77 protein-coding genes, 2 tRNA genes and 1 pseudogene (1 of these 80 cut by a window edge) are annotated in these 51943 nt (G+C 48.6%); 42 read left to right on the top strand and 38 right to left on the bottom strand.

Translation table 11 applies throughout. The annotated features are described in order from the left end of the window. On the top strand, positions 1-617 hold the 3' end of the coding sequence (dgcQ, locus tag A1WG_RS20900) for a cellulose biosynthesis regulator diguanylate cyclase DgcQ (RefSeq protein WP_001516580.1). Its footprint begins 1078 nt before the window's first position; 617 of the gene's 1695 nt are visible here — the last part of the coding sequence; its start codon lies beyond the left edge, outside the window; its stop codon occupies positions 615-617. On the opposite strand, the gene A1WG_RS20905 is transcribed toward dgcQ, so the two are convergent. Next, the gene (locus A1WG_RS20905) at positions 614-1429 is read right to left on the bottom strand and encodes a mannosyl-3-phosphoglycerate phosphatase-related protein (RefSeq protein ID WP_001516579.1); all 816 of its coding nucleotides are present in this window, start codon (positions 1427-1429) and stop codon (positions 614-616) included. The genes dgcQ and A1WG_RS20905 overlap by 4 nt on opposite strands. A 296-nt stretch (positions 1430-1725) precedes the next feature. Beyond that, positions 1726-1953 carry a peroxide/acid resistance protein YodD gene (gene yodD / locus A1WG_RS20910; RefSeq protein ID WP_001516578.1) on the bottom strand — a complete coding sequence of 76 codons (228 nt, stop codon included), beginning with the start codon at positions 1951-1953 and terminating at the stop codon, positions 1726-1728. A gap of 162 nt (positions 1954-2115) precedes the next feature. On the opposite strand from yodD, the gene dsrB reads away from it, so the two are divergent. Then, a complete protein-coding gene (dsrB, locus tag A1WG_RS20915; RefSeq protein WP_000867217.1) occupies positions 2116-2304 on the top strand; it encodes a protein DsrB in 189 nt (62 codons plus the stop codon). A gap of 43 nt (positions 2305-2347) precedes the next feature. On the opposite strand, the gene rcsA is transcribed toward dsrB, so the two are convergent. From rcsA to fliF, 14 genes are all read right to left on the bottom strand, one after another. Next, positions 2348-2971 carry a transcriptional regulator RcsA gene (rcsA, locus tag A1WG_RS20920; RefSeq protein WP_000103995.1) on the bottom strand — a complete coding sequence of 208 codons (624 nt, stop codon included), beginning with the start codon at positions 2969-2971 and terminating at the stop codon, positions 2348-2350. Positions 2972-3260: 289 nt separating this feature from the next. Beyond that, complete coding sequence (fliR, locus tag A1WG_RS20925) at positions 3261-4046, bottom strand: flagellar biosynthetic protein FliR (protein WP_001516577.1); 786 nt, start codon at positions 4044-4046, stop codon at positions 3261-3263. An 8-nt stretch (positions 4047-4054) separates the two neighbouring features. Next, positions 4055-4324 (bottom strand): flagellar biosynthesis protein FliQ, encoded by a 270-nt coding sequence (gene fliQ, locus A1WG_RS20930; protein ID WP_000187358.1) that lies wholly within the window; start codon positions 4322-4324, stop codon positions 4055-4057. Positions 4325-4334: 10 nt separating this feature from the next. Then, positions 4335-5072, bottom strand: coding sequence for a flagellar type III secretion system pore protein FliP (fliP, locus tag A1WG_RS20935; RefSeq protein ID WP_001253435.1), 738 nt, complete (start codon positions 5070-5072; stop codon positions 4335-4337). After that, positions 5072-5437 carry a flagellar biosynthetic protein FliO gene (gene fliO / locus A1WG_RS20940; RefSeq protein ID WP_001516576.1) on the bottom strand — a complete coding sequence of 122 codons (366 nt, stop codon included), beginning with the start codon at positions 5435-5437 and terminating at the stop codon, positions 5072-5074. Before fliO ends, fliP begins: the two co-directional genes overlap by 1 nt. 2 nt (positions 5438-5439) lie before the next feature. Continuing rightward, a complete protein-coding gene (gene fliN / locus A1WG_RS20945) occupies positions 5440-5853 on the bottom strand; it encodes a flagellar motor switch protein FliN (protein ID WP_001516575.1) in 414 nt (137 codons plus the stop codon). Next, positions 5850-6854, bottom strand: a complete 1005-nt coding sequence (gene fliM / locus A1WG_RS20950) for a flagellar motor switch protein FliM (RefSeq protein WP_001516574.1) — start codon at positions 6852-6854, stop codon at positions 5850-5852. The genes fliN and fliM overlap by 4 nt, the downstream gene beginning before the upstream one ends. A 4-nt stretch (positions 6855-6858) precedes the next feature. Then, entirely contained in the window at positions 6859-7323 is a 465-nt protein-coding gene (gene fliL / locus A1WG_RS20955; protein WP_001516573.1) for a flagellar basal body-associated protein FliL, read from the bottom strand. Between the two features lie 104 nt (positions 7324-7427). Continuing rightward, positions 7428-8555, bottom strand: a complete 1128-nt coding sequence (locus A1WG_RS20960; RefSeq protein ID WP_001516572.1) for a flagellar hook-length control protein FliK — start codon at positions 8553-8555, stop codon at positions 7428-7430. Continuing rightward, on the bottom strand, positions 8552-8995 hold the full coding sequence (fliJ, locus tag A1WG_RS20965) for a flagellar export protein FliJ (RefSeq protein WP_000807573.1): 444 nt from the start codon (positions 8993-8995) through the stop codon (positions 8552-8554). Before fliJ ends, A1WG_RS20960 begins: the two co-directional genes overlap by 4 nt. Positions 8996-9013: 18 nt before the next feature. After that, complete coding sequence (gene fliI / locus A1WG_RS20970; RefSeq protein ID WP_000213265.1) at positions 9014-10387, bottom strand: flagellar protein export ATPase FliI; 1374 nt, start codon at positions 10385-10387, stop codon at positions 9014-9016. After that, a complete protein-coding gene (gene fliH, locus A1WG_RS20975; protein WP_001282686.1) occupies positions 10387-11073 on the bottom strand; it encodes a flagellar assembly protein FliH in 687 nt (228 codons plus the stop codon). Before fliH ends, fliI begins: the two co-directional genes overlap by 1 nt. Then, positions 11066-12061 (bottom strand): flagellar motor switch protein FliG, encoded by a 996-nt coding sequence (gene fliG, locus A1WG_RS20980; protein ID WP_000067961.1) that lies wholly within the window; start codon positions 12059-12061, stop codon positions 11066-11068. The genes fliH and fliG overlap by 8 nt, the downstream gene beginning before the upstream one ends. Further along, on the bottom strand, positions 12054-13712 hold the full coding sequence (fliF, locus tag A1WG_RS20985) for a flagellar basal-body MS-ring/collar protein FliF (RefSeq protein WP_001516571.1): 1659 nt from the start codon (positions 13710-13712) through the stop codon (positions 12054-12056). The genes fliG and fliF overlap by 8 nt, the downstream gene beginning before the upstream one ends. A 214-nt stretch (positions 13713-13926) precedes the next feature. On the opposite strand from fliF, the gene fliE reads away from it, so the two are divergent. Next, positions 13927-14241 carry a flagellar hook-basal body complex protein FliE gene (gene fliE / locus A1WG_RS20990; RefSeq protein ID WP_001516570.1) on the top strand — a complete coding sequence of 105 codons (315 nt, stop codon included), beginning with the start codon at positions 13927-13929 and terminating at the stop codon, positions 14239-14241. Positions 14242-14258: 17 nt separating this feature from the next. On the opposite strand, the gene A1WG_RS20995 is transcribed toward fliE, so the two are convergent. The 18 genes and pseudogenes from A1WG_RS20995 to A1WG_RS21080 form a co-directional block, all read right to left on the bottom strand. Further along, a complete protein-coding gene (locus A1WG_RS20995) occupies positions 14259-15563 on the bottom strand; it encodes a tyrosine-type recombinase/integrase (protein WP_016242514.1) in 1305 nt (434 codons plus the stop codon). Positions 15564-15608: 45 nt separating this feature from the next. Continuing rightward, positions 15609-15854 carry an excisionase family protein gene (locus tag A1WG_RS21000; RefSeq protein WP_000005726.1) on the bottom strand — a complete coding sequence of 82 codons (246 nt, stop codon included), beginning with the start codon at positions 15852-15854 and terminating at the stop codon, positions 15609-15611. Between the two features lie 75 nt (positions 15855-15929). Further along, the gene (locus tag A1WG_RS21005; RefSeq protein WP_001281193.1) at positions 15930-16274 is read right to left on the bottom strand and encodes a hypothetical protein; all 345 of its coding nucleotides are present in this window, start codon (positions 16272-16274) and stop codon (positions 15930-15932) included. Positions 16275-16350: 76 nt separating this feature from the next. Then, the gene (locus A1WG_RS21010; protein ID WP_001447403.1) at positions 16351-16650 is read right to left on the bottom strand and encodes a hypothetical protein; all 300 of its coding nucleotides are present in this window, start codon (positions 16648-16650) and stop codon (positions 16351-16353) included. A gap of 87 nt (positions 16651-16737) precedes the next feature. Beyond that, complete coding sequence (locus tag A1WG_RS21015; protein WP_000022062.1) at positions 16738-17019, bottom strand: hypothetical protein; 282 nt, start codon at positions 17017-17019, stop codon at positions 16738-16740. Between the two features lie 114 nt (positions 17020-17133). Then, positions 17134-17745, bottom strand: a complete 612-nt coding sequence (locus A1WG_RS21020; RefSeq protein WP_016242513.1) for a DUF551 domain-containing protein — start codon at positions 17743-17745, stop codon at positions 17134-17136. After that, on the bottom strand, positions 17742-17951 hold the full coding sequence (locus A1WG_RS21025) for a hypothetical protein (protein ID WP_000951706.1): 210 nt from the start codon (positions 17949-17951) through the stop codon (positions 17742-17744). The genes A1WG_RS21020 and A1WG_RS21025 overlap by 4 nt, the downstream gene beginning before the upstream one ends. Before the next feature lies 1 nt (position 17952). Further along, on the bottom strand, positions 17953-18144 hold the full coding sequence (locus A1WG_RS25225) for a hypothetical protein (protein ID WP_016242512.1): 192 nt from the start codon (positions 18142-18144) through the stop codon (positions 17953-17955). A gap of 159 nt (positions 18145-18303) precedes the next feature. After that, a complete protein-coding gene (locus A1WG_RS21035) occupies positions 18304-18954 on the bottom strand; it encodes an ead/Ea22-like family protein (protein WP_016242510.1) in 651 nt (216 codons plus the stop codon). Next, a pseudogene (locus A1WG_RS21040) lies at positions 18954-19304 on the bottom strand (ead/Ea22-like family protein); the annotation flags it as partial. The pseudogene A1WG_RS21040 and the gene A1WG_RS21035, both read right to left, overlap by 1 nt. Further along, the gene (locus tag A1WG_RS21045; RefSeq protein WP_016242508.1) at positions 19301-19468 is read right to left on the bottom strand and encodes a DUF2737 family protein; all 168 of its coding nucleotides are present in this window, start codon (positions 19466-19468) and stop codon (positions 19301-19303) included. The pseudogene A1WG_RS21040 and the gene A1WG_RS21045, both read right to left, overlap by 4 nt. Before the next feature lie 10 nt (positions 19469-19478). Continuing rightward, complete coding sequence (locus tag A1WG_RS21050; RefSeq protein WP_016242507.1) at positions 19479-19772, bottom strand: phage anti-RecBCD protein; 294 nt, start codon at positions 19770-19772, stop codon at positions 19479-19481. 23 nt (positions 19773-19795) lie between these two features. Further along, on the bottom strand, positions 19796-20179 hold the full coding sequence (locus A1WG_RS21055) for a hypothetical protein (RefSeq protein WP_016242506.1): 384 nt from the start codon (positions 20177-20179) through the stop codon (positions 19796-19798). Then, the gene (locus A1WG_RS21060; protein WP_016242505.1) at positions 20179-20784 is read right to left on the bottom strand and encodes an ERF family protein; all 606 of its coding nucleotides are present in this window, start codon (positions 20782-20784) and stop codon (positions 20179-20181) included. Before A1WG_RS21060 ends, A1WG_RS21055 begins: the two co-directional genes overlap by 1 nt. Positions 20785-21040: 256 nt before the next feature. Next, entirely contained in the window at positions 21041-21193 is a 153-nt protein-coding gene (kil, locus tag A1WG_RS21065; protein WP_001243355.1) for a host cell division inhibitory peptide Kil, read from the bottom strand. After that, complete coding sequence (locus A1WG_RS24430; RefSeq protein ID WP_000972063.1) at positions 21178-21312, bottom strand: hypothetical protein; 135 nt, start codon at positions 21310-21312, stop codon at positions 21178-21180. The genes kil and A1WG_RS24430 overlap by 16 nt, the downstream gene beginning before the upstream one ends. A gap of 75 nt (positions 21313-21387) precedes the next feature. Next, the gene (locus A1WG_RS21075; protein WP_016242504.1) at positions 21388-21756 is read right to left on the bottom strand and encodes a DUF2528 family protein; all 369 of its coding nucleotides are present in this window, start codon (positions 21754-21756) and stop codon (positions 21388-21390) included. A gap of 182 nt (positions 21757-21938) precedes the next feature. Beyond that, positions 21939-22139, bottom strand: a complete 201-nt coding sequence (locus tag A1WG_RS21080; protein WP_000213979.1) for an antirestriction Ral family protein — start codon at positions 22137-22139, stop codon at positions 21939-21941. 209 nt (positions 22140-22348) lie between these two features. On the opposite strand from A1WG_RS21080, the gene A1WG_RS21085 reads away from it, so the two are divergent. Further along, positions 22349-22843 carry a hypothetical protein gene (locus A1WG_RS21085; protein WP_016242503.1) on the top strand — a complete coding sequence of 165 codons (495 nt, stop codon included), beginning with the start codon at positions 22349-22351 and terminating at the stop codon, positions 22841-22843. 30 nt (positions 22844-22873) lie between these two features. On the opposite strand, the gene A1WG_RS21090 is transcribed toward A1WG_RS21085, so the two are convergent. The 3 genes from A1WG_RS21090 to A1WG_RS21095 all read right to left on the bottom strand — a co-directional run bounded on the left by A1WG_RS21090 (position 22874) and on the right by A1WG_RS21095 (position 24552). Continuing rightward, positions 22874-23236, bottom strand: a complete 363-nt coding sequence (locus A1WG_RS21090) for a hypothetical protein (RefSeq protein WP_016242502.1) — start codon at positions 23234-23236, stop codon at positions 22874-22876. 2 nt (positions 23237-23238) lie between these two features. Further along, positions 23239-23511, bottom strand: a complete 273-nt coding sequence (locus A1WG_RS22710) for a transcriptional antitermination N peptide (RefSeq protein ID WP_016242501.1) — start codon at positions 23509-23511, stop codon at positions 23239-23241. A gap of 345 nt (positions 23512-23856) precedes the next feature. Continuing rightward, entirely contained in the window at positions 23857-24552 is a 696-nt protein-coding gene (locus A1WG_RS21095; protein ID WP_016242500.1) for a LexA family protein, read from the bottom strand. Between the two features lie 76 nt (positions 24553-24628). On the opposite strand from A1WG_RS21095, the gene A1WG_RS22700 reads away from it, so the two are divergent. The 37 genes from A1WG_RS22700 to A1WG_RS21260 all read left to right on the top strand — a co-directional run bounded on the left by A1WG_RS22700 (position 24629) and on the right by A1WG_RS21260 (position 50183). After that, positions 24629-24844 (top strand): helix-turn-helix transcriptional regulator, encoded by a 216-nt coding sequence (locus A1WG_RS22700; protein ID WP_000067728.1) that lies wholly within the window; start codon positions 24629-24631, stop codon positions 24842-24844. A 141-nt stretch (positions 24845-24985) separates the two neighbouring features. After that, positions 24986-25282, top strand: coding sequence for a CII family transcriptional regulator (locus tag A1WG_RS21100; RefSeq protein WP_000442612.1), 297 nt, complete (start codon positions 24986-24988; stop codon positions 25280-25282). 32 nt (positions 25283-25314) lie between these two features. After that, a complete protein-coding gene (locus A1WG_RS24810; protein ID WP_000166961.1) occupies positions 25315-25476 on the top strand; it encodes a hypothetical protein in 162 nt (53 codons plus the stop codon). Further along, a complete protein-coding gene (locus tag A1WG_RS21105; protein WP_016242499.1) occupies positions 25463-26284 on the top strand; it encodes a replication protein in 822 nt (273 codons plus the stop codon). The genes A1WG_RS24810 and A1WG_RS21105 overlap by 14 nt, the downstream gene beginning before the upstream one ends. Next, positions 26281-27657 carry a replicative DNA helicase gene (locus A1WG_RS21110; protein WP_016242498.1) on the top strand — a complete coding sequence of 459 codons (1377 nt, stop codon included), beginning with the start codon at positions 26281-26283 and terminating at the stop codon, positions 27655-27657. Before A1WG_RS21105 ends, A1WG_RS21110 begins: the two co-directional genes overlap by 4 nt. A 72-nt stretch (positions 27658-27729) precedes the next feature. Beyond that, the gene (locus A1WG_RS24805; RefSeq protein WP_000229808.1) at positions 27730-27936 is read left to right on the top strand and encodes a hypothetical protein; all 207 of its coding nucleotides are present in this window, start codon (positions 27730-27732) and stop codon (positions 27934-27936) included. A 128-nt stretch (positions 27937-28064) separates the two neighbouring features. Next, positions 28065-28310, top strand: a complete 246-nt coding sequence (locus A1WG_RS21120; protein WP_001341809.1) for a phiTE_015 family protein — start codon at positions 28065-28067, stop codon at positions 28308-28310. Next, positions 28282-28692, top strand: coding sequence for a recombination protein NinB (locus A1WG_RS21125; protein ID WP_000814611.1), 411 nt, complete (start codon positions 28282-28284; stop codon positions 28690-28692). The genes A1WG_RS21120 and A1WG_RS21125 overlap by 29 nt, the downstream gene beginning before the upstream one ends. Continuing rightward, on the top strand, positions 28689-28865 hold the full coding sequence (locus A1WG_RS0121280; RefSeq protein WP_001254255.1) for a NinE family protein: 177 nt from the start codon (positions 28689-28691) through the stop codon (positions 28863-28865). Before A1WG_RS21125 ends, A1WG_RS0121280 begins: the two co-directional genes overlap by 4 nt. A gap of 2 nt (positions 28866-28867) precedes the next feature. Continuing rightward, positions 28868-29269 (top strand): hypothetical protein, encoded by a 402-nt coding sequence (locus A1WG_RS21130; protein WP_016242497.1) that lies wholly within the window; start codon positions 28868-28870, stop codon positions 29267-29269. Beyond that, positions 29229-29438 (top strand): protein NinF, encoded by a 210-nt coding sequence (locus tag A1WG_RS0121275; protein WP_077688242.1) that lies wholly within the window; start codon positions 29229-29231, stop codon positions 29436-29438. Before A1WG_RS21130 ends, A1WG_RS0121275 begins: the two co-directional genes overlap by 41 nt. After that, on the top strand, positions 29431-29700 hold the full coding sequence (locus tag A1WG_RS21135; protein ID WP_016242496.1) for a hypothetical protein: 270 nt from the start codon (positions 29431-29433) through the stop codon (positions 29698-29700). The genes A1WG_RS0121275 and A1WG_RS21135 overlap by 8 nt, the downstream gene beginning before the upstream one ends. Further along, positions 29700-29990 carry a DUF1364 domain-containing protein gene (locus A1WG_RS21140; protein ID WP_000002243.1) on the top strand — a complete coding sequence of 97 codons (291 nt, stop codon included), beginning with the start codon at positions 29700-29702 and terminating at the stop codon, positions 29988-29990. Before A1WG_RS21135 ends, A1WG_RS21140 begins: the two co-directional genes overlap by 1 nt. Next, positions 29987-30349: a RusA family crossover junction endodeoxyribonuclease gene (locus A1WG_RS21145; RefSeq protein WP_001008200.1), complete on the top strand. Its 363-nt coding sequence runs from the start codon at positions 29987-29989 to the stop codon at positions 30347-30349. The genes A1WG_RS21140 and A1WG_RS21145 overlap by 4 nt, the downstream gene beginning before the upstream one ends. Further along, positions 30346-30540, top strand: coding sequence for a NinH protein (locus A1WG_RS21150; protein ID WP_016063210.1), 195 nt, complete (start codon positions 30346-30348; stop codon positions 30538-30540). Before A1WG_RS21145 ends, A1WG_RS21150 begins: the two co-directional genes overlap by 4 nt. Continuing rightward, on the top strand, positions 30531-31049 hold the full coding sequence (locus A1WG_RS21155) for an antiterminator Q family protein (protein WP_000512805.1): 519 nt from the start codon (positions 30531-30533) through the stop codon (positions 31047-31049). The genes A1WG_RS21150 and A1WG_RS21155 overlap by 10 nt, the downstream gene beginning before the upstream one ends. 63 nt (positions 31050-31112) lie before the next feature. Further along, a tRNA-Asn gene (locus tag A1WG_RS21160) sits at positions 31113-31187 on the top strand. A gap of 5 nt (positions 31188-31192) precedes the next feature. After that, a tRNA-Thr gene (locus tag A1WG_RS21165) sits at positions 31193-31268 on the top strand. A gap of 242 nt (positions 31269-31510) precedes the next feature. After that, positions 31511-31834 carry a phage holin, lambda family gene (locus A1WG_RS21170; protein WP_000783734.1) on the top strand — a complete coding sequence of 108 codons (324 nt, stop codon included), beginning with the start codon at positions 31511-31513 and terminating at the stop codon, positions 31832-31834. Beyond that, positions 31818-32294 (top strand): glycoside hydrolase family 24 protein, encoded by a 477-nt coding sequence (locus A1WG_RS21175; RefSeq protein ID WP_000229392.1) that lies wholly within the window; start codon positions 31818-31820, stop codon positions 32292-32294. The genes A1WG_RS21170 and A1WG_RS21175 overlap by 17 nt, the downstream gene beginning before the upstream one ends. Continuing rightward, positions 32291-32758, top strand: a complete 468-nt coding sequence (locus A1WG_RS21180) for a lysis protein (RefSeq protein WP_016242495.1) — start codon at positions 32291-32293, stop codon at positions 32756-32758. The genes A1WG_RS21175 and A1WG_RS21180 overlap by 4 nt, the downstream gene beginning before the upstream one ends. Then, the gene (locus A1WG_RS21185; protein ID WP_001139675.1) at positions 32746-32898 is read left to right on the top strand and encodes a hypothetical protein; all 153 of its coding nucleotides are present in this window, start codon (positions 32746-32748) and stop codon (positions 32896-32898) included. Before A1WG_RS21180 ends, A1WG_RS21185 begins: the two co-directional genes overlap by 13 nt. A gap of 164 nt (positions 32899-33062) precedes the next feature. Continuing rightward, positions 33063-33305 carry a DUF2560 family protein gene (locus A1WG_RS21190; RefSeq protein WP_016242494.1) on the top strand — a complete coding sequence of 81 codons (243 nt, stop codon included), beginning with the start codon at positions 33063-33065 and terminating at the stop codon, positions 33303-33305. 79 nt (positions 33306-33384) lie between these two features. Next, positions 33385-33810: a terminase small subunit-like protein gene (locus A1WG_RS21195; protein ID WP_000179910.1), complete on the top strand. Its 426-nt coding sequence runs from the start codon at positions 33385-33387 to the stop codon at positions 33808-33810. Then, positions 33807-35222: a PBSX family phage terminase large subunit gene (locus A1WG_RS21200; protein ID WP_000200766.1), complete on the top strand. Its 1416-nt coding sequence runs from the start codon at positions 33807-33809 to the stop codon at positions 35220-35222. Before A1WG_RS21195 ends, A1WG_RS21200 begins: the two co-directional genes overlap by 4 nt. Before the next feature lies 1 nt (position 35223). Next, positions 35224-37422, top strand: a complete 2199-nt coding sequence (locus A1WG_RS21205; protein ID WP_000818366.1) for a portal protein — start codon at positions 35224-35226, stop codon at positions 37420-37422. Between the two features lie 90 nt (positions 37423-37512). Then, a complete protein-coding gene (locus tag A1WG_RS21210; RefSeq protein WP_016242493.1) occupies positions 37513-38406 on the top strand; it encodes a phage scaffold protein in 894 nt (297 codons plus the stop codon). Between the two features lie 18 nt (positions 38407-38424). Continuing rightward, positions 38425-39678 carry a P22 phage major capsid protein family protein gene (locus A1WG_RS21215; protein WP_016242492.1) on the top strand — a complete coding sequence of 418 codons (1254 nt, stop codon included), beginning with the start codon at positions 38425-38427 and terminating at the stop codon, positions 39676-39678. A 41-nt stretch (positions 39679-39719) separates the two neighbouring features. Then, positions 39720-39908, top strand: coding sequence for a hypothetical protein (locus A1WG_RS21220; RefSeq protein WP_001389518.1), 189 nt, complete (start codon positions 39720-39722; stop codon positions 39906-39908). Next, entirely contained in the window at positions 39889-40350 is a 462-nt protein-coding gene (locus A1WG_RS21225; protein WP_001140510.1) for a packaged DNA stabilization gp4 family protein, read from the top strand. Before A1WG_RS21220 ends, A1WG_RS21225 begins: the two co-directional genes overlap by 20 nt. 9 nt (positions 40351-40359) lie before the next feature. Further along, positions 40360-41778, top strand: coding sequence for a packaged DNA stabilization protein gp10 (locus A1WG_RS21230; protein WP_016242491.1), 1419 nt, complete (start codon positions 40360-40362; stop codon positions 41776-41778). Then, positions 41778-42731 (top strand): tail needle knob protein, encoded by a 954-nt coding sequence (locus tag A1WG_RS21235; protein WP_016242490.1) that lies wholly within the window; start codon positions 41778-41780, stop codon positions 42729-42731. Before A1WG_RS21230 ends, A1WG_RS21235 begins: the two co-directional genes overlap by 1 nt. Beyond that, positions 42731-43186 carry a DUF2824 family protein gene (locus A1WG_RS21240; RefSeq protein ID WP_016242489.1) on the top strand — a complete coding sequence of 152 codons (456 nt, stop codon included), beginning with the start codon at positions 42731-42733 and terminating at the stop codon, positions 43184-43186. The genes A1WG_RS21235 and A1WG_RS21240 overlap by 1 nt, the downstream gene beginning before the upstream one ends. Positions 43187-43188: 2 nt before the next feature. Beyond that, positions 43189-43884 carry a hypothetical protein gene (locus A1WG_RS21245; RefSeq protein WP_016242488.1) on the top strand — a complete coding sequence of 232 codons (696 nt, stop codon included), beginning with the start codon at positions 43189-43191 and terminating at the stop codon, positions 43882-43884. 9 nt (positions 43885-43893) lie between these two features. After that, positions 43894-45225: a phage DNA ejection protein gene (locus A1WG_RS21250; protein ID WP_016242487.1), complete on the top strand. Its 1332-nt coding sequence runs from the start codon at positions 43894-43896 to the stop codon at positions 45223-45225. Then, positions 45226-47619, top strand: a complete 2394-nt coding sequence (locus A1WG_RS21255) for a transglycosylase SLT domain-containing protein (protein WP_016242486.1) — start codon at positions 45226-45228, stop codon at positions 47617-47619. A gap of 164 nt (positions 47620-47783) precedes the next feature. Continuing rightward, positions 47784-50183, top strand: a complete 2400-nt coding sequence (locus tag A1WG_RS21260) for a phage head-binding domain-containing protein (RefSeq protein ID WP_016242485.1) — start codon at positions 47784-47786, stop codon at positions 50181-50183. 119 nt (positions 50184-50302) lie between these two features. Here the strand turns inward: A1WG_RS21260 and A1WG_RS0121270 are convergent, their stop codons facing one another. Beyond that, complete coding sequence (locus A1WG_RS0121270; RefSeq protein WP_016242484.1) at positions 50303-51034, bottom strand: GDSL-type esterase/lipase family protein; 732 nt, start codon at positions 51032-51034, stop codon at positions 50303-50305. On the opposite strand from A1WG_RS0121270, the gene A1WG_RS21265 reads away from it, so the two are divergent. After that, a complete protein-coding gene (locus tag A1WG_RS21265; RefSeq protein ID WP_016242483.1) occupies positions 51035-51691 on the top strand; it encodes a DUF1796 family putative cysteine peptidase in 657 nt (218 codons plus the stop codon). The last annotated feature ends 252 nt before the right edge of the window (positions 51692-51943 follow it).

Here is a 51943-nt window from a genome sequence, read left to right as displayed (position 1 = left end):
TTGCATTAACCCTGTTGTGGGCGCTCTTCACAACCATGTTACTTATCTCCTGGTATGTGATTCGCCAGATGGTCAGCAATATGTTTGTCCTGCAAAGCTCGTTGCAATGGCAGGCGTGGCACGACACTTTAACCCGCCTGTATAACCGTGGCGCACTGTTCGAAAAAGCGCGTCCGCTGGCCAAAATGTGCCAGACACACAAACATCCTTTTTCTGTCATTCAGGTCGACCTTGACCATTTTAAAGCGATTAATGACCGCTTTGGTCACCAGGCGGGCGACCGTGTGTTGTCACATGCTGCCGGATTAATTAGTCGTTCATTACGACCCCAGTATGTTGCCGGACGGGTTGGTGGTGAGGAGTTTTGTGTGATTCTGCCTGGCGCCAGCCTGGAGCAGGCAAAAGAAGTTGCCGAACATATTCGTCTGAAGCTGAATGAAAAAGAGATGTTGATTGCCAAGAGCAAGACTATCCGCATCAGTGCTTCATTGGGGGTGAGCAGCAGTGAAGAAACCGGTGATTATGATTTTGAACAATTGCAATCGCTGGCCGATCGTCGGCTGTATCTCGCTAAACAAGCAGGACGTAATCGGGTCTGCGCCAGTGATACCCCTTAACGGACGGTAAAAAAGTGATCCAACCCCTCGCGCCAGCCATCAGGACCTTCTCGCTGCGTTCGCCAGACACGAGGCGGATCCTCATTTTGCAGATGAATGCCTTCCCGGTTTAGCCCTTTCACAATGACCGCGTAATCCATCACTTCCAGTAATGGCGCGTCATTTGGACCATCGCCTAAGCCAAGCGTCGTCGGACGTTCTCCGCCTGATTGTTGATATGCCGCGATGATCCAGTTGGCGGCCTGATCTTTTCCGGCAGAGGCGTCCAACACATGCCAGAAGCGAGCGCCCTGGACAAACTGCAACCCTAACTCGTTCAGGCGAGCGGTAAATTGCGTCATTTGCTCGTTACTGTCGCGCCAGATGAGCGTGACCGAGGCTTCATGCAATTGCGTCAGCGCCGCCTGGCTACGGCTTAATCCAGTCCATTCAGCAATGGTTGTCTCATCGACATCATCAAAAGTGGTGAATTTGAAATGTTCTTTCTCGCGTAACGTATTCAACACCAGACTGATTTCACTATGGGCAATACCCGAGATGATACGGGGGAAACCATCTATATCTTGCCATTGATGATCCAGTTGGATCACCGCTCCGTTTTCGGCAATCAGCGGCAACCCTTGCAGACCCAGGATTTTTTGCAAGTACAGCATTTCCGCCGACGTTTTACTGCTGCAGAGAATCACTGGAACGTCTGCTTCTCGTAAACGGTTTAGCCAGGGAGCGGCAGGCTGCCAGTCATAGCTATGACTGTCCAACAGGGTGCCATCGAGATCGGTGAAAATCAGTAGTGGTTGTTGAATTGAAAGCATGGTAGCGCATACTCCCTTTACCAGGATGTTTCTCAAAATAGCACGATTTGTATTTGATCATTTTTTGGGAGCGATCCCGCCCGTAGCAGAGGCCATAAGGGGTGACGAAAGTCACAATTTCATTCATTAGTGATATTAATCATTCATGCAAAGAATATTTCCTTGTCAGCGAAAAAAATTGCAGATAAGGTGATGAACACATCAGATTTCCTGGTGTAACGAATTTTTTAAGTGCTTCTTGCTTAAGCAAGTTTGATCCCGACCCCCACAAGGGCCGGGATTTTTTTATGTCGCATTTAGCGGTTTACTTCCGAGACGCTAAAGTCATGAATATCCAGTTCAAAGGCATCCGCTAATTCACGCCATGTATGGTATTCACGACCATCGATACTGACGTGTTCTGAATCACTCTGGCTGCGATGAACTTCGCTTTCGCTAATTTCATTGATCGCCGCCAGCAGGGCATCGACATCGACGCTGACCTCACGTTTTGCGGTATCGCTGTACTCTTTTGCGGTTTTCATCATCTTTCCTCGCAACCGTTACTCATTTGATGCTGCTGACCGTGATGCACGCCTGGCATCTTTTAAGTATAGACCGTCGAGAAAATCAGCACTCGCGCTCATCCGGCGCTGCCAGCAAAAAGAAATTGTTCTACACTGGCACAAAGCCACAGGAGGAAAATGATGAAGGTGAATGATCGGGTAACAGTCAAAACGGATGGCGGTCCGCGTCGTCCTGGCGTGGTACTGGCAGTTGAGGAGTTTAGTGAAGGCACAATGTACCTGGTTTCGCTGGAAGACTACCCGCTCGGCATCTGGTTCTTTAATGAGGCAGGGCATCAGGACGGTATCTTTGTGGAGAAAGCAGAGTAATTTCATTCAGCCTGACTGGTGGGAAACCACCAGTCAGAATGTGTTAGCGCATGTTGACAAAAATACCATTAGTCACATTATCCGTCAGTCGGACGACATGATAGATAACCTGTTTATTATGCGTTTTGATCTTACGTTTAATATTGCCTTTATGCGATGAAACGGTCTTGGCTTTGATATTCATTTGGTCGGAGATCTGAATGGTTCCCTGACCAGCCATCCACATTCGCAACATACTCGATTCGGTTCGACTCAATGATAACGTCGGCATATTTAAAACAGTGGCCATTGTTGTCTCTTTTTTCAGAATATCGCCAAGGATATCATCGAGAGATTCCGGTTTAATTGATTTAGAACTAATCAATAAATTTTTTCTGACCAACAGATATTCATCAAAATGAACATTGGCAATTGCCATAAAAACGATAAATAACGTATTGGGATGTTGATTAATGATGTGCTTGATACGCTGACTGTTAGAAGCATCGTGGATAAAACAGTCCTCATTAATAAACACCACTGAAGGGCGCTGTGAATCACAAGCGATGGCAAGGTCATCAACGGTTTCGATGTCGTTGATTTCTCTTTTTTTAACCCCTCTACTCAACAGATACCCGGTCAAACCTAGCCGGGTGTAACTACATAAATCCATAATAATCGTTGACATGGCATACCCTCACTCAATGCGTAACGATAATTCCCCTTACCTGAATATTTCATCATGACTAAACGGAACAACAAGCATCACCTAATGCGGCACTCTCGCGATTTTTCAGGCGGACTTACTATCCCGTAAAGTTCTTTATAATTTGCCTGGAATTGTCTTAAAGTAAAGTAAATGTTGTGATATGTGAGTGAGACTAAAATAAATATTGCGCCAGAGGAGTATCCTGGAAGATGTAGCCTGATTTTATTTTTCGGATAATCCTTAGGATAACACGATAAACATTACGGAATCATATTGCTGGAAATTCGCTAATAATATCGGCAAGCAAATTAAAAATTTCACTGAATAAATGTTCGCAAAACGGAGCAATTAACGGCATTAATGCTGCCATTAATGAAATACCGACCGTCAGAGTTAATGGAAAACCGATAACGAAAATTGATAATTGCGGAGCCATACGATTAAGTAATCCCAGCGCCAGATTCAGTGTCAGCAGCAGGGTAATAATCGGTAATGCCAGCATCAATCCGTTGAGAAAAATTAAACTTCCTGCTTTGGTGAGCGCCAGAAACGCATTGTTGTTAAGCGGCTCGCCCCCAATAGGCAGAGTGTGAAACGTATCGACCAGCAGCGAAATCAACCATAAATGGCCGTTAAATGTCAGGAACAACAGCAGAGCCAGCATATCCATAATACGCGCCAGAACGGGCATATTAAGATGGCTGCCTGGATCGACGAATGTCGCAAATGAAAGCCCCATTTGCAGACCGATAATTTCTCCAGCAGTTCGCACAGCGGCAAAGGCAAATTGCATGGTAAACCCAAGGGCAATGCCAATCAGGATTTGCTGCACCGCCAGCCACAGGGCATGGAACGAAAAAACGGGAACATCGTTGGCTGGTAATGCCGGGGCAATAGCGAAAGTGATCATCATCGCGAGTCCCAGTTTCACCCGTTTCGGTATACTACGTTCGCTTAAAATGGGCGCGGTGGAGATCAGCGCCAGCACGCGCAGCAATGGCCAGAAATACAGACTTAACCAGGAAAGCCATTGTTCGCTTGTTACCTGCAACATAGCACGCGCTACCCGATGATATACGGCAGGTTAGTGAACAAGGTGCGGACGTAATCCAGTAACAGGTTGAGCATCCACGGCCCGGCAATAATAATGGCGATAAATACGGCGATGATTTTCGGAATAAACGATAGCGTCATTTCGTTAATCTGCGTGGCAGCCTGCAAAATGCTGATAATAAGGCCAGTCACCAGCGCCACCAGTAGCAGCGGGGCGGCCAGCGCCAGAGCGACTTTCATCGCTTCCGTCCCCATCATCATGACCGATTCAGGTGTCATTTTGCCCTCTCTAACTATAAAAGCTCTGCGCCAGCGAACCGACCAGCAATTGCCAGCCATCCACCAGCACAAACAGCATCAGTTTAAATGGTAGAGCAATGGTCGCGGGGGGCACCATCATCATCCCCAACGCCATCAACACGCTGGCGATCACCAGGTCGATAATCAGGAAAGGAATGAAAATCGTGAAGCCTATCTGGAATGCGGTTTTCAGCTCGCTGGTCACATAGGCCGGTAGCAAAATGCGCATCGGCACGGCTTCCGGTCCCGGCAAGGGGCTGGTATTTGCCAGTCTGGCAAACAACCCTAAATCTGCCTCGCGGGTCTGACGCAGCATAAACTCACGCAGCGGTTGCGCCCCTTTTTCCAGCGCCTCCTGCATTGAGATTTTCTCTTCGCTGAATGGCTGGTACGCATCGACATAAATTTTGTCGATAACCGGTGACATAATAAAAAAGGTCAAAAACAGCGCCAGTCCCAGCAATACCTGGTTGGGCGGGGCGGAGGGGGTTCCCAGCGCGTTACGCAGTAAACCAAAAACGATGATGATGCGAGTGAAACTGGTCATCATCAGTAAAATCGCCGGAATAAACGTCAGCGAGGTGATGAACACCAGCGTCTGCACCGGAAGCGACCAGCTTTGTCCTCCGCCAGGCAGCGGTTGGCTGGTGATGCCAGGCAGTTGCGCAAAGGCGAGGGGGCTGACCAGCCAGAGAAGAGCAGGAGCGACAGATAACAGACGACGCATCAGGATCTCCCGTTACGCTTGAGCAAATTTTTCATTAGCGACTGGAAATCGGCCTGTGGCATCTCTTCCGTTGGCGCAGAAGGGGGAAGTTTATGCAACAGATTGATTTGCCCTGCGGTGACGCCGAGTACCAGTCGTGCATCTTCCACATCGATCACCACTACCCGCTCGCGCGCGCCAAGTGAAGCGCTGGCGCTGACTCTTAACCCGCGGGCGTCGCTGCGTTTGGCGGCAAATCCCAGCCGTTTCACCAGCCATGCTGCAGTGAGAATCAGGACAATAATGGCAATTAATGCGCCACTCACCTGCAGGAGCGGCGCGGTGGAAACCGGCGTGGTTGGTTGCACGGTGGCGTGGTTATTCATCACTAACGGCTCAGGCGGCGCATCCGCTCAGACGGGGTAATGATATCGGTGATCCGCACGCCATATTTATCGGCAACGACCACAACTTCGCCCTGGGCGATTAAATAGCCATTGATCAGAATATCCAGCGGTTCGCCAGCCAGACCGTCCAGCGCCACCACTGATCCTTGCGTCAGGCGCAACAGCTCTTTGATAGTCATTCGTGTGCGACCCAGTTCGACGGTCAGTTTGACCGGAATATCCATAATCAGGTCGATATCCTGCAATGTTCCACTGATGTCGCCGCCACCAAGCTGTTGGAACACCGCCTCAGTGGCGCTTTTGCCGCTGGTTGATTTTTGTTCGTTCAACGCTTCAGCCCACAGATCGTCCATTGCGCCGTTGTTGTCATCGGCCGGATTATTCAAGTCACTCATTTGGGCTGTTCCTCGTTCAGAGAATTCAAAATCGGGTTAATCAAATGTTCTATCCGTAACGCATACTGGCCATTGATGGTGCCGTACTGGCTGGTCAGCACCGGAACGCCGTCAACGTGCGCGATGATACGATCGGGTTTTTCTATCGGCAGGACATCGCCGGGTTTCAGTTTCAAAATCTGCGACAGGCGCAGCGAAATATCGGCAAAGTTGGCGATCAACTCCAGTTGTGAATGCTGTACCTGACGCACCAGATTATCGCGCCAGTTCTGATCTTCATTACGCGAGTTTTCCAGTGGCGGGTTAACCAACAATTCCCGCAGCGGCTCGATCATGCTGAATGGCAGGCAGATATTAAATTCACCGGTCAGGTTGCCAATTTCGACATGAAAAGGCGTATTAACCACAATGTCGTTTGGTGAGGTGGTGATATTGGTAAATTTCACCTGCATTTCCGAACGTACATACTCGACTTCCAGCGGATTAATCGCCTTCCAGGCGTCGCTATAGCCTTCAAGCGCCAGCTTTAACATGCGGTTGATGACGCGCTGTTCGGTATGGGTAAACTCGCGACCTTCCACTTTGGTAGGGAACCGACCATCGCCGCCAAACAGGTTATCCACGGCAATAAACACCAGGCTTGGCGAGAACACCACCAGTCCTGTGCCGCGCAGCGGTTTCAGGTGGATAAGGTTAAGGTTGGTCGGCACCGGCAGGTTGCGGGCAAATTCATGATATGGCTGGATACGGATCGCCCCGACGGTGATGTCCGGGCTACGACGCAGCAGGTTAAACAGCCCCATGCGGAAATGTCGGGCAAAACGTTCATTAATGATTTCCAGCGCCTGCAAACGTTCGCGCACAACCCGTCGTTGCGTATTGGGATCGTAAGGCCGAATGTCATTGTCGCTGGTCACGCCGGAAGTCGGTTCGTCTTTGACCTCGCTGTCGCCATTCAACAGTGCATCAATTTCAGCTTGAGAAAGAATACTATCGCCCATGTCGTTATCGCAGAATAAAAGCGGTATACAGCACGTCGGTGACATCCTGTTTCGGTTGCCCGGCAACAAGCGGGGTGGAGAGTATGGCTTTAATCGCGGCAATCAGCTTTTGCTTGCCTTCTTCGGTTGCCAGCACGGCGGCATCCTGACGCGAAAACAGTAACAGCAAGCGACTACGGACTTCCGGCAAATACTCGCTCAGGCGCGAACGGGTGGTTTCATCTTTTAGTCGCAGAGTAATACCGATATAAAGCACACGATCCGCATCGCCCAGGTTGACCGTAAAAGTGTCCAGTGCGTAGAAGACCGGTGAGGGCATGACATGTTGCTGCGCATTGTCGTCAGTCGACGCCTGATGCGAGTGCCAGTAGCTGTACCCCGCGCTGGCGCAGGCCGCGAGAGTAATGAATACCAGAATCGGGAACCAAAGCGATCGCTTGCTTTTCTTGCTTATCGCGTAATCAGTCATGTGTTGCGGTCTTCCTGTGTCGCTACTGCTTATCGGTTAATTATCCTGTGTCTTGATCGCGACAAAGCGGGGAAAAGACGCAGATTAAGGGGGTACCTCTGACGTTAGGCGAAAATATCAACGCCACTGTTGCCTGCTACACGCCCTCGTAAAGAGGCAGAAATTGGCAGTGCATCGTCATCTTCGCCAGCCTGGCGTTCATGGTTTATTGTGCGCTGGCCTTGCTGTTGCTGAGACGCCGCCTGTTGCTGACCGCTAGAACTTTCGCCGCTGATATTGCTCTGCCCCAACTGAATACCGCTTTCTGCCAGTTGTGTACGCAGTACCGGAAGAGCCGCTTCCAGGGCGGCGCGCACGTGCTGATGCGGCGAAACCATCTGGATTTGCGCCTGGTTGTCATCCACTTTGAGGGAGATGTGCACTTCACCTAAATCCTGCGGGTGCAAACGCAATTCAGCGCTTTGTTGCCCCTGACGGGTAAACAGTGAAATATGTTGGCTTAAGGATTGTTGCCATTCATGGGAACCCAGCGGGGCACTCAAAACAGGCGCTGCGACGGTGGGCAGAGGCTGCGTCTGGTGTGGAGTGATTAGCGGGCTGGCAGCAGCAGTCACTGGCGAAGGTGTGCTGATGACTTCCGCTTTGCTCTGGGCTTCAGCTACCAGCGGTGTTAATGACTGGACTGACGCTTCAGCGGTGTCGCCAGGCTGTGCTGTTGTGCGTTGCGCAGAAGTCAGTTTTGTGGGGTGTGCTGGCTTTTCTGTCGGTAACACGGTTGATGGTGTGTCAGTTACTTTGGGCGTATTGTCAAAACCCGGCAACATTGCGAAAAGGGCGCTCAGGCTGGCCGCGGCGTCTTCATTAAGATCATCCGCTTTTTCGTCTTTTGCCGTGTCTTTGTCTGGCACCGCAGCCAGCGTAATCGCCTGAGCGGTGATTAATGGTGTTGATGTGGATTGTTCGTCGTTGATGACGGGCTGTGTTCCATCCACAGAGATCCGTAAATCTGGTTGTTGCGCGTCGTTCTGAATATCGCTGACCAGCGGCTCGACTTTGATGACAAGTTTATCTGTCGCCACCAACAATGGGGGCGTAGATTTGTTGTTTGTTGTCTCGCCTGCTAATGCTCCGCTCAACAAAACGAGAAAATCTTGTGCGCTATCGGTGGCTTTACCGCCGGACAGCGTGGTGGTGTCAACGTCAGCGGTAATCAAGGGCGCTAAGCGAATCATTCTGGTTTCCTCATGGCGGCGCGCTGGGCAAACTCATCCATCTTTTTCTGATCGAGGCGGTTTTCTGCTAACAGTGCCGCCGTGGATTGCCGTTCCTGCAGTGTCTGCCAGGCCTGCAAACGTTGTTTCTTTTCCCGCCAGTTATTCAGGGCAACATCAACTTTCTGTGTCCACTGTGTAAGTTGCTGGTGGTGCTGAGTAATGGCTTTTTCCAGCGTCTGGATAAATTGCTGATAGTTAATCCAGCGATTGCTGGTCATTCCTGCACTCATATCGCTATTCAGGTTGTTACGATATTCATTCTGATAATCGATCAGCATTTTGAGTTGCTCTTCTGCCTGCTGGCATCCGCGACGCATTTCACCCAACAGTCGTGCGGCGTTATCCACCTCTTTTTCTGCCAGATCTTTCAGGGTCGCCAGTGCGCCATGTTCTGCCATCTGCTGTTATCTCCTGAGTTATGACACCGTTGGGAAAATGTGCTCCAGCCCCTGGAGAGAGTCTTCCCAGTCCGCGCGTTCAAAAATGCCTTGTTGCAAATAGCCCTCAAGCTGCGGCCATAAGGCGATGGCTTTATCGAGCATGGGATCGCTGCCTTTGGCATAAGCACCAACGCTGACCAGGTCGCGGTTGCGCTGAAAACTCGACAACAACTGTTTGAATGTGCGCACCCGCGCGTAATGTTGCTCGCTGATCAGTGCTGTCATTGCACGGCTGATTGACGCTTCAATATCAATTGCCGGATAGTGTCCGGCTTCCGCCAGACGACGAGACAGTACGATGTGCCCGTCGAGGATCGCCCGCGCGGAGTCGGCAATCGGATCTTGCTGATCATCACCTTCGGTGAGCACGGTATAAAAAGCGGTAATCGAGCCGCCGCCGCTGATGCCGTTTCCGGCACGCTCGACCAACGCCGGTAGTTTGGCGAATACCGATGGAGGATAGCCTTTGGTGGCAGGCGGTTCGCCAATCGCCAGCGCAATTTCACGCTGAGCCATCGCGTAGCGGGTGAGGGAATCCATAATTAGCAACACATGCTGACCCCGATCGCGAAAATCTTCGGCAATGCGCGTGGCATAGGCGGCACCTTGCATTCGCAGGAGCGGAGAAACATCGGCTGGTGCGGCAATCACCACCGAGCGCGCACGCCCTTCAGCACCGAGGATATTCTCAATAAAATCTTTTACTTCGCGTCCACGTTCACCAATTAAACCAACGACAATCACATCTGCACGGGTGTAACGCGCCATCATCCCCAGCAACACACTTTTGCCGACGCCGGAACCGGCAAACAGCCCCATACGCTGCCCGCGTCCGACGGTAAGCAGGGCATTGATTGGACGCACGCCCGTATCCAGCACGTGCTCAATCGGCGTACGTTGCAATGGGTTAAACGGCGGGGTAATTAATGCACCGGTTTCAGTCGTATCGGGAGAGGGCTGGCCGTCGAGTGGTTTACCGCTACCGTCCAGAACGCGACCTAACAACGCCGGACCGAGCGGTAATTGCTTGCCGCTTTGCAACCCTTGTGGGGAGATGTTTTTGGCATAAACGCGTGCGCCAGGCAGTACACCTTCCACTTCCTCCAGCGGCATTAAAAACAGCCGTTGACCGTTAAAGCCAACCACTTCGCTTTCCACTTCGTGAGTTTCAGCGCCGTTCTGGCGTTCAATCACACAGGTTGCGCCGAGCGGTAGTTGTAATCCGGTGGCTTCCAGCACCAGCCCGGTGGCGCGGGTTAATCGCCCGTAGCGGCGTACCGCAGGAAGTTGCGCAATTTTGGCTTCAAAGCTATCCAGCGAGGTTAACCAGCGTGTCAGGCGAGTGGTCATCACACCACTCCAGGTGCTGCCAGACGGCAGAGTTCTTGCCAACGGGTGGCGACACTGGCATCGAGATCGCCTTCATCGGCAGAGACTTTACAGCCGCCGGGATGCAGAGTTGGATCGCCGCGCAACCGCCAGCCGTGCAGGCTTAACGTTGCGCCAAGCATCTCATCGACGCGTTGCAGGTCATCCGGATGCACGCGTAACTGTGGTTTGCCGCTGAATAACGGTTCCTGCTGTAGCAACTGCTGGATCTGTTTGATCAGTGCCTGGCTGTCCACCGTGGGCGTCTGACCGATCACCTGACGCGCTGCCTCCAGAGCCATTTGCATCAGCCGCGAAGCTATCACGCTATCCAGCGCGTCAAGGGTGGTCTGGAATTCGCTGACCAGTTGCTGCATCCGCGCATGAATCGGTGCTTGCTGAGATTTCGCCTGCACCAGTCCTTGTTCCAGCCCCTGTGCCAGACCCTCCTGATAGCCTTGTTCATGGCCTGTCTGGCGACCTTCGGCAATCCCCGCCTGATAACCTTGCTCGTGAGCCTGCATTTGCAGTTGTGCCAGTTGTTGTTCAAGGCTGGGTTCGATCTCTTCAGTGACGGTTTCTTCCGGCTCCATCAGCGGCACAAACTCTGCCTGTGGCGGCGCAAGATCGTCAGGCGTCCAGGTTTTCCACGGCAGGTTATCAGACATAGGTGTCCTCGCCGCTGCCAATCACCATTTCGCCAGTTTCGGCAAGGCGGCGCACAATCAGCAGAATCGCTTTCTGCTCGTTCTCCACCTGCGACAAACGTACCGGACCACGGTTGGCGAGGTCGTCGCGCAGGATATCGGCGGCGCGTTGCGACATATTGCGCAGGAACTTCTCGCGCAGTGGCTGTTCGGCACCTTTCAGGGCGATCAGCAGCGATTCGGAATCCACTTCCTGCAACAGACGCTGGATACTGCGATCGTCGACATCCACCAGATTTTCGAACAGGAACATTTCGTCGATGATTTTCTGCGCCAGCTCACCGTCAAATTCACGCACGGCGGTAATAACCGCCTCTTCCTGCTGGGTTTTCATCAGGTTGATAATTTCGGCTGCTGTTCTCACGCCGCCCATTTTGCTGCGTTTGAGATTCTGACCGTCGAGCAGACCATTCAGCACTTCGGTCAGTTCCGCCAGCGCGGCAGGCTGTACACCGCCAAAGGTGGCGATACGCAGCATCACGTCGTGACGCAGACGTTCATCGAACAACGCCAGAATATCGGCGGCCTGGGCGCGCTTCAGATGTACCAGAATGGTGGCGATAATCTGTGGATGTTCATCGCGAATAAGATCGGCGGCACTCTGCGGCTCCATGAAGTTGAGCGTTTCTATGCCGCTGGCGGTGTCGCGGGTTTCGAGAATATCTTCCAGCAGGCTGGCGGCACGCTCTTCGCCCAGCGCTTTCACCAGCACCGAACGCAGATAATCGTTGGCGTTAATATTCAGGGCGGCGAACTGTTCAGCTTCTTGTTCAAACTCCGCCAGCACTTCAGTTAACTGTTTATTGGAGATCTGCGTGACATTTGCCATCGCTGCGCTCAGGGTTTGCACTTCGCGCTGGGAGAGGTGCTTGAACACTTCAGCCGCCCGATCTTCGCCAATGGTCATTAGCAAGATGACGCTTTTATCGGTGCCTGTCAGGTTACTCATGATCGTTATTTATCCACTGGCGAATGACCAGCGCTACTACGCGCGGATCGTTATCAGACATGTCACGGATACGCTGGCTCATTACTTCCGCTCCCAGACGTTGGTTAGCACGGCGTTGCTGCAATTGTTCGTCTTTGCTGAGGCGTACTTCCACCGCATCTTCCACTTCCTGGCGAGCCTGTGGCTGCTGTTGTACGGCGCTCGCCGCCTCGGTGCGGCGTGTTAACTGCGGGCGTACCGCTTTACGCCACAACAGCCACGCCACCAGTAGCACCAGCAACCAGCGTCCGGCAGCCAGCAGTTGATCGATAAACACTTGTTGTTGCCAGAACGGCAGTTCTCCACCGCTTTCGTCACCGCTGTTGAAGGGGGAGTTGACGACATTGAGTGAATCGCCGCGCTTTTCAGAAAAGCCCATCGCCTCGCGGGTCAGATCTTCAATCTGCTTCATCTGTTCGGCGCTCAGTGGCAGCGGTTTACCATCCGGCAGCGTTTTGTAATTCACCACGACGGCGACCGACAAACGTTGCACGTCGCCTACGTTCATTGTGGTATGACGAATAGTGCGATCGACTTCGTAGTTGCTGGTTTCATTACGCTGGGTGCTGCGCGGGCCGCTATTACTGGTGGTGCTTGTTTGTTGCTGACGGTTGTTTTGATTTGCCGGAGGCGTACTGATTGGCGCGTTATTGGCAGGCGCGGGCTGATTCGATAATGCGCCAGGCACGCCGCCAGGGTAACCGGAACCGCTTTGTTCGCTCTCATTCAGTTGACGGGAACGGAGCGCCGCCTGTGACGCATTGCCATTAGGGCGATACTGTTCTTCGGTTTGCTCTTTACTGGCGAAATCCAGTTGTGCCGTCACCTGAGCGTGAATATTGCCGTTGCCGACAACTGGTGACAGGATCGCTTCAATACGCCGCTGAATGCGACCTTCGACATCACTGGCATATTTTAACTGGACGTCATTAAGATCGCGCCCGCTGGTGCTGGACTGGGTTAACAGATGCCCACCCTGATCCACCAGCGTGACGTTACCCGGTGGCAATCCGGCTACCGCACTGGAAACCAGATGCACAATGGCACTGATTTGCCCTTCATCCAGCGCGCGACCAGGTAAAAGATTTACCGTCACTGATGCCGAAGGGGATTTTTGTTCACGGACAAATAAAGACGGTTTCGGCATCGCCAGATGCACGCGCGCTCCTTTTACCGGGCCGATAGTTTCGATGGTACGGGAAAGTTCACCTTCCAGCGCTCGCTGATAATTCACCTGTTCGCTGAACTGGCTGATACCAAACTTTTCCTGATCGAGCAGTTCAAAACCGACCGCGCCGCCTTTAGGCAAGCCTTGCTGTGCCAGACGCAGACGTAGCTCGTGAACTTTATCTGCCGGAACTTCAATCGCGCCGCTGGCTTCGCTGAAGCGGTAAGGAATATTCATTTGTGTCAGTTGGCTGACGATCGCACCGCCATCCTGATCGGAAAGATTGCTGAATAACGTGCGGTAATCAGGGGCTTTTGCCCACAGAATTAACGCGACCATCACTGCAACCGCCGCGGAGGCAGCAACAACCAAAGGTATTTTCGGATTTGCGCGCAGGCGATTAAGCCACTCAAGAGATTTTGTCTGGGCTGCAGTCGCATTCATCGCGCACCTCGTGGCAGATGATAGACAGCGGTATTGGCAAAGTGGAACAAGACGCACTCCCGGGTCAGCAAACTCGAAAAATTAACGGCCTCATTATTTGTGGTTTTATTTTTTTCTATGCGCCAATTAACCCATTTTTTTGTCTCTATTTAGCGCCTTTATCTTATTGACTTACTGGTAGGCTCTGCTACCAAGAATTGTCCGGGAGATGAATATGTCAGCGATACAGGGGATTGAAGGGGTTATCAGCCAGTTACAGGCCACGGCGATGAGTGCGCGTGCGCAGGGGACTCTGCCGCAACCGACCATCAGTTTTGCCGGACAGCTTCATGCTGCGCTCGATCGCATTAGCGATACGCAAACCACCGCCCGCACACAGGCAGAAAAATTTACCCTCGGTGAATCCGGCGTAGCGCTAAACGATGTGATGACCGAGATGCAAAAAGCGTCGGTTTCGATGCAAATGGGGATTCAGGTGCGTAATAAGCTGGTGGCGGCGTATCAGGAAGTGATGTCCATGCAGGTGTAGGTTTTGTAACCTGTTGACTATACTTGTTTAATTACATCCGATTCCACAGCGTGGGGCATGGATGGGGCAAACTCACTCAATTTCTGGTTTAAAATGGATACCTGATCCTGATTGTTTTCTGCCATCCACGATCCGTAAACGCGATAAACCATCTGAGCATCAGAGTGTCCCATTTGCTTCGCGATGAAGTTAGGGTTAGCTCCAGCGGTCAAAGACCAACATGCATAAGTGTGCCTGGACTGATATGCTTTGCGGTAGCGAATCCCGGCGCGTCGCATTGCAGTTTCCCATGACTGATTAATCGACCCAACTGCATAATGGTGCCCGGCAAGGCCATTACGCGTAACGATTTGCGGATTGAAAACAAAAGTGCACGGATGCATTTCAGTTCGACCATACTCACGAAGTTTCACTTCAACCTGATACTGCTTACCAAGCCGTGTCATTTCAGCCTGATTCTTAAGCACGTCTATTGCAGGTTGAATAAGGTTGATAACACGGTTTGTTCCCGCTTCGGTTTTTGGAAGAGTGAACTCTTTCGTTAATGTGTGGTTTCTTCTGATCGTCATTGTCCCAGCCTTCAGGTCTATATCTTCCCATGCCAGAGAAACCAACTCTCCGTGGCGAACTCCCGTATAAACAGCCAGTGACCACATATTTTTTAATTGCTGATGCTTAAATGCGTTAATCAACCTGACAAATTCATCACGGGTTAACGGATCAGGTTCCGTTCGTGATCTCTTCAGTTGCGAAATGGCTGCGAACGGATTTTCTTTGATGTATCCGCTGTCGGCTGCGAACTGAAACATCCCCGCCATGGTGTTCATGTAGTTATTAACAGTTGGCACGGAACGTCCCTTAATGGGTGTTTTTTGCCCGCGTTTCAGAACGTGATATCCGGTCAGCAAATCCTTTCGTATGAACAGTAGCTCTTCCTGAGTCACAGCAGATGCAAGTCTGTTGCCTCCGATTCGGGGAACCATATTTCTTACAATGGAGCTGTAACGCCCCATCGCATTGGTACTGATTTCCAGCTTTTTCAGATCCAGCCATTTCTCAGCCAGGTCTGCGACGGTAATTTCCTTACTTTCCGCACCAAATTTTCTCAGGTTGGGAGAGTCCGGAAACTGAGCGGCATAGTCGAAATTACCCGTCTTAATGGAAAAACAAACAGATGCTCGTAGCTCGCCAGCTATTTTCCTGTTTTTTGGTGTATCCGGCACACCGAGACTTTCCCGCACTCGTGTGCCTTTATACATGAACCATATGCGGAGTGATCCGCCATGGTTCTCAACGCCTGTTGGGTATGCTGTCTTAGCCATTGTTCCCTCCTGACGCCCAAGAGCGCATTAAGCATAAACGGTTCTTCATCGACGCGCACCAGGCTGTTTTTTTGACATACTCTCAACCCACTGGTCGATAGCCTTGCGGTTATACATGCATTCGCTGTTTTCTTTTGGAATACCGTCCGGTGCAACATGGAGATATTCACGACCAACAAGCCAGGATTGTTTACGTGCTCTCTCTATGGTTCCTGGGCGTAAACCTGTAATTTCGATCAGTTTTTGCTCTGTCACCCAGTCGTTGGGCACAATTAAGTTAACTTCGCTCATTGTTTTCTCCGGTGCTGGAATGAAAGGGGGGGGGTTAACATGCCTCATTGGGGTTGAGGCTGTGTGATTCCATGGTTAGTCCTTGCGTAGTTCGCTAATTCTTCTGTAAGTCTCTGGTGCTTTGTTCCCGTACGTCTTCATTTCAGACTTCAACAGAGCAACGAGTGAATCCCATTCGTTGAGGATTCCTTTGAATGCCGGAACGCGCTTTGCAACCTTGTCGAATGAATCCCTGATTTCTGGAATCTGCTCAACAAGTGCAACGCATCGCCGAAAGTCTGCTGCGTCATGGGGAGCGCCGAAGTGATGACCATAGATATTCTTTTTCAGGCCACATGCGATTGAGGCAAGAGTTGCGCTACTGATACCGACATCGCCAGTTGATTGCCATTTCAAAACCTTCATAGCCAAATCTGACATTTCTTGTCTCCAATAAAAACCGCCATCAGGCGGCTTGGTGTTCTTTCAGTTCTTCAATTCGAATATTGGTTACGCCTTATTCGATGCGCACTCCTGGTATTTCACCTTTTGATATTGCTAAGTCATAAATTTGCGCGGCACTATACCCATCTCGCATCCATGAATCTAAGGCGCGAACAGCCTCGCTACGCTTTTTATCTTCTCTCTCATTTTTGATATCAACGAGGACATCAACGCAATTAAGGCAAATGTGGATTTTGTCCTTACATTCGATCATGGCGGCTTTACCATGATTTCCGCCACACAGTGAGCATAAATCTTCAGGGTCTGGCTGGTATTTCTGTAACGTTAGAGGGTTGAATGTTGAACAGACCATAATCATCTCCATAAAACAAAACCCGCCGTAGCGAGTTCAGATAAAAGAAATCCCCGCGAATGCGAGGATAGTTACTTGTTCATATTATTAATCGTCAATGTATTTTGAGCATTGTGGGCAATCATCAATCCCACAATACGATTCATATGCATCCTTTATTGCGTCGCGGGCTTCAGTAAGAGTATTGAATAAGTTGCAGCTATTATCTTTTTGATATAGGTAAGTTCCTAATTTATAAGCAGAAGAAGCATCATTTCCGCTGTCTAAAATTACATCGTTATGGATTCTGCACCTTGCAAGAACTCCTGATCCCATAAGGGTCTGCATAGCCCATTGCTCTTGATCTTCACACAAATCATGAATGCTCATTTCAACACCTCTCTTCACGTTTCACACACGTTAAGATTAACAGTGTTTTTACATGCTTTGGAAGATTTATTTTATAAAAACTCTTTTAATACAAATAGATATAATAGTTCACTATTATAGCTCCTTTAATCGAGGCGGTTCTGGTAGCGGCATCCAGTGGGTTACATTGCGGCTCTGCGTTTCGAAGAACTCCTCACCATTGCGGACAACATCAAAAAACTCACCGTTTCGATATTGCGCATAAAGAACGAATGCGCCATCACATAAAATAATTACGTGCTGACCATCATCCGGCATTCGCTCACTACAGCTTATCCAACCATCCGGAGTTACCGGATAGTTGCCATTCACAAGGTCAGCTCGAACATATAGTGTGTCATCATGGTGCTGATTGTGGCTGCACCACGTTAATTCGCTTAACTCGCCATCTTCTGGCCATACTCCAGCTGTTTGCAGCCAGATATGGGCTGGCGCATCTTGGCAAGGTGTATTAACTGGCAACTTGTAAGTTTGGTTTACAGGTTCGGCTTCCAGCGATGCCAGCGCAATCCGTGCCAGCTCACGCACAACTTCAGGGGGCGCGTGACGGTCATTCAGGTCATCCCACAGACGTAGCATGTTATCGCTATCAGGGTTAACATCCTCATTAGTTCCGGCCAGCGCACTAATAACCTCATCGGCTGCTTCAATAATTTTCTGTGCCTGTTCTCTGGTAATAGTGGTCATTTGTTAATCCTCAAAACTTTATGCCCGGGCGCAAAAGCACGCGTTTTGTCTTTGCTTATTCGCCAGCCATCCTTGCGCGCCTCTTTTGCACAGCCAGCCCATGACGTACCTATATACTCACCGAAGTCTGGCGACTTATATTTGCCATCTGTACACTGGAGGCAATCACAATAGAGATGCATGGTGTAACTTGCGGCAATAGCCATATTAGGCTCCTTTAGTGCGCAAGTGGTTTTCCCAGCGGTTTTGCGCCGCGCTGCCCTTATCTCGGACTCCCTCTCTGGCAATTCCAGAAAATGAAAACAACACCACACGACGATTGCTAACTCTCAACCACTGGCTGGGATAGCAAAGTCTGTATACACGGGAGATAAGCATCTTAGCTTTACGGTTTTTCATCGCACTGCGCCCCCCTTCTCTCGTCTGTTCCGCGACGCGGTGGGTTTATAGTTAAATGCGAATACCACCCTACCAAACATGCCGATCACCGCCCGTTTGTGATTGCTGATTGGTAGCTTCTCGTACCCCGTCGAACGCGATAAAAGAAGTAATTTTGCTTTACGGTTTTTCATCGTTTTGTTCTCCTGCGTCTCCTTTGATGCGAATGCCAGGGGCGCGTGGCACATTAACTTCCACGATGCGCACAGTTGGTTTGTACATCTCAATCGCTGTCAGCCAGTCAGCTCCTGTCATGCGCTTTTCCGCATCGCCATTAGTCCACTGAACCGGTACACCAATAGCCTTCATCGCGATTTCTATTTCCCCGGCAATGGCGCTTTTTCCGCAACCAGTAAAACCAGATACAACGACAAGAACTTCGCCTTTGGCTGGTTTTATTTCCCGTGCTTCCAGTTCTGCTATGCGCTTCTCTGCGGCTTCCAGCTCAACGCGCAGCCTCCCTACCGTTAGCGCAATTTCCTCGTTCTCCTGGTCGCGGCGTTTGATGTATTGCTGGTTTCTTTCCCGTTCATCCAGAAGCGCCAGCACTAATTTAGGGTTGAAAGCTGCGATAAATTCTGCGTTGTTCTCTGCATTTTTCTGGTCGTCAAAGCCAGGCCATTTGATAATGTCTCCGCAACGTTCATCCCCCGGCGTATGCACCGCATATGTACCAGTGTCCGGCGAGATGAATGCACGCCATTCGCCCTGTGTTGCCTGTTGCGCTATCTTACGTAAGGTAGCTAATTGTTCGCTGGTAAAAGTCATCATGGTTGCATCTCCCGTTCTTCTGCCCACTTCCGAAGCCCTTCAATCTCACCATTACGAGCTATCAGCTCGCGACACAGTCTTTCGTTTTCATCCAGCAGCGCCAGCACGGTAGCTGGATTGGCTGCGGCGATGAATTCAGCATTGGCCTGCTGTTCCATTTGGAAATCTTCATAGAAACGGCTTTCTGGATGCGCTCCTTCAATTCTGCAAATAGGAATATATCCAGCAACCTCGCGATGAATTAGTGCATCATCACCATCAAATCGTCCCTCTCCATATTCGAGCGACCACACACCACACGTTGCTTTCTCTGCCTTTTCACGCAGTGCCTGATAGTCAATCTTGCTCACTGGCTGCCTCCTTTGCGCCACATCGCATTCAGATATTTGTTGTCATTAACAGAACCGAAACTCTTTCGCTTAAGCAATTCCTCTCTCGATGGCATTGGCTTTACGCGTTGGCGAATAATCATTTCTGCCGGAAGAATGCCGGGATTGTATGCAAGTCCTCTCATGGTAAATTCCTCAGTCATTACTGATAGCGCCATAGCGTGAGCGGTAATTACGCAGGCGCTGGTCAATTTCAGGGAAGTGGGTATATGTGGCTTTGCGGAATGGTCGGATTGATGTCTGGTAAATTCGCTCGCGTTCTTCTTTCTCTGCAAGCCATATACAGTGGCGAAATTCCTTTTCCTCTTTCGTTTCCTGCGGTAGCGACATTATCAGGTCGTAGTTTTTTCTGAATTTATCCAGCACCTCCGATACGGAATTGCCGGAACAGCGGCGCGCGTCATCCGCACCATACAGAGGCGCTGGCATAATGGAATCCTTATTTTTCTAAATCAGAATGGGATGGAATCGTCGTATACAGGAGTGTTCTGCTGGTTACTGCTTTGTTGCTGTTGGCTGTTTCCTGAAGTTGCAAATCCAATCTTTGAATTCAGTAATTCAAGAGTGATTGATTGACCATTTTGCCCCTGATAAACATCAACCCTGATGTTTTCTCCGGTAATTTCTACAATGCCACCTTCAACCAGAACGCTACGGTAGTAATCCGCTTGCGCTCCCGGCTTGGCAAATACAACGGCGCTGTAGTTTGTCCATTCTTTCTTTTTTGTCTGGCGATCGTAATACTGAACGCCAGCACGGATGTTGAATCCGATATTTTCCCCGGCCTGAAACTCTCTTGCGGGCTTGTTTAGTCTTACAGTAATCGAATGTGCCATTAAGCAGCAGCTCCTTCTAATTCGTCTCGTCTGATGTTGTAAACGTCCTGCGCTTTGTGCTGCTCAGGTGTGCCTTCGAGCATCTTCCACGCTTTGGCGAACGCCTGTTTAAGCTCTTCTACGGTGTTTTTCTGCATTGCTGCGTCAGTGAATGCTTTTAGAACCTGTTCAGGTGTAGGTGATGGTTTTGATTGCTTTGCTACTGCGTTCTGCTGATGTTTATGCTCGTCTGTATCTGCATCTTTCGCATCATCAATGCCGAACAAACCATTGAGGCAATACTTGCGTGCATAAGAGCTTGTAGCTCCCGTAACTTGTGCAGAATCCATTCCTTTCTTGCTTTCTTCCTCTCGTGCAAGAGCGGTTGACGTATGACTGTTTTCGCCATCGGTAATAGTTGCCGTGGCTTTCACGTAATACCGATCACCAATCAACACAACTTCATCGCTGATTGATAAAAACAGACCATTCAGTAACGGCTTAACGCCTTCAAGAATATCTTCGCAGCTTCTGTATTTATATTTGCCGAATGAGTTGTACTGATTCTTTGGCGCGTTCAGATTCTCCTGAATAGCTGCCAGTCTTGCGTAAAATTCTTTGCTCATATGATTGTTCTCAGAATGGACACGGCCCAAGGAAATAACGCTGATTTAATACTTCGACTCGGGACAAATTAAGGCATACCCGCATTCCTTCGCGGTCACCATTATGGCGATACCAGAGAGCTTTCTGCGTGTACATGCGTCTCTGTAACTTGCTCTCCTTCACTGTGGTTGCAAGTGACATGAATATCTCCTTCGTTACCGATTAATTCTTTCATCTGACGAATGAATTCTTCGTCTGACCAGTTATCTGTAAAACTCATTTCCTGCGATACCACGGAAGGTTGATAGCTGATTTCATCGCTTTATTTGCTTCAAGCCACATTTTTGAATCACCAATAAATCGGGCTATTACTGCTTTGTTCTGTGCAGCACGAAGCATCTGGTGATTGATGGCTATTTCATTGCGCATAACGCCTCCAGTTGTTTCTTTGCTGCTCTGATTAATTGTTTAACTCGGCGTGATAATTCAGATTCGTGCGGGTAGAAAGCGGACATGACGCCGCTACCCGCGAGCTGAAAGTGCATCATGGGTAACTCCTTATATTTGATTGCATAACGAAAACGCCTCGAGTGAAGCGTTATTGGTATGCGGTAAAGCCGCACTCAGGCGGCCTTGATAGTCATATCATCTGAATCAAATATTCCTGATGTATCGATATCGGTAATTCTTATTCCTTCGCTACCATCCATTGGAGGCCATCCTTCCTGACCATTTCCATCATTCCAGTCGAACTCACACACAACACCATATGCATTTAAGTCGCTTGAAATTGCTACAAGCAGAGCATGTTGCGCCAGCATGATTAATACAGCATTTAATACAGAGCCGTGTTTATTGAGTCGGTATTCAGAGTCTGACCAGAAATTATTAATCTGGTGAAGTTTTTCCTCTGTCATTACGTCATGGTCGATTTCAATTTCTATTGATGCTTTCCAGTCGTAATCAATGATGTATTTTTTGATGTTTGACATCTATTCATATCCTCATAGATAAAAAATCGCCCTCACATTGGATGGCAAAGAAGATTTCCAATAATCAGAACAAGTCGGCTCCTGTTTAGTTACGAGCGACATTGCTCCGTGTATTCACTCGTTGGAATGAATACACAGTGCAGTGTTTATTCTGTTATTTATGCCAAAAATAAAGGCCACTATCAGGCAGCTTTGTTGTTCTGTTTACCAAGTTCTCTGGCAATCATTGCCGTCGTTCGTATTGCCCATTTATCGACATATTTCCCATCTTCCATTACAGGAAACATTTCTTCAGGCTTAACCATGCATTCCGATTGCAGCTTGCATCCATTGCATCGTTTGAATTGTCCACACCATTGATTTGTATCAATAGTCGTAGTCATACGGATAGTCCTGGTATTGTTCCATCACATCCTGAGGATGCTCTTCGAACTCTTCAAATTCTTCTTCCATATATCACCTTAAATAGTGGATTGCGGTAGTAAAGATTGTGCCTGTCTTTTAACCACATCAGGCTCGGTGGTTCTCGTGTACCCCTACAGCGAGAAAAATAGTAAAATCCTCTCACCCCTACAGTAAGAGAGTAATTTATATGGATGTGTTATCTGGTATAACTGCCGCGAAACAGGCTTATGATCTGCTGAAGACAATAAAAGAAACCAGAGACGATGCGGTTATCGCTAAAGCTATTGGAGATCTACACCAAAGAATAACTGATTTACAGATGCTTAATGCGGAGCTCTCTGGCCTTTATCAGGCCGAGAAGGAGATCGCAATGAAGCTTCGAGATGAAAATAGAAAAATCAAGATGTTTGTTGTGCAAGCTGAGAATTATGAACTTCATACAACTGAAGGTGGTTCTGCCGTGTATAGACCTAAGAGTCATTCCGATCCTTCTATTCAGCAGCATAACCTTTGTGCACATTGCTTCGGCGAACATAAAATATCGATACTTCAACCAAGCACGGTTACTATAAAATCTAATGGGTTCTTTGTGCATTCATGTCCTCGCTGTAAGAATGAATACCGGATGTATAGAGCGCCAGACCCTAAGCCTGTATATGTACCGCCGCTGACAAATTATTAATTTTATTCCTGAAATAGCCTCTTCACCCCCTTACTTTGTCAGGGGGATATCTCCTTCAGTTCTGACCATTCGCCTTAATACTTTCCTTAAGTCGATGTAAAGTTGAAGGTCTCCATTTGCTGCGGCATCAGCCATTTTTTGCCTGACAAGCAGTAATGTTTCATACGGCTCAATAAGAATATCGTCATGAGTAATTAGGTGAAGCGTTGCCGCATCAACTATTCCTAGAGCTGCGCCAAGTATCAAAAATTCCCTGCTATTTTTGTCGCATGAGGAGATAAGCGTATTTAGCGCATACCTAATATTCTTTATAGCTGTTGTTAATGCTGCAATTTCTTCTATGGCGTCTTCTTCAATGAGCTTTTTAAGCTCATATTTTTCTTCCTGACCCATAATTACCTCGCCGTCAGTTGTTTTGATTTCCGGTAGCCTGCCGCGTAAATAGCTACGTTCGGAAGACAAGTTGAACCTTCATATTTTCTGGTCAACGTTGTCAGAGTTATCACTTCTGCTCTCATTGCTGGTTTGCGCTTGCATTGCAAGACCACTCGTGAAGGGGTTGGCCTGTGTAGCTTGTCGGAGCTGATCGCCTCCTGACTTTGCAGATTTGCGCGACGATCTCTACGGCGAGAAGCTGCGGTTCCTTTAAATTCTGTTTTTCTGGACATGGATTCCTCCCGAATAAACTCTGGCGATGCAATCCCGAAGCTACTCCTGAGAGAGTTGCTTCGGCATTGCATCCCACAGCTTATGTGGTTGGGTGATCTGGCTTTTCAGCCACGTAGTCGAGTGTTCGACGTTGTTTAAAGAGCCTGCCAGTCTGTTCCGTTTGGCTTCCAGCTTCCTGCTGATGGCTAAATAGTACGATGTGTACTTTACTGAGTCAATACAAAATGTTCTAAATATGGTTTAGTTTTTTATAACACTTTGTATTTTATTGATTTATATTTTGGAAAAAGAAAACCCGACGCTAAGGTCGGGTTATTGTTGTGTGTTTTAGAGTGGTGAGGCTGTTAACTAAATGTCTCTTCAGGCCACTGGCTGGCGATAACTTTCCCTACTACGGAACAGCTATCATTGCATGGAATCATTGGATATTGCGGGTTTAGTGGTTGTAGGAACACCTGACCGCTATCCCTGATCAGTTTCTTGAAGGTAAACTCGTCACCACCAAGTCTGGCTATGCAGAAATCACCTGGCTCAACAGCCTGCTCAGGGTCAACGAGAATTAACATCCCGTCAGGAAAGCTTGGCTTGGATCCTGTTGGCGCGGTCATGGAATTACCTTCAACTTCAAGCCAAAACGCACAATCACTGGCTTTTTTGGTTGTGCTGACCCATCTCTCCGCATCACCTTTGGTAAAGGTTCTAAGCTCAGGCGAGAACATCCCGGCCTGAACATGAGAAAAAACAGGGTACTCATATTGTTTTTTAACGGGGGCAGATGAGTATTCGCCAACAGGTGAAAATGTACCGTCGTGGTTGAATGAGACGTTATCAATACCAAGGTATTTAAACACCACACCAATCTCGTCAAGAGATGGATGACGAGATCCGCGCAACCAGTGACCAATTCCACCCTGCGTCATACCAAGCTCTTCAGCTAACTTCTCTTGAGTTATGCCGAGCTCTTTCATTCTGGATCTAGCCAGTTCATACCATTTCATTTTCATACCCTTATTATTACGCTCTGTACTAAAATCATCCATGCACAAGATGTATTTTTTTGTTTGCATTCTAAAAGTACATATCGTATTATTGCATTGTGATTACTATGGAGGGCATATGAGCAACCTACGAAAATATCGAGAGTCACTGAATATCTCTCAAACAACACTTGCTAAGGCAGTTGGATGCACACAGGGAGCTATCGGACATTGGGAATCTGGTCGTCGCTTCCCAGACCTTAAAACATGCCGTGCTCTTGTTGAGTGCCTAAACAAGTTAGGCGCAAAAGTCAGTCTTGATGACGTGTTCCCGCCGGAACACAAAGCTGCTTAATAAGCGGATCCGCTCTTTGTAACAACGGACATTCGTCCTACGTCGCTGAAAAGCGAGTCCCAATATATCTGACCAACTAAGGCCATATGCGTTTCCACGCATACCTTTCAACTAACTATTCACTATTGGAAATCTTAAGAAATGGAAAGAACAAGTTACAGCAAACTATCACAGCGTGACGTTGATCGCGCTGAAACTGATTTACTCATCAACCTGTCAACGCTTACCCAGCGCGGTCTGGCAAAGATGATTGGCTGTCATGAATCGAAGATAAGCAGAACGGACTGGAGATTTATTGCTTCGGTGTTGTGTGCTTTCGGAATGGCATCAGACATCAGTCCGATTAGCAGGGCTTTTAAGTATGCGCTTGATGAAATCACAAAGAAAAAATCCCCGGCCGCCACCGAGGATTTTAAGCAAATTGATATGCAATTCTGAGGGAATTACTGGATCAATCCACAGGAGTAATTATGACAAAACGTCGTAAGAAATACCAGGAAAAAGAAGAGATTCGACACCCTGATTCACCTGAGGGATTAGTGGTAGCCGCAGCAAATAACAGGGCGTTCGCAGAGCGCCTTGTTGGTGTTTACAGACTAGCCAAAGCAGGAGTGAAACATGGGCGTCGTTAAGTTAGCTGATTACAGGCCTCAACTTGAGGTCGTGGAGCATCGCGTGGCAGATACCGAAGATGGTTTCATGCGCGTTGCTAACGAGATTACCGACAGTCTGCTGATGGCTGATTTAACCGTCCGGCAGTTGAAGGTGATGCTCGCTATCATGCGCAAGACATACGGATTCAATAAGCCGATGGATCGACTCACAAACACGCAGATAGCAGCCATGACAGGTATTCATCACACTCATGTTTGCGCTGCCAAGCGCCAGCTTATCGAGCGTAAATTCCTCATTGCTGATGGCGTGAAAATCGGAGTGAACAAGGTGGTTTCTCAGTGGATTAGCCAGGACAGCTTAACATTAGCTAAAACAGCTAATAAAACATTAGCCAAGTCGGCTAATGGGTATAAGCCAAGTCAGCTAAACACAAAAGACAATATACAAAAGACAATAAATACAAATACCCCCTTACCCCCTAACGGGGGTGGCGATGGGCAGGTTAAACCTGAACGTCGCAAGGCAGAACGAATCGACTACGAATCCTTCCTGAACGCCTACAACACCGAAGTCGGTGACAGACTGCCACACGCTGTTGCGGTCAACGAGAAACGCAAACGCCGCCTGAAGAAAATCATCCCGCAACTGAAAACGCCAAACGTGGACGGTTTCAGAGCGTATGTCAGGGCGTTTGTGCATCAGGCCAAGCCGTTTTACTTCGGAGACAACGACACGGGCTGGACGGCTGATTTTGATTACCTGCTGAGGGAAGACTCGTTAACGGGAGTTCGGGAAGGGAAGTTTGCAGACAGGGGGATTACATGAGACAGGATATCGAAGCGAGCGTTATCGGTGGCCTGCTGATTGGTGGATTAACACCAACCGCCAGCGACGTTCTGGCAACGCTGGAGCCGGAAGCGTTTTCAATTCCGCTCTACCGGAAAGCCTTCGAGGTTATCCGCAAGCAGGCGAGAAACAGAAACCTAATCGATGCGCTGATGGTTGCCGAGGCGTGCGGAGAGGAGCATTTCACGTCAATCCTGATGACCAGCAAAAACTGCCCGAGTGCCGCAAACCTGAAGGGATATGCCGGAATGGTCGCGGATAACTATCACCGCCGTCTGGTGCTGGAAATCATGGATGAAATGCGTGAACCAATTCAGAGCGGAACCATCGACGCATCGAGTCAGGCGATGGATGAACTTGTAAAGCGTCTTTCAGCCATCAGAAAGCCCCGTGACGAGGTTAAACCTGTACGGTTAGGGGAAATCATTACTGACTACACTGACACGCTTGACAGGCGTCTGAGGAACGGAGAAGAGTCAGATACCCTGAAGACCGGAATCGAAGAACTTGATGCCATCACCGGAGGGATGAACGCGGAAGACCTGGTGATAATCGCTGCTCGTCCTGGTATGGGGAAAACCGAACTGGCGCTGAAGATTGCCGAAGGCGTTGCAAGCCGCGTTATTCCTGGTTCTGACGTCCGGCGCGGAGTATTGATTTTCTCAATGGAAATGAGCGCATTGCAGATTGCAGAGCGAAGCATTGCCAACGCCGGGAGGATGTCGGTTAGCGTACTGCGAAATCCTGCATCAATGGATGACGAGGGCTGGGCACGTGTTGCTAACGGCATGAGTCAGCTTGCAGATTTGGATGTATGGGTAGTCGATGCCTCGCGGTTATCGGTCGAAGAAATACGCTCAATCGCAGAACGGCACAAACAGGAAAATCCAAACCTCTCACTCATCATGGCGGATTATCTTGGCCTGATTGAGAAGCCGAAAGCAGACCGCAACGACCTCGCAATTGCTCACATCTCAGGAAGCCTGAAGGCGATGGCGAAAGACTTGAAAACGCCTGTTATCTCCCTAAGTCAGCTTTCGCGCGATGTTGAGAAGCGACCAAACAAACGCCCGACAAACGCAGATTTGCGTGATTCAGGAAGCATTGAGCAGGACGCAGACTCAATCATCATGCTCTATCGGGAAGCGGTATATGACGAGAACAGTAGCGCCGCGCCATTTGCTGAAATCATTGTGACGAAAAACCGTTTTGGCTCGCTTGGTACGGTTTACCAGCGGTTCTGCAACGGACACTTTGTTGCATGTGACCAGGATGAAGCCAGACAGATTTGCACAGCATCAAATGCACCTGCTTCGCGTGGCAGACGATATGCACAAGGGGCTGACGTATGACCATCTACATCACTGAGCTTGTAACAGGCCTGCTGGTAATCGCAGGCCTTTTTATTTTGGGGAGAGTAAATCGTGGTTGAGTTGATTTTTTCTGCATTGAGGATTCTCGGTGCTATGTGGATGGTGGCGACGTTCATTGTGGTTGCCAGCAGTTTTGTCCGGCTGGTAGGCGAAGGTAAAGACCTGGTTGGTGTGCTTTTCGGTAGCATTTTCCTGTGGGTGATTATCGGTGTTATGCCTGTTGTCGTAGCAAAAGTGGCGTGGCGTTTTGTGAGTTGAACTGAGGGTAAGTACCGATGGACGAATCAAGAAAGCAGTTTGAGGAATACGTTGCCAAAAAATTGAGATTACCATTCGAGATGATAACCGAGGCAAGAAATGGTGATAGGTACTTCGCATTTTCAAGCATGGATATTCGTCACTCCTTAAATGAGTGGTGGACTTTATGGCAGGCATCGCGAGCAGCTATTGAACTGGATATCGACTGGCCAGAATCGAATGACGACTTTTGGAAAGATGGTGAAGAAGGTGCTTATGCGATGGGTTATGAGGATGGGCGTGACAAAACGGTAATTGCAGTAATGAAAGCTATCAGAGCCGCTGGAATTAAAGAGAAGAATTTCGATGAAGCAAACAATATTCCTCCGAACTAAGCAACAACAGCAAGCCGCAATCAACGCCATCCTCGCAACACCACTCGATAAAGACAAGCCAGTCACCATCCGCATTACTGACTACAAGCGCAACCTTGACCAGAACGCAAAATTTCACGCGATGCTGGCGGATATCGCACGTCAGGTTCAATGGTGCGATAAGTGGTTAAAACCAGAACAATGGAAGGTTTTGTTGATTAGCGGTCATGCAGTGGCAACAAAGCAGGAAGCTGATGTTTTGCCCGGCCTTGAAGGCGAATACGTCAACATTCGCGAAAGTAGCGCGCAGATGAGTGTGAAGCGTATGGCAAGTCTGATTGAGTACACGACAGCATGGGCTATTGGTCAGGGCGTCAGATTTACCGACAGGAGGTACGAATGAGACGACAGCGACGAAGTATCACCGACATAATCTGTGAAAACTGCAAATACCTTCCAACGAAACGCTCCAGAAATAAACGCAAGCCAATCCCAAAAGAATCTGACGTAAAAACCTTCAACTACACGGCTCACCTGTGGGATATCCGGTGGCTAAGACATCGTGCGAGGAAATGACAATGCTTTTAATTCAACCAGGATTTGGCCTTAGCATCAAAAAATGGCACATGTTTGGCGAGAAAGAGTCTCAACGAAAAATGGTGCTTATCAAGTTGCCATGTATCAGTATTTGTTGGCTAAACAGGGAGGCAGCAAATTATTTGTCTACATGCGCCAGAGCAGCATTTAACGACCCTGAGTGGTTTGTAGAAAACCATCACGCTGTTCGTCAGGCAAAGAGAAAGGCCAAAACGACATACATGAAGGCGTATCGAAAAGCATGGAAAGAACACCGCGATCGATACCAGCAAGACATGGAAAAGCTTGAATCAGAAAACATGGAATTAAGACGAAAGCTCGGTGAAGCAAAACGATACATTGATGCTTACAAGCGACTTTTTAATGGTGAAAGCCATGCTTAGCCCATCCCAATCCCTTCAATACCAGAAAAAAAGCGTCGAGCGAGCTTTAACGTGCGCTAATTGCGGTCAAAAGCTGCATGTGCTGGAAGTTCACGTGTGCTCCGATTGCTGCGCAGAACTGATGAGCGATCCGAATAGCTCAATGTACGAGGAAGAAGACGATGAGTGATTTCTCTGAGCTTATTTCCTTCAAAAAAGACAGAGAAGAAATGCGGACTGAATCTGTCTATTACGTTCAACACCGGAATAAACGCTCGGTGCTTGATCAGGAGTTGATTATTACCGGAGACCTGGCATTCAGAACATATAAGGCCAGCATGGAAATGAAGGATTTCCCTAAATGTGGTTCTGAAAGAGAAGCCGCGTTAAAGCTGGCTGAGTGGATGCAGAGAATGGCTGCTGCAATTGAGAATTACTGGAGTGAACCATAATGGCTAACCTACGCAAAGAAGCACGCGGCAGAGAATGCCAGGTACGTATTTACGGCGTATGCAATGGCAATCCTGAAACTACAGTTCTGGCACATTACCGGATGGCTGGAATTTGCGGAACGGGAATGAAACCTGACGACCTGATCGGTGCATGGGCTTGTAGCGCGTGTCACGATGAAATCGACCGACGCACCCATAATCTCGACAACAAAGACGCCAGACTTTACCACCTGGAAGGCGTGATCAGGACGCAGGCGATACTGCTGAAGGAGGGGAAGATTAAGCCATGAACGAATATCAGTTTGTGCTTCCATACCCGCCGTCGGTGAACACCTACTGGCGAAGACGGGGAAGCCAATACTACATCAGCGATAAAGGCCAGAAATACCGAAAAGACGTTCAGCAAATCATCCGCCAACTTAAGTTAGACATTTTCACCAAATCACGACTCCGCATCAAAGTCATCGCAGACGTTCCAGACTCCCGCCGCCGCGACCTCGACAACATCCTGAAAGGTTTACTCGACTCCCTTATCCACGCCGGATTTGCGGAAGACGACGAGCAATTCGATGACATTCGCGTAATTCGTGGCGTGAAAGTACCAGGCGGAAGGCTTGGAATAAAAATCACCGAGCTGGAGAACGTATGAACGCCACAATTCAAACGATACCAGAGCTTCTTATCCAGACACGAGGCAATCAGACCGAAGTGGCAAGGATGCTTTCCTGCGCAAGAGGAACAGTGCTCAAGTACAACCGAGACAGTAAAGGCGAGCGTCACGTAATAGTTAACGGCGTCCTGATGGTCAAACAGGGCAAGAGGGGAAGACGATGGGCATAAGAGAACTAAACCTCACCAAAGAGCAGCACGAGTGGCTGAATGGCTGGCTTGAACTGTGGGGCGCATGGGTTTATTCAGGTCGTCTGGAAAAGCGCATGAGCAGCGTAATAGCGAAGTTCATGGAGAGCGTAGAGCCGGGAAGAGTTATGACAAGGCCAATGTGCAATGATGATGATGGAATGTTGATTTCTCAGGTCGTCGATTCCGTCATGTGCATTGACAAGAAAGCCTTTGGCATCCTCCTTAGCTACTACGCTCATGGTTCATCTAAGCGAGCAATTGCATCCTACTATCACGCGACTGCAAAGCCACGCAAGATGTGTGGACGTGGTGGCGAGGGATGGAGAAAACCTTCACTGGCAACCTGTAGAAACGAAATTGACGACATCCTGAAAGCGTCGTTATTTGTTTTGTACCAGCCAATGCAAAATGCTTTCAAAATGCGTAAACGTGTTGAGAAAGTTAAGCATGTTGCTGTTAAAAGCCTTGACATGCAATTATCCATTTAGCCATAATTAGAAGGTAAGCTGCCGTTAGTGACTCTTAAGTTGCAACGGTGGCTTTTTTTATTTGGGTCAGTCGTATAAAGGTCATTACGGAAGGCTGTTAATCTTCTTATCGTGGTTCGAGTCCACGCTGTCCCGCCAAACATGCTGGTTTAGCTCCAATGGTAGAGCAGTCGCCTTGTAAGCGAATGGGTAGCGGTTCAAGTCCGTTAACCAGCACCATAACTGAGCCGTAGCCACTGGCTATCCTGAATTCATCAGTGATAGTTATGCTGCGGCCTTCTACACATGACCTTCGTGAAAGCGGGTGGCATGAGGTTGTTAGCGCAACCTCATGCCGTTTTGCCCGTGCATATCGGTCACGAACAAATCTGATTACTAAACACAGTAGCCTGGATTTGTTCTATCAGTAATCGATCTTATTCCTAATTAAATAGAGCAAATCCCCTTATTGGGGGTAAGACATGAAGATGCCAGAAAAACATGACCTGTTAGCCGCCATTCTCGCGGCAAAGGAACAAGGCATCGGGGCAATCCTTGCGTTTGCAATGGCGTACCTTCGCGGCAGATATAATGGCGGTGCGTTTACAAAAACAGTAATCGACGCAACGATGTGCGCCATTATCGCCTGGTTCATTCGTGACCTTCTCGACTTCGCCGGACTAAGTAGCAATCTCGCTTATATAACGAGCGTGTTCATCGGCTACATCGGTACTGACTCGATTGGTTCGCTTATCAAACGCTTCGCTGCTAAAAAAGCCGGAGTAGAAGATGGTGGAAATCAATAATCAACGTAAGGCGTTCCTCGATATGCTGGCGTGGTCAGAGGGAACTGATAACGGACGGCAGAAAACCAGAAATCATGGTTATGACGTCATTGTAGGGGGAGAGCTATTCACTGATTACTCCGATCACCCTCGCAAACTTGTCACGCTAAACCCCAAACTCAAATCAACAGCAGCCGGACGTTACCAGCTTCTTTCCCGTTGGTGGGATGCCTACCGTAAGCAGCTTGGCCTGAAAGACTTCTCTCCCAAAAGCCAGGACGCTGTTGCGCTGCAGCAGATTAAGGAGCGTGGCGCTTTGCCGATGATTGATCGCGGTGATATCCGTCAGGCTATCGACCGTTGCAGCAATATCTGGGCTTCACTGCCGGGTGCTGGTTATGGTCAGTTCGAGCATAAGGCAGACAGCCTGATTGCAAAATTCAAAGAAGCAGGTGGAACGGTCAGAGAGATTGAGGTATGAGCAGAGTAACCGCGATTATCTCCGCTCTGGTTATCTGCATCATCGTCTGCCTGTCGTGGGCGGTCAATCATTACCGTGATAACGCCATCGCCTACAAAGAACAGCGAGATAAAAAAGTCAGTGAGCTGAAGCAGGCGACCGCCACCATTACTGACATGCAGCAGCGCCAGCGTTCTGCTGATGCACTCGATGCTAAATACACGAAGGAGTTAGCTGATGCGAAAGCTGAAAATGATGCTCTTCGGCGCAAGCTTGATAATGGTGGTCGGGTGTTCGTCAAAGGAAAATGCCCTGTGCCATCCTCAGCCGAAACCTCCAGCGCCTCCGGCATGGGCAATGATGCCACCGTCGAACTCTCTCCAGTTGCTGGACGAAACGTTCTCGGTATCCGGGGCGGAATTATCCGCGACCAAACAGCACTGAGAACGCTTCAGGAATACATCAGGACGCAATGCCTTCGATGATAGCGATAATTTTACTCATCATCCTTCACATCTGGCTCTGTAGACAGGATGGTGATCACTTCTGGAGTGAATCCAGATTAAACATCTCATTGCTGATGCTTGATATTGAGCATCTTGCGCGCGGTAAGGGGCTGCGTTGAGATAAGAGCCAGTCATTACAAATACCAGGATTTAGCCTCGCATTCGCGGGGCTTTTTATTGCCATTACAAAAGCCATTCCCTACAGAGTGGCTTTGATAATGGCTTATACCCTACACGGGATAACTTAACTGATATCCCTTTTAACGGATAAACGGAGCCAACAATGGCAGAGATTATTCCCATGACTGAAGAACAGAAATTCCAGTTAGAGATTTACAAACTGGTCATGAACCAGAACGCAGCCGCAGAAGAAGCATTTCAGTTCATTGGCACTGACGAACTGAAGCTTGAGCTATTCAAAATTCACTTCCAATCAGGCGGCGCTAATTCGGATATCACGACCCGCACTATCGAAGCGGTGCGTAAATCGAAGGAAGCGTTAGACCTGTTCACTACCGGAACGTAAACATGGCAACTCAAGGTTTCGACAACCCATCCAAATTCCGCGATGAATGGGATAAGCAAGCAGAAGGGAAATAATCAATATGGCGACTGAGAAAAAGAAAGGTGGTCGCCCCTCTGATTATATGCCGGAGGTGGCTAATGACATTTGCGCATTGCTTTCCTCCGGTGAGAGTCTGCGCAAAGTTTGCGAACGCCCAGGAATGCCGAGCAAAACATCAGTTTTTCGCTGGCTGGCTGAACATCAGGAGTTTCGTGACCAGTACGCGAAGGCAACAGAGACTCGGGCCGACTCTATTTTCGAAGAGATATTCGAAATTGCTGACGACGTAATCCCTGATGCCGCCGAGGTGGCAAAGGCAAGACTTCGCGTTGATACCCGCAAATGGGCGCTGGCCAGAATGAATCCCCGTAAGTATGGAGACAAGGTAACTAATGAGCTTGTCGGCAAAGACGGCGGCGCAATTCAGATTGAAACATCACCGATGAGCACTCTGTTCGGAAAATGACCTCGATTAATCCTATCTTTGAACCGTTCATTGAGGCGCATCGCTACAAAGTCGCCAAAGGCGGTCGAGGTAGCGGTAAATCATGGGCAATTGCGAGGCTGCTTGTTGAAGCGGCGCGTCGGCAGCCAGTGCGTATTCTCTGCGCTCGTGAACTGCAAAACAGTATCAGCGATTCGGTAATCCGGTTGCTTGAAGATACCATCGAGCGTGAAGGGTATTCGGCTGAGTTTGAAATTCAGCGTTCCATGATTCGTCATCTCGGAACGAATGCTGAGTTCATGTTCTACGGCATCAAAAACAACCCGACGAAGATTAAATCGCTCGAAGGCATTGATATCTGCTGGGTGGAAGAAGCGGAAGCGGTAACGAAGGAATCATGGGATATCCTGATACCAACCATCCGCAAGCCGTTTTCCGAAATATGGGTGAGCTTTAACCCGAAGAACATACTCGACGATACCTATCAGCGATTCGTTGTAAATCCTCCCGATGATATTTGCCTGCTGACGGTGAACTACACCGACAACCCGCATTTTCCTGAAGTTCTCCGTCTGGAGATGGAAGAGTGTAAACGCAGAAATCCGACACTGTATCGTCACATCTGGCTTGGTGAGCCAGTAAGCGCAAGTGATATGGCAATCATCAAACGTGAATGGCTTGAAGCCGCAACCGATGCGCACAAGAAACTCGGATGGAAAGCGAAAGGCGCTGTTGTCTCTGCGCATGACCCGTCAGATACAGGGCCAGATGCTAAAGGTTACGCATCGCGTCACGGTTCGGTAGTTAAGCGCATTGCCGAAGGTCTGCTGATGGACATCAACGAGGGTGCTGACTGGGCTACTTCGCTGGCGATTGAAGACGGCGCTGACCATTACCTGTGGGATGGTGATGGCGTCGGTGCGGGCCTACGCAGACAGACAACGGAAGCGTTCTCCGGCAAGAAAATCACCGCCACGATGTTCAAGGGCAGTGAATCGCCATTCGATGAAGATGCGCCGTATCAGGCCGGAGCATGGGCTGATGAAGTCGTACAGGGCGACAACGTTCGCACTATTGGTGATGTATTCCGCAATAAGCGAGCGCAATTCTATTACGCGCTGGCTGACAGGCTGTATCTGACATATCGGGCGGTTGTCCACGGTGAGTATGCAGACCCCGACGACATGCTGAGCTTCGACAAAGAAGCGATAGGCGAGAAGATGCTGGAGAAGCTGTTTGCAGAACTGACGCAGATTCAGCGCAAATTCAATAACAACGGGAAGCTGGAGCTAATGACTAAGGTCGAAATGAAGCAGAAGCTCGGTATTCCATCTCCTAACCTGGCTGATGCGCTGATGATGTGTATGCATTGCCCGGAGTCGGCTGCGCAACCCGACTATTCCAGTTACTCAATTCCTTGTGGTGTAGGTTGATATGGCAGAAAAAAAGATGACTGACTGGCATCGCAAGGTGCTGTGCAACTTTGATAATGCCTGGTCAGCAACGCAGGATATGCGTGAGCAGATTATTGAGGCTCAACGTTTCGTCCGGGTATCCGGCGCACAGTGGGAAGGCAGCACAAACGCTGGTTACTCATTTGATGAAGGAAGGTTTGAGCATTATCCGCGCTTTGAACTGAATAAGATTGCCCGTGAATGTGATCGCATCATTGGCGAGTATCGACAGAATCGCATAAGCGTTAAATTCAGGCCGAAGGACGATAAGGCATCGGAAGCGTTAGCCGAAAAGATGAACGGCAAATTCCGCGCTGACTATCAGGAAACATCCGGTGGCGAAGCGTGTGATAACGCATTTGATGATGCTGTAACGGGCGGATTCGGTTGTTTCCGCATGTGTGCCGATTACGAAGATGAAATGGATCCGAGTAACGAGCAGCGACGCATCAGCCTTCTTCCTGTTTACGACCCAGCGACATGCGTCTTCTTCGATCAGGACAGCAAGCAATATGACCGTTCTGATGCTATGTGGGCTATGGAAATGTTCTCCATGACGCCTAAAGCGTTCGAGGCTGAATACCCTGATTCCATCGCGGCAAGCCTTTCTCGTGATGACACTGGCACTCAATATGACTGGTCAACGCCAGATGCCATCTATGTTGGGCGCTACTACGAAGTTCGCATAGAGAAGGTGAAGCTCACTGCATGGCGCAACCCTGTTAGCGGAGAAACGGCAATCTATGATGAAGATCAAATCAAAGATATTGTCGATGAGCTAACTGATGGTGCATTCGAACTGATTGGTGAGCGGACGGTGAAGAAACGCAGAGTTTATTGCGGTCTTCTGTCTGGCGCTGAATGGCTGGAAGAACCTAAGCGTATTCCGGGCGAACATATTCCTCTCATCCCGGTATATGGGCGTCGTTCATTTGTTGATAATCAGGAGCGAATCGAAGGCCACGCAGCAAAAGCGATGGATGCACAGCGTCTTGAGAACCTGATGGTTTCCATGATTGCAGATAACGCTACTCAGGCTGGCGGTGATGGCATTCCTGTAGTTGATGTTGACATGATTCCTGGTCCTCTCGCCACTCATTGGGCGGAGCGCAACAAAAAGCGCCCGGCGTTCCTGCCGATGGTCAGTCTGAAAAACAAAAACGGAGATATTACTGCGCAGGCTCAGGTCAGCAGTTATACGCCTCCGACACAAATGCCTCCAGCTCTTGCCGGGCTATTGCAGTACACCGGAACGGCTATTCAGCAAATTACAGGTGCGTCGCAGCTTGAGAACATGCCGAGCAACGTCGCCACCGATACCGTTGATAGCATCTTTAACCGGATGGATACGCAGTCCTATATCTACATGGACAACATGGCTAAATCCATGCGTCGCGCTGGCGTTGTGTGGCTTTCTATGGCTCGTGAAGTCTATGGCAGCGATACGCCGATGCGTATCGTTAATGAGGACGGCAGCGATGACGTGGCGCTGATGACTGGTGAAGTGGTTGACCGTCAGACAGGGCAGGTTATCGCGCTTAACGACCTTTCGCAGGGTAACTATGAAGTGACTGTCGATGTTGGTCAGTCGTTCGCTACTCGCCGTGATGCAACGGTTAAGTCGTTACTTTCCATGCTGGCACTTATCCCACCAGGAACGCCGAAGCACGACCTTGTATCGTCGATGATTCTCGACAATATGGACGGTGAAGGGATGGACGACCTTAAAGAATACAACCGCAATCAGTTGCTTCTGTCTGGTGTTATCAAGCCGAGAACACCAGAAGAACAGCAGATGGTTGAGCAGGCGAAACAACAACAGGCCAGTCAGCCAGATCCGGCTATGGTTGCTGCGCAAGGTCAGCTTCTTGCTGGTCAGGCTGAATTGCAGAAAGCGCAGAACGAACAGGCAGCCATTCAGGTTAAAGCATTCCAGGCACAGACTGATGCTCAGGTTGCTGCGGCAAATGTTGTGAAAATCCTCGCATCTGCCGATAGTCAGCAGAAATCTGATATCCGCGAGGCTCTGAAACTGCTCGGACAGTTCCAGCAACAGCAAGGAGACAATGCCCGTGCTGATGCAGAGCTTGTCCTGAAAAGTCAGGCACAGGGCCATGCGCAGCGCATGGACATCAGCAGCATCCTGCAAAAATCAACTCAGCAACAACCACAGCAGTAATTAACCCATAACGTGCAATGGCTGTCTTTATGAGGCCTGGCACCCTATTGCCTTCCGATGGGCTGAACATCGAGTAAACAGGGGTAACAAATGGACCAGATGGCAGAAAACACACCAGAAGTTGAAATCGAAACCGACGCGTCAGAGCAGATTCCTGATGATGTCGAACTGGCTGAAGAAGTCGAAACAGAAGATGGCAGTGAGTCCTCCGGCAATGATGCAGAGGAAGCTACTGAAACTGATGACGACGAATCAGAGCAGGAATTCTACTTTGGTGACGAAAAGCTGGATTCGCCAACCAGCGAAGATGGCGCAGAGCATGGACTGGTAAAACACCTGCGCAAGACGATTAAAGAGAAAGACCGCGAGCTGAAAGAGCTGATGCGTCAGTCTCAGAAACCCGTCGAGCAGCAGCCGGTAATCACTCAACCACCGCGAATGCCAAAACTGGATGATGAGGACATCGGTTTCGATGAAGAAATCTATCAGCAACGCATGGCTAAGTGGGCAGATGATAACGGAAAGTACCAGCAACAGGAGATGGCTCGCAAGCAGAAGGAGCAGGAGCTTCAGGCTGCTTATCAAGAGCGATTATCCAAATATCAGCAACGTGTTAAGGCTCTCAAGGTTCCTGGCTATCAGGAAGCAGAACAGGCCGTACTCGAGGAAATCCCCATCGAGACACAAAACGCGATCCTGTTTGAGTCAGAGAAGCCGGAAATCGTTGTTCTGGCGCTTGGTCGCAACGCTGAACTGCGCAAGCAACTGGCAGAAGCTACCAACCCCGTAGCAATTGGTCGTCTGCTGGAACGTATCGAATCGAAGGCCAGAATCATGCCAAAAGCAAAAACCACGGCAGCCACAACCCCGACAGTTAAGGGGAGCAACGGCGCAGTAATCAATAACCTCGACAAACTGAAAGCCAAGGCGCTGGAAACTGGTGACTGGACGCCGTATTTCGCCGCTAAAAAGGCAAAAAAATAACCTATCGGAGCATTAAGCATGGCTAACCAATTAGCAAAAGACCTTGAAATCATGTTCGAAAACTACGTTGAAGGCTTTGAGGCCGCCTGCGTAGTTTCCCGTAACGCTAAAAAATTCCGTCCCGGTGATACAGCAATGCAGCGAGCAGGTGATGTTCTGTATCGTCCGCAGCATTACCACATGAACATTGAGGAAGGCCTCGACCTCAGCAGCAAAACGCCAACAGCACTGGTTCAGCGCCTTGTTCCTTCTGTGTTCAAGGAGCCGAAAAACATTCTGTACACTCTGGATGCGCGTGAAATGCGTGACCCGGAACATAAAACTGAAGCTGGTCGCGCCGCAGGTATGCGCCTTGCTGCACAGATTGACTCTGACCTGATTTCCATGGTCACGCAGCGTGCTACTAACGTGATCACAATGGCTGACTCAACCACTGGTTCACAGGGCCGTGATTTGTGGAACTGTGCGGCAGGTATTGATGCCACCATGACGGCGATTGGTGTGCCGCAGGGTATCAATCGTCGCTCTTTCTGGAACCCCTTCAACTACAAAGACCTTGCTGGCGAGCTTGGTCACCGTGCCTATGCTCAGGGCGCAACCCTGACAGCATACGAAAAAGCGCAGATCCCTACGGTTGCGTCCTTCGATAGCTACAAGACCGATATTTCTGGTCGTGTTCCGAAGGGTACAGCAACTTCCATTACGCTGGCATCAGCACCTGCGCACAAGGTTGAAGCGAAAGATGCTAACGATATGCCAGTGGATAACCGACAGGGGACCATTACGGTATCTGCTGAAGGTTTGCAGGTTGGCGATGCGTTTACCATCGCAGGGGTGAATTCCGTACACCAGATCACCAAAGATACCACCGGGCAGCCGCAGGTATTCCGCGTTCTGGCAGTTAGCGGAACGACAGTAACTATCTCCCCGAAAATTCTGCCGCCTGACAACGCGGATGTCGCCAGCCGTCCATATGCAAACGTTGATGCTAATGCGGCAAGTAGCGCAGCAATCACCATTCTCAACAAAAATGCCGCACCGGCTAACCTGTTCTGGGCTGATGGTTCTGTTGAACTGATGTACGGCAAACTGGCGTTCCCGACTGGTCAGGGTCCACAGGTAATGACAGCAACCACCGAGCAGGGCGCTACGCTGATCATGTCTTACGCCTTCGACCACATCAAAGGCGTAACCACTGCTCGTTTCACCACTCTGTACGGTTGCTCTGTACTGGTTCCTGAATATACGGGCATCGTTATTGCCGGGCAGTAATTTTGGTGGGGCTTCGGCCCCATTTTTATTGGGAGAAGACAATGGCACGAACAATGCTCTATAAGCCGGGCAACATGATCACCTGTGGTCAGTTTGCTGTCGATTACATCATTGTTGATGACGAAGAAGTTAAATCTCATCTGAAAAAAGGCTGGGTAAAAACTCCTGAAGAAACCGCAACGAAGCAAAAAGTTGCTAAGGCGGAAGAAGATGGCGAAAACGAAGGGTGATCTCGTTCTAAAGGCTTTACGAAAAGCCGGGCTGTATTCCAATGCCACGTTGACAGATGCTGACCCTCAGGCAATTGAAGATGCCATTAATGACCTCGAAGACATGATGGCAGCATGGCAGGCGAAAGGTATCGAGCTTGGGTATCAGTTTGCTGATACAGAAAACGGCATCATGCCGTTACCTGACGATGATTCAGGTATCCCTGCATGGGCAAATGATGGCGTCGCTTTGAAACTCGCTGTGCAAGTGTGCATGGATAACGTCATTCAGCCGTCAGACGCTCTCCTTACCGCTGCTGACAGTGCATATCAGACAATCTGCATTGCTTTAACCAAAATACCACCACTTGAGCGGCGAAATGACATGCCTCGCGGTAGTGGTAACAAAAGCGCGTTTACGTGGAATCGGTTTTACATCGAGAAAGATGATCCGAGTACGTGAGGTGAATAAATGCCGATTCAGCAACTTCCGCTTATGAAAGGTGTCGGTAAAGACTTCCGAAACGCCGACTATATCGACTATCTGCCAGTGAATATGTTGGCTACACCCAAAGAAATCCTGAACAGCAGCGGATATCTTCGCTCATTCCCGGGCATTGCCAAACGCTCTAATGTGAACGGCGTATCGCGCGGCGTCGAGTACAACATGGCGCAGAGTGCTGTTTATCGCGTGTGTGGTGGCAAGCTGTACAAAGGAGAAAATGCAGTCGGTGATGTTGCCGGAAGTGGTCGCGTATCAATGGCGCATGGCCGGACATCACAGGCGGTAGGCGTTAATGGTCAACTTATCGAGTATCGCTATGATGGCACGGTTAAAACCGTCTCAAACTGGCCTACAGACAGCGGATTCACGCAGTATGAGTTAGGTTCAGTCCGCGACATTACACGCTTACGTGGGCGTTATGCGTGGTCAAAAGACGGCACGGATTCATGGTTTATCACTGACCTTGAAGACGAATCGCATCCTGACCGTTACAGTGCACAATATCGTGCCGAGTCTCAGCCTGACGGAATCATCGGCATCGGCACATGGCGAGACTTCATCGTCTGCTTTGGTTCATCGACGATTGAATATTTTTCCCTCACTGGTGCAACCACAGTTGGTGCCGCGTTGTATGTCGCACAGCCATCGCTGATGGTGCAGAAAGGCATTGCCGGAACTTACTGCAAAACGCCGTTTGCTGATTCCTATGCGTTCATCAGCAATCCGGCAACAGGTGCTCCGTCTGTATACATCATCGGCTCCGGTCAGGTATCACCAATCGCCAGCGCGAGCATTGAGAAAATTCTCCGCTCCTACACTGCTGATGAACTGGCTGATGGTGTGATGGAGTCTCTGCGATTTGATGCGCATGAGTTGCTGATTATCCATCTTCCGCGTCATGTTCTTGTTTACGACGCATCTTCAAGCGCCAATGGTCCGCAATGGTGTGTGCTGAAAACAGGCCTGTATGACGATGTGTACCGCGCTATCGACTTCATTTACGAAGGCAATCAGATAACGTGCGGCGATAAGCTGGAATCGGTGACCGGGAAATTGCAATTCGATATCAGCAGCCAGTACGACAAGCAACAGGAACATCTGCTGTTTACTCCGTTGTTCAAAGCGGATAACGCCAGAGTGTTCGACCTTGAGGTTGAATCGTCAACTGGCGTTGCGCAGTACGCCGACAGCCTGTTCATCTCTGCAACCACTGACGGCATAAATTACGGTCGTGAGCAGATGATTGAGCAGAATGAACCGTTCGTTTATGACAAACGTGTTTTGTGGAAGCGAGTAGGGCGCATCAGGAAAAATGTCGGCTTCAAATTGCGCGTTATAACGAAGTCACCTGTCACTCTGTCTGGCTGCCAGATAAGGATTGAGTAATGGCTGATTCGAATCTCAATGAGCCGGTAATCATCCAGGCTACGCGGCTCGACACATCAGTCCTTCCGCGCAATATCTTCTCGCAGTCATATCTGCTGTACGTTATCGCACAGGGCACTGATGTTGGTAACGTGGCTAACAAGGCCAACGAAGCAGGGAAGGGGGCTTATGATGCACAGGTGAAGAATGATGAGCAGGATGTCACCCTTGCAGACCATGAATCCAGAATTGAAGCTGCTGAAGCAACTCTCATCAATCATGAACATAGAATTGCAGCAGCGGAAAGCACTCTTGCAGATCATGAAACAAGGATTACGGCTGCTGAAACAGAGCTGGCTGATCACGAGACACGAATTGCTGCCAATGAATCTGAGTTAGCAAACCATGATGCGCGCATAACTCAGAATAAAACCGATATCGACGCACTTGATACCAGGCTCACAGCGGCAGAAGGAAGTATTTCGACGCTACAAAGCACAGTTGGTGATCACTCAACAAGAATATCTGCGCTTGAGTATGCCACCACGCGCAAGAAATCAGAGGTTGTTTACTCAGGAGTATCTGTAACCATCCCGACAGCGCCGACTAACCTTGTTAGCCTGCTGAAAACGCTCACGCCGTCATCCGGAACGTTGGCACCATTCTTCGACACCGTTAACAACAAGATGGTTGTGTTCAACGAGAACAAAACCTTGTTCTTCAAGCTGTCGATCGTCGGGACGTGGCCCAGCGGAACCGCTAACAGGTCAATGCAGCTAACCTTGTCCGGTTCTGTTCCTGACACGTTGGTTAGCAGTCGTAATGCGGTGACAACAACCGACAACATCCTGTTAGCTACGTTCTTCAGCGTGGATAAAGACGGCTTTCTTGCCACAAATGGCAGCACGTTAACCATTCAGTCGAATGGTGCGTCGTTTACTGCCACAACCATCAAGATAATCGCGGAGCAGTAATGATTCAGTTCAAACCAACGCGAAACATCGACCTGATCGAAGCAGTCGGAAATCACCCTGACATTATTGCCGGAAGCAACAACGGTGATGGATACGACTACAAGCCTGAATGCCGTTACTTTGAGGTGAACGTGCACGGGCAGTTCGGCGGCATTGTTTACTATCAGGAGATTCAGCCGCTGACCCTCGATTGCCACGCCATGTACCTGCCAGAGATTCGCGGCTTCAGCAAGGAAATCGGGCTGGCGTTCTGGCGATACATTCTGACCAACACCACCGTTCAGTGCGTCACATCATTTGCTGCACGCAAATTCCGCCACGGGCAGATGTACTGCGCAATGATTGGCCTTAAGCGTGTAGGAACCATCAAGAAATACTTCAAAGGCGTGGATGACGTGACGTTTTACAGCGCCACACGCGAAGAACTAATCGACTTCCTGAATCACGGGAGATAGCCATGTTATATGCATTTACGCTGGGCAGAAAACTGCGCGGCGAGGAACCTTATTGCCCTGAAAAAGGCGGGAAAGGTGGCAGTTCTGATAAAAGCGCAAAGTATGCCGCAGAAGCTCAGAAGTATGCCGCAGACCTGCAGAATAAGCAGTGGCAGACGATCATGAAAAACCTTGCTCCGTTCACGCCACTCGCTCAGCAGTACGTATCACAATTGCAGAATCTTTCCTCTCTTCATGGGCAAGGTCAGGCACTTAACCAGTATTACAACTCTCAGCAGTACAAAGATCTTGCTGGTCAGGCTCGCTATCAGAGTCTGGCTGCAGCGGAAGCAACAGGTGGATTGGGTTCCACTGCAACCGGTAATCAGTTAGCAACAATCGCACCAACGCTTGGTCAGCAGTGGCTGTCTGGTCAGATGAACAACTACCAGAATCTGGCAAATATTGGTCTTGGCGCACTGCAAGGTCAGGCAAACGCCGGGCAGACATATGCCAACAACATGAGTCAGATTTCGCAGCAAAGTGCGGCTCTTGCCGCTGCTAATGCCAATAAACCATCAGGTCTTCAGACAGCAATTAGCGGCGGAGCTTCAGGGGCTATGACTGGCGCTGCTCTTGGCTCTATTGTTCCCGGACTTGGTACTGGATTAGGAGCGGCAATTGGTGGCGGGCTTGGCCTGCTTGGCTCGTTGTTTTAAGGGGTAATCATGGCTACTTGGCAAGGATCAAATGGCGGATTGTTGGCTGGTATCGGTGGCGTCAACTCAAACGCTCCTAGCGTAAATGACATCGGCAATACGCTTCAGCTTATCAGGCAGAACAATGATTTTGAGCGTTCAGGCGCTAACAATGTTGGGCTGACTGCTTTGCAAGGTCTTTCAGGTATAGCGAGTGTTTTTCAGCAGGAAAAGCAGGCTCAGCGGCAGAAAGAATTTCAGCAGGCATACGCTAATGCTTATGCGTCTGGTGATCGCGGTGCCTTGCGTCAGTTGGCTACTCAATATCCAGACCAGATTGAATCCGTTCGTAAAGGCATGGGATTCATTGATGAAGATCAGCGTAATTCTATCGGCACCTTAGCGGCTGGCGCACGCCTTGCGTCATCGTCTCCAGAAGCAATGCAATCATGGCTGCAAAACAACGCCGGTGAGTTAGCTCGTGTTGGCGTTAATCCTCATGACGTCGCTCAGATGTACCAACAGAACCCGCGGCAGTTCGGCGAATTTGTCGATCACCTAGGGATGAACAGTCTCGGGCCCGAAAAATACTTTGACCTACAGGATAAAATGCAGGGTCGCCAGGTTACCATGCGCGGTCAGGATCTGGATTCGCAAACCGCCGCTCGGAATCAGGCAATCACAATGCGCGGACAAGATATCCAGGCGAATTTAGGTCAGCAGCGCATTAATCTGGACGCAGAAACAAACCGCATTAACAACGAAAATAAGCGCCTTGACCGGATGCTATCAGCAGAAACTAACGACCTGAAGCGCCAGGAAATACAGAGCCGCATAGCAGCCAACAACCAGCAGTTGCAGCAGAAGCAGCAAGCGCTAAATGATGGCTACAAAGACGGCATCAACACCCTCACAACCAGCATGTTCACTCTGAACGATATCGTTAGTTCTCCTTCACTTAAGAGCATTACAGGCTTACGTGGAGTAATCCCCAACGTTCCAGGCTCACAGGCTGCAGACACTCAGGCACGACTTGATACCTTTAAATCACAAGCATACCTGACAGCGGTTCAGGCCATGCGAGGCATGGGCGCACTTTCTGATGCCGAGGGCAAAAAGCTCGACCAGGCTGTTGGTTCGCTGCAGAACTCGCAGAGCGAGGAGTCCTTTCGTCGCAACGCTGGCGTCATTCTGAACACGCTCAACCAGAAGCGTAATGAGGCGGTTGGTAAGTACGTTCAGCAAAACGGCATCAAGCGAGTGGAAGCGCCTCAGGCTTCTATAGATTACCTGAAGCAGCACCCCGAGCTGTCAATCGACTTCATTAATCGCTACGGATATCTTCCATCTTTGGGGCAGTAAATGGCTAATTACCGTGATTTGTTAGAGCAGGCTGGCGCACGTTACGGTGTGCCAGAAGGGTTGATGACTGCACTGGGTGCCAAGGAGTCTTCTTACAACCCTGCCGCAGTAAGCTCCGCCGGGGCTGTAGGGTTGACTCAGGTCATGCCTGGGACATGGCGTGATATGGGTTATACCGATGAGCAAATGCAAAACCCCGAATATCAGGCTGACGCTGGCGCGCGCTATCTGGCAAAGATGTACCAGCAGTTTGGTAACTGGCGTGACGCTCTTCAGGCTTATCACGACGGTCCCGGCAACGTTATGAAGGCAAAGCGTGGCGAATATACGCCAGGACCTGAAGGCCGCGGTTACGTTGATGATCGCTTTGCTCAATGGGCGGGTGACCCGGTGACAGACTCAACAGTCGAACAGCGCGCCACCTCTGCAAAGGTACATCCTCAGCAAGACCCTAACAACCCGTTTGCACAACTGGAAGCACAGTCATCCGAACAAGTATCGGCATCAGGCGTGCAGTCAGACCCAAATAATCCATTTGCTCAGATTGAGCAGCAGGCAGCCAGTCAGCAGCCACCTCAACCCGTAAGTTCTGTCGCACCGAAACCTGTTCAGCAGCAAGGCGGAATAATGTATGACCTTGGTAATGGACTTGCTGAAACCGGGCGCGGCTTACTACAGGCAGGAATCAACGTAGCGAACATACCTGCTGAACTCACTGATGCTGTAACAAGCGCGGCGGCTTGGGCTGGCGGTAAACTCGGTATTGGCGATGGTACATATCAACCAGCACCACGAGTAACAACGCAGGGATTAGAGCAAGACTTTGGACTTAAGCAAGGCGCGCTGACTCCACAAACGACAGAGGGAAGGGTATTTGCTGAAGCATTGCCTTACCTCACTCCTGCTGGCATTGAGAGAGCGGCAACACAGGCACCAACACTTGCTGGTCGAATTGCTCAGGGGGCAACTCGCCTTCTAGCAGAAAACGCAGTTGGATCACTTGCTGCAAATAGTGCGAAAGATGATGCGGAAGCACTCGCCACCGATTTAGGCGTTGGTGTACTTGCTGGCGGTGCTATTAACGCTGCCGGACGTGGATTAGGTGCTGCTTATCGTGGCGTTCGTGGTGCTATCGCGCCAGAAGCGCAGCAAGCTATCAGATTTGCAGAGCGTGAAGGAGTGCCTCTGCACACCACAGACCTGTTACAGCCTACTTCCCGCGTCGGAAAAATGGCGCAAACGACAGCAGAAAATATCCCCCTGGCTGGCACAAGCGGAATGAGAGCAACGCAACAGGAAGCGAGAAGCCAGTTGGTGCAGAGATTTGCTGATAAATTCGGTGAGTATGATCCAGCTGTTGTTATTGACAGCCTTAAAGCGAAAACATCAGGAATTCGTCGTGCTGCAGGGAACCGTCTTGAGCAGGTTCAGAATGCAATGGCGGGAGTCAATATCCAGCCTGCGCGAGCAATTCAGCAGATTGATACTGAGATATCTAATCTGAAGAAGCTTGGTAAGGTTGCTGATAACGAGACAATTTCAAAACTTCAGTCATATCATGATGAGCTTGTTCGCAATGCTGGCCCTGATGGTCCGGTAAATCTGGATTTGAAGCAATTAAGCGACCTGCGCAGTCAGTTCAGAATGGACGTGAAGGGTGAGCGACCAGTGTTACCAAACCGTTCCGATGCTGCCATTCAGCGCGTTTACAAGGCGATGACCGACGATATCAATGGTGCCATTGGTCATAATCTTGGCAACGATACTCTCCGTAAATATCAGCAGGCCAATGCCGTCTACGCTGACGAAGCGGCGAAACTAAAGAATACCAGGCTGAAGAATGTTCTCATGAAAGGCGACCTGACACCGGAAATTGTCAACAACATGCTATTCAGCAAGAACAAATCGGAAATTAAGACGCTGTATAACTCAGTTGGTCGTGTTGGCAGGGCGCAAATGCGCAATGGCATCATTGGAAAGGCGATGGAGAAATCTGGCGGATCCCCTGACCAGTTCCTTCGGCAGCTTAACATCCTGCAAAACCAGACTGGCATCACATTTAAGGGGCAGGATGCTGCTTATCTGAAAGGATTGAAAAATTACCTTCAGTCCACTCAGCAGGCAGCAAAAGCGGCAGTAACAACACCCACAGGGCAGCAAACCATCCCGTTCATTATCGGGTATGGGACGGCAATGAACCCGGCGACAACTGGCGCAGCAGTAAGCTACGGACTTCTTACTCGCGCCTATGAGAGCGAACCATTCAGAAATGCAATGCTCAGAATGGCAAACACCCCACGCGGATCAACAGCCTTTGAGAAAGCAATGCAGCAGGCACAAAAGGCAATTAACGCTCTGACGCAGGGGGCTAAGTCTGATTCGTTGTCAGAATAGCTTTGCAAACACCAGAAATGTGCAAAAACCAAATATATAGAACGCAATATTCAACTGATCTTTTTGCATAGACTCATCTCATAGTTAACAAATCATAACTTACATTAATGCAATGCCGGGCAAGTTGCATCTTGTTCCGCATTGCTACGTCTGGAGAAAATTAAATGACAGACATTACAGCCAATGTTGTAGTGAGTATGCCTTCGCAACTCTTCACTATGGCGCGTTCTTTTAAAGCAGTAGCCAACGGCAAAATTTATATCGGAAAAATTGACACTGACCCGGTAAGTCCAGAAAACCAGATTCAGGTTTATGTAGAGAACGAAGACGGCTCTCATGTTCCTGTTTCGCAGCCAATCATCATTAACGCTGCTGGATATCCGGTATATAACGGGCAGATTGCCAAATTCGTAACTGTTCAAGGCCATTCTATGGCTGTATATGATGCATATGGCACTCAGCAGTTCTATTTCCCTAATGTGCTGAAGTATGACCCGGATCAGCTACGGCAGCAGTTAGAAGACCCGGATGGTGCTAAAAAATATCCCGAATTGCAGATTGCACGATGGCGTGATGACAAAGATGTTCGCGGTTGGGGGGCTATCAGTGATGGAATAACTGACGCTACTGAGGCATTCTCTAACGCAGGCTATAGAATGTTTGTTCCTGATGGCGATTTTGCAGTAAATACTCTCGAAGTTGATGTATCTTCTGCTCGAGGTATTGGGAGGATTGTTGCAGATAATGGCTCTCTTATTTCCGTTTCTCGTCTACTTGAAACTGACAAACTTGCGCAGAGAAAAATGATGGAACCTTTTTTTGGTTTTCAGGGAGAAACAAACACAGAAATTTATCCTAATGCCAGAAATGCGTTACAGGGGATCGCATATTGCCGTGTTAATGGCATTGAAAAACTATTTGTCACACAACGGCCTGTTGGGCCAACCTGGTCGGATAAAGAAAGAGTTCGTATTGTTGAGTTTAATCTTTATGATGATGGAAGGGTAGTAAACCATGTTGCGTATTCTCCAGAATTAAACCTTGGGCACGGATTTGATCTTTCTGCCATGGTGGAGAATGGTCAAGTATATTTATATACATCAAGTGTAACCAATTCAGGTGAAGATGGGGAGTCTGCAGGCAAAGGGTTTAGTAAAATAACTTGGCGAGGGGCAGGAACAACTCAGTCTGACGTAAAAAGTTATAATGTATGGGGGATTACTGGTAGCGGTCACCCATTTCAAGATTACAATCGTGCAGGAATTGCCATTTCTTCTGACGGTCGTCTTTTAATAATGGTTAATACACCAAAGAGTGATGCCGCTAAACGAACTGTATTTATATACGATAAAATATCAATTGATAAACTTGAAGATAAAACATTAGCAAACCCCATGTTTGTTTGGGAAATGAGCGACTCACCTTCTGAAGGCGCTTACTCTGTACAAGGTATTGCGTCTGATGGAAGATATATACATATACTTAAGGGAGGCACTAATGCTTTTGGAAAGCATCATATCTTTACATATGATTTAACAGGTAATTTACTAAGAAAATTAGATATCGATGATGCAAGGTCGCAATATGGGCGCGATGGGTTGCTTAACCATCCAACTCTTGGGAATCCAGCCAGATTCGAGCCGGAAGGTTTAACTATTCGTGGCGAAGAAATAATTATAAGCTGCATAGAAACATGGAGGGCAGGAGCTAATATTGTAAACTGGCGTGGAAGAAGATGGGCTGCATCATCTATTGAGACTTCTGGAATAATTGGTGTTCCTCCATCAAATGGCTCTTATTGGGTGGAAACAACCAAGGATGCAAATTCTGGAGACTGGAGTCCTGATACAGATTATGGATGGGGAAGTAGCTATTCTCTTGAGAAAAAGACAATTTACTCTATACGACCAGCGACTGGTAACAACGATGAGCAGAACCTTAATTCTGGCATAACCAATGCTTCAAGTAATGCAGGTGTAGATGCCGGAGAAAGCGGGCGAAATATATCATTTAGATGGCGCAATGCTTTTAATATTGTTGCATTTAGCGAACGTCTTGGTGAGTACTTCGACGCTATTATGTATGATAATAGCTCAAGACTAAGAATATACGATCAGCAAAACGGTAGTGATAACACTGTTTATGGCTCAATCCAGGCACTATTTACGTCATCATTTAAGGGATTGATTTTAAGGGGGAGGGGGGTATCAGCATCAAATAGTTCCTATATTAGGTTACATTCATCTGATGATCCAAACTACCCAAATTCGATCATTGAAGGAACAAGAACAGATGGAAGTTTTTCCAGGGAAACAGATTCAAACGGCACCACTACATTTGCATCGGACTCAGAGCACGAACCGTTGCGTATCAGAAGGGCTTCAGATGGTTTGTTGTTTGCATACGAGAAAGTAAGAGGTACAACTCTCTTTGGAATTTATAGAGGCTCCGGTTCACCTGAGGGTGTTGTGACCGCACCTCAGGGGTCAATGTACATTGATTATAATGGTGATTGGTATCAAAAAAAAACAGGAACAGGAAATACCGGATGGATACTAAAATAAATATAGTTTTTTCAATTAAAGTGCTAGTGCATTAAGCCATGATAAACAAATAAAATAAACCTCTATTGCTTTATTCTATATAAAAAACCACCTCATAATGAGATGGTTTTTTACTATTCTTATTTTTTAATTAAAGGGTATATGATTGACGCCCACATTAAATACCCATTACCATTTAGATGGACTCCATCATCGCTATACTTAGCTAGTATTTTTCTATCTTTTGCCATGTGCACGTTAAGATCTACGAAACGACAATAATTAGATACAGAGCAATAGTTATTTATTGCATTATTTAATTTTAATATTTTTATGTTGTCATTTAACCTGCTTTCTCTTGACACGTAAAGGGTGGACTGAATGAATACATTAATTCTGTGTTTGTGTAGTTTTTTTATTATATGCTTATAGTCACGAACCACATCATCAACACTTCTTTTTCTTCTGAAATCATTTGTTCCGCCCATAATGAATACATATTTGGGCTTTAATAAAAATATAGAATCAATCCTTCTTTTCATAAATTTAACTTCATCTCCCCCAATGCCCCTATTTGCTACAGATAAACTAGGAAGAAGCTCATTCCACTCTCCTCGCGCGGTTATGCTATCGCCAAGCATAACAATATCCCTTTGCTCCTTTAATAACTCAAACATCGACTCCCTCATGCGATATGGTGGCGTTTTGTTTGTATCAGAAGCAAATGAAAAAAATGGTATAGATAACAAAAACATAAAAATAAACAAATTATCAACAATGTGCTTACTTGTTTGTTTGCTTTTGTTAACTGTTTGACTGATTAATAAGGCAATGTTATGATTTTTGTCGTCATAAAATGTAAGGAAAATCATATGAATAAAGGCCTTTTTCTTCCTTGTGGAGAGTATGATTTTATAGCAAGCCTTGGTAAAAAATGTCAACCAGCAGGAAGGTTAAAGCGATTTGGGTTGAGGACATTTAGTGGACCATTTGATTGGTTTGCCTCTCAAAAACTACCTCAAGTTACAAAAATAATTAATAAGGGGTGCGACCACCTTTTCTTGCCTGAAAATATAAAAATTAATGGCAGATTTAAAAATTGTATTGATATCACAGATACAGCGACTGGATTTCGAAGTATTCACGATATTCTTATTGATGACTATGAAAAACAAGGTATTGAAGTCTGCTTGTTTAATATGATGAAAAAAATAAAGGCGAGAAGAAAAAGATTTATAGAGAAAATCAATGAGTCGGAACGTGTTTTACTCGTTAGATTGAATGCAGAACGAGATGCTGTGTATAAACTGAGAAGTGTTTTGGATAAAAAATTCCCAACAACAAAAATAGATCTTCTTATTTTTAAGGAGCGCAAAGGAGAAGACCTTTGCAATATAGACTTTGATATGCCAGATACTTATGTAGTATCTGGTGATAATGAACCAACCAACGATGAGTGGTTGGGTAGCGATCAAGCTTGGAAGATTATGCTTTCATCTGTAAAGATTAGGACTTATTATAGTTCATAATATTTAAATGTTAGATAGCACTGGCAGTATATAATTTATATAGCCATAAAAAATAACACACAAAGCTTTGCACTGGATTGCAAGGCTTTGTGCTCTTCGATGCTGAGTGGTGGGGCATATATGGGGCAAATCACACCGTTAGATCTACGGAGAACTACGATGCTTGATGTTTCAGTCAACTCTAACCGCCTGTTATCTGGTGTGCTCTTGGGCGATCTGTGTCATTTATGAAATATACATGGTCATATGATG

Source organism: Escherichia sp. KTE96, assembly GCF_000408525.1.
In the GTDB taxonomy this organism is placed as follows: Bacteria; Pseudomonadota; Gammaproteobacteria; order Enterobacterales; family Enterobacteriaceae; genus Escherichia; species Escherichia marmotae.
The sequence above is the reverse complement of the archived record's forward strand: the minus strand, read 5'-3'. Positions and strand labels throughout refer to the sequence as shown.

What these genes read in the sequence shown, in the direction of transcription:
- A1WG_RS22700 (WP_000067728.1), top strand. Translation starts at nt 24,629, where the DNA reads ATGAGCAACCTACGAAAATATCGAGAGTCACTGAATATCTCTCAAACA.
- A1WG_RS21000 (WP_000005726.1), bottom strand. Translation starts at nt 15,854, where the DNA reads ATGAGCGAAGTTAACTTAATTGTGCCCAACGACTGGGTGACAGAGCAA.
- A1WG_RS21125 (WP_000814611.1), top strand. Translation starts at nt 28,282, where the DNA reads ATGAAGCAAACAATATTCCTCCGAACTAAGCAACAACAGCAAGCCGCA.
- A1WG_RS21145 (WP_001008200.1), top strand. Translation starts at nt 29,987, where the DNA reads ATGAACGAATATCAGTTTGTGCTTCCATACCCGCCGTCGGTGAACACC.
- A1WG_RS21050 (WP_016242507.1), bottom strand. Translation starts at nt 19,772, where the DNA reads ATGCCAGCGCCTCTGTATGGTGCGGATGACGCGCGCCGCTGTTCCGGC.
- A1WG_RS21020 (WP_016242513.1), bottom strand. Translation starts at nt 17,745, where the DNA reads ATGACCACTATTACCAGAGAACAGGCACAGAAAATTATTGAAGCAGCC.
- fliG (WP_000067961.1), bottom strand. Translation starts at nt 12,061, where the DNA reads ATGAGTAACCTGACAGGCACCGATAAAAGCGTCATCTTGCTAATGACC.
- A1WG_RS21215 (WP_016242492.1), top strand. Translation starts at nt 38,425, where the DNA reads ATGGCTAACCAATTAGCAAAAGACCTTGAAATCATGTTCGAAAACTAC.
- fliE (WP_001516570.1), top strand. Translation starts at nt 13,927, where the DNA reads ATGTCAGCGATACAGGGGATTGAAGGGGTTATCAGCCAGTTACAGGCC.
- A1WG_RS21170 (WP_000783734.1), top strand. Translation starts at nt 31,511, where the DNA reads ATGAAGATGCCAGAAAAACATGACCTGTTAGCCGCCATTCTCGCGGCA.
- fliQ (WP_000187358.1), bottom strand. Translation starts at nt 4,324, where the DNA reads ATGACACCTGAATCGGTCATGATGATGGGGACGGAAGCGATGAAAGTC.
- A1WG_RS20905 (WP_001516579.1), bottom strand. Translation starts at nt 1,429, where the DNA reads ATGCTTTCAATTCAACAACCACTACTGATTTTCACCGATCTCGATGGC.
- A1WG_RS21010 (WP_001447403.1), bottom strand. Translation starts at nt 16,650, where the DNA reads ATGGTCTGTTCAACATTCAACCCTCTAACGTTACAGAAATACCAGCCA.
- A1WG_RS24430 (WP_000972063.1), bottom strand. Translation starts at nt 21,312, where the DNA reads ATGATGCACTTTCAGCTCGCGGGTAGCGGCGTCATGTCCGCTTTCTAC.
- A1WG_RS21015 (WP_000022062.1), bottom strand. Translation starts at nt 17,019, where the DNA reads ATGAGCATTCATGATTTGTGTGAAGATCAAGAGCAATGGGCTATGCAG.
- A1WG_RS21060 (WP_016242505.1), bottom strand. Translation starts at nt 20,784, where the DNA reads ATGAGCAAAGAATTTTACGCAAGACTGGCAGCTATTCAGGAGAATCTG.
- A1WG_RS21035 (WP_016242510.1), bottom strand. Translation starts at nt 18,954, where the DNA reads ATGATGACTTTTACCAGCGAACAATTAGCTACCTTACGTAAGATAGCG.
- fliH (WP_001282686.1), bottom strand. Translation starts at nt 11,073, where the DNA reads ATGTCTGATAACCTGCCGTGGAAAACCTGGACGCCTGACGATCTTGCG.
- A1WG_RS21245 (WP_016242488.1), top strand. Translation starts at nt 43,189, where the DNA reads ATGTTATATGCATTTACGCTGGGCAGAAAACTGCGCGGCGAGGAACCT.
- A1WG_RS0121280 (WP_001254255.1), top strand. Translation starts at nt 28,689, where the DNA reads ATGAGACGACAGCGACGAAGTATCACCGACATAATCTGTGAAAACTGC.
- fliJ (WP_000807573.1), bottom strand. Translation starts at nt 8,995, where the DNA reads ATGGCAGAACATGGCGCACTGGCGACCCTGAAAGATCTGGCAGAAAAA.
- A1WG_RS21240 (WP_016242489.1), top strand. Translation starts at nt 42,731, where the DNA reads ATGATTCAGTTCAAACCAACGCGAAACATCGACCTGATCGAAGCAGTC.
- A1WG_RS21085 (WP_016242503.1), top strand. Translation starts at nt 22,349, where the DNA reads ATGGATGTGTTATCTGGTATAACTGCCGCGAAACAGGCTTATGATCTG.
- fliM (WP_001516574.1), bottom strand. Translation starts at nt 6,854, where the DNA reads ATGGGCGATAGTATTCTTTCTCAAGCTGAAATTGATGCACTGTTGAAT.
- A1WG_RS21195 (WP_000179910.1), top strand. Translation starts at nt 33,385, where the DNA reads ATGGCGACTGAGAAAAAGAAAGGTGGTCGCCCCTCTGATTATATGCCG.
- A1WG_RS21205 (WP_000818366.1), top strand. Translation starts at nt 35,224, where the DNA reads ATGGCAGAAAAAAAGATGACTGACTGGCATCGCAAGGTGCTGTGCAAC.
- A1WG_RS21235 (WP_016242490.1), top strand. Translation starts at nt 41,778, where the DNA reads ATGGCTGATTCGAATCTCAATGAGCCGGTAATCATCCAGGCTACGCGG.
- A1WG_RS0121275 (WP_077688242.1), top strand. Translation starts at nt 29,229, where the DNA reads ATGCTTACAAGCGACTTTTTAATGGTGAAAGCCATGCTTAGCCCATCC.
- fliO (WP_001516576.1), bottom strand. Translation starts at nt 5,437, where the DNA reads ATGAATAACCACGCCACCGTGCAACCAACCACGCCGGTTTCCACCGCG.
- A1WG_RS21005 (WP_001281193.1), bottom strand. Translation starts at nt 16,274, where the DNA reads ATGTCAGATTTGGCTATGAAGGTTTTGAAATGGCAATCAACTGGCGAT.
- A1WG_RS21225 (WP_001140510.1), top strand. Translation starts at nt 39,889, where the DNA reads ATGGCGAAAACGAAGGGTGATCTCGTTCTAAAGGCTTTACGAAAAGCC.
- A1WG_RS20995 (WP_016242514.1), bottom strand. Translation starts at nt 15,563, where the DNA reads ATGGCTAAGACAGCATACCCAACAGGCGTTGAGAACCATGGCGGATCA.
- A1WG_RS0121270 (WP_016242484.1), bottom strand. Translation starts at nt 51,034, where the DNA reads ATGATTTTCCTTACATTTTATGACGACAAAAATCATAACATTGCCTTA.
- A1WG_RS21135 (WP_016242496.1), top strand. Translation starts at nt 29,431, where the DNA reads ATGAGTGATTTCTCTGAGCTTATTTCCTTCAAAAAAGACAGAGAAGAA.
- A1WG_RS21260 (WP_016242485.1), top strand. Translation starts at nt 47,784, where the DNA reads ATGACAGACATTACAGCCAATGTTGTAGTGAGTATGCCTTCGCAACTC.
- A1WG_RS21185 (WP_001139675.1), top strand. Translation starts at nt 32,746, where the DNA reads ATGCCTTCGATGATAGCGATAATTTTACTCATCATCCTTCACATCTGG.
- A1WG_RS21200 (WP_000200766.1), top strand. Translation starts at nt 33,807, where the DNA reads ATGACCTCGATTAATCCTATCTTTGAACCGTTCATTGAGGCGCATCGC.
- A1WG_RS20960 (WP_001516572.1), bottom strand. Translation starts at nt 8,555, where the DNA reads ATGATTCGCTTAGCGCCCTTGATTACCGCTGACGTTGACACCACCACG.
- dsrB (WP_000867217.1), top strand. Translation starts at nt 2,116, where the DNA reads ATGAAGGTGAATGATCGGGTAACAGTCAAAACGGATGGCGGTCCGCGT.
- fliF (WP_001516571.1), bottom strand. Translation starts at nt 13,712, where the DNA reads ATGAATGCGACTGCAGCCCAGACAAAATCTCTTGAGTGGCTTAATCGC.
- A1WG_RS21120 (WP_001341809.1), top strand. Translation starts at nt 28,065, where the DNA reads ATGGATATTCGTCACTCCTTAAATGAGTGGTGGACTTTATGGCAGGCA.
- A1WG_RS21230 (WP_016242491.1), top strand. Translation starts at nt 40,360, where the DNA reads ATGCCGATTCAGCAACTTCCGCTTATGAAAGGTGTCGGTAAAGACTTC.
- A1WG_RS21220 (WP_001389518.1), top strand. Translation starts at nt 39,720, where the DNA reads ATGGCACGAACAATGCTCTATAAGCCGGGCAACATGATCACCTGTGGT.
- A1WG_RS21210 (WP_016242493.1), top strand. Translation starts at nt 37,513, where the DNA reads ATGGACCAGATGGCAGAAAACACACCAGAAGTTGAAATCGAAACCGAC.
- A1WG_RS21100 (WP_000442612.1), top strand. Translation starts at nt 24,986, where the DNA reads ATGGAAAGAACAAGTTACAGCAAACTATCACAGCGTGACGTTGATCGC.
- fliL (WP_001516573.1), bottom strand. Translation starts at nt 7,323, where the DNA reads ATGACTGATTACGCGATAAGCAAGAAAAGCAAGCGATCGCTTTGGTTC.
- A1WG_RS21080 (WP_000213979.1), bottom strand. Translation starts at nt 22,139, where the DNA reads ATGACTACGACTATTGATACAAATCAATGGTGTGGACAATTCAAACGA.
- A1WG_RS21155 (WP_000512805.1), top strand. Translation starts at nt 30,531, where the DNA reads ATGGGCATAAGAGAACTAAACCTCACCAAAGAGCAGCACGAGTGGCTG.
- A1WG_RS21055 (WP_016242506.1), bottom strand. Translation starts at nt 20,179, where the DNA reads ATGGCACATTCGATTACTGTAAGACTAAACAAGCCCGCAAGAGAGTTT.
- A1WG_RS24810 (WP_000166961.1), top strand. Translation starts at nt 25,315, where the DNA reads ATGACAAAACGTCGTAAGAAATACCAGGAAAAAGAAGAGATTCGACAC.
- A1WG_RS21130 (WP_016242497.1), top strand. Translation starts at nt 28,868, where the DNA reads ATGCTTTTAATTCAACCAGGATTTGGCCTTAGCATCAAAAAATGGCAC.
- A1WG_RS21265 (WP_016242483.1), top strand. Translation starts at nt 51,035, where the DNA reads ATGAATAAAGGCCTTTTTCTTCCTTGTGGAGAGTATGATTTTATAGCA.
- A1WG_RS21180 (WP_016242495.1), top strand. Translation starts at nt 32,291, where the DNA reads ATGAGCAGAGTAACCGCGATTATCTCCGCTCTGGTTATCTGCATCATC.
- A1WG_RS21095 (WP_016242500.1), bottom strand. Translation starts at nt 24,552, where the DNA reads ATGGATGATTTTAGTACAGAGCGTAATAATAAGGGTATGAAAATGAAA.
- A1WG_RS21175 (WP_000229392.1), top strand. Translation starts at nt 31,818, where the DNA reads ATGGTGGAAATCAATAATCAACGTAAGGCGTTCCTCGATATGCTGGCG.
- A1WG_RS22710 (WP_016242501.1), bottom strand. Translation starts at nt 23,511, where the DNA reads ATGTCCAGAAAAACAGAATTTAAAGGAACCGCAGCTTCTCGCCGTAGA.
- yodD (WP_001516578.1), bottom strand. Translation starts at nt 1,953, where the DNA reads ATGAAAACCGCAAAAGAGTACAGCGATACCGCAAAACGTGAGGTCAGC.
- A1WG_RS21140 (WP_000002243.1), top strand. Translation starts at nt 29,700, where the DNA reads ATGGCTAACCTACGCAAAGAAGCACGCGGCAGAGAATGCCAGGTACGT.
- A1WG_RS21045 (WP_016242508.1), bottom strand. Translation starts at nt 19,468, where the DNA reads ATGAGAGGACTTGCATACAATCCCGGCATTCTTCCGGCAGAAATGATT.
- A1WG_RS21150 (WP_016063210.1), top strand. Translation starts at nt 30,346, where the DNA reads ATGAACGCCACAATTCAAACGATACCAGAGCTTCTTATCCAGACACGA.
- fliP (WP_001253435.1), bottom strand. Translation starts at nt 5,072, where the DNA reads ATGCGTCGTCTGTTATCTGTCGCTCCTGCTCTTCTCTGGCTGGTCAGC.
- A1WG_RS21025 (WP_000951706.1), bottom strand. Translation starts at nt 17,951, where the DNA reads ATGGCTATTGCCGCAAGTTACACCATGCATCTCTATTGTGATTGCCTC.
- A1WG_RS21090 (WP_016242502.1), bottom strand. Translation starts at nt 23,236, where the DNA reads ATGGGTCAGGAAGAAAAATATGAGCTTAAAAAGCTCATTGAAGAAGAC.
- A1WG_RS25225 (WP_016242512.1), bottom strand. Translation starts at nt 18,144, where the DNA reads ATGAAAAACCGTAAAGCTAAGATGCTTATCTCCCGTGTATACAGACTT.
- A1WG_RS21110 (WP_016242498.1), top strand. Translation starts at nt 26,281, where the DNA reads ATGAGACAGGATATCGAAGCGAGCGTTATCGGTGGCCTGCTGATTGGT.
- A1WG_RS21250 (WP_016242487.1), top strand. Translation starts at nt 43,894, where the DNA reads ATGGCTACTTGGCAAGGATCAAATGGCGGATTGTTGGCTGGTATCGGT.
- A1WG_RS21105 (WP_016242499.1), top strand. Translation starts at nt 25,463, where the DNA reads ATGGGCGTCGTTAAGTTAGCTGATTACAGGCCTCAACTTGAGGTCGTG.
- fliN (WP_001516575.1), bottom strand. Translation starts at nt 5,853, where the DNA reads ATGAGTGACTTGAATAATCCGGCCGATGACAACAACGGCGCAATGGAC.
- kil (WP_001243355.1), bottom strand. Translation starts at nt 21,193, where the DNA reads ATGCGCAATGAAATAGCCATCAATCACCAGATGCTTCGTGCTGCACAG.
- fliI (WP_000213265.1), bottom strand. Translation starts at nt 10,387, where the DNA reads ATGACCACTCGCCTGACACGCTGGTTAACCTCGCTGGATAGCTTTGAA.
- A1WG_RS21075 (WP_016242504.1), bottom strand. Translation starts at nt 21,756, where the DNA reads ATGTCAAACATCAAAAAATACATCATTGATTACGACTGGAAAGCATCA.
- fliR (WP_001516577.1), bottom strand. Translation starts at nt 4,046, where the DNA reads ATGTTGCAGGTAACAAGCGAACAATGGCTTTCCTGGTTAAGTCTGTAT.
- rcsA (WP_000103995.1), bottom strand. Translation starts at nt 2,971, where the DNA reads ATGTCAACGATTATTATGGATTTATGTAGTTACACCCGGCTAGGTTTG.
- A1WG_RS21190 (WP_016242494.1), top strand. Translation starts at nt 33,063, where the DNA reads ATGGCAGAGATTATTCCCATGACTGAAGAACAGAAATTCCAGTTAGAG.
- A1WG_RS21255 (WP_016242486.1), top strand. Translation starts at nt 45,226, where the DNA reads ATGGCTAATTACCGTGATTTGTTAGAGCAGGCTGGCGCACGTTACGGT.